General features: G+C 54.6%; 59 protein-coding genes and 2 tRNA genes (1 of these 61 running past the window's edge). 42 read left to right on the top strand and 19 right to left on the bottom strand.

The features are described 5' to 3' along the window. The first annotated feature begins 224 nt into the window (after window positions 1-224). The 8 genes from rplU (at window position 225) to rsfS (ending at window position 6,908) form a co-directional block, all read left to right on the top strand. Entirely contained in the window at window positions 225-548 is a 324-nt protein-coding gene (gene rplU / locus NFR25_RS05060; RefSeq protein ID WP_251198163.1) for a 50S ribosomal protein L21, read from the top strand. Window positions 549-563: 15 nt separating this feature from the next. Further along, entirely contained in the window at window positions 564-815 is a 252-nt protein-coding gene (gene rpmA / locus NFR25_RS05055) for a 50S ribosomal protein L27 (RefSeq protein WP_022362766.1), read from the top strand. A 72-nt stretch (window positions 816-887) separates the two neighbouring features. Continuing rightward, window positions 888-2,282: a GTPase ObgE gene (obgE, locus tag NFR25_RS05050; protein ID WP_251198162.1), complete on the top strand. Its 1,395-nt coding sequence runs from the start codon at window positions 888-890 to the stop codon at window positions 2,280-2,282. A gap of 66 nt (window positions 2,283-2,348) precedes the next feature. After that, window positions 2,349-3,476 carry a glutamate 5-kinase gene (proB, locus tag NFR25_RS05045; protein WP_251198161.1) on the top strand — a complete coding sequence of 376 codons (1,128 nt, stop codon included), beginning with the start codon at window positions 2,349-2,351 and terminating at the stop codon, window positions 3,474-3,476. Window positions 3,477-3,484: 8 nt separating this feature from the next. After that, entirely contained in the window at window positions 3,485-4,747 is a 1,263-nt protein-coding gene (locus NFR25_RS05040; protein WP_251198160.1) for a glutamate-5-semialdehyde dehydrogenase, read from the top strand. Next, a complete protein-coding gene (gene nadD, locus NFR25_RS05035) occupies window positions 4,747-5,406 on the top strand; it encodes a nicotinate-nucleotide adenylyltransferase (protein WP_251198159.1) in 660 nt (219 codons plus the stop codon). The genes NFR25_RS05040 and nadD overlap by 1 nt, the downstream gene beginning before the upstream one ends. A gap of 3 nt (window positions 5,407-5,409) precedes the next feature. Next, window positions 5,410-6,465 (top strand): bis(5'-nucleosyl)-tetraphosphatase (symmetrical) YqeK, encoded by a 1,056-nt coding sequence (gene yqeK, locus NFR25_RS05030; protein WP_251198158.1) that lies wholly within the window; start codon window positions 5,410-5,412, stop codon window positions 6,463-6,465. A gap of 11 nt (window positions 6,466-6,476) precedes the next feature. Next, window positions 6,477-6,908: a ribosome silencing factor gene (gene rsfS / locus NFR25_RS05025; RefSeq protein ID WP_251198157.1), complete on the top strand. Its 432-nt coding sequence runs from the start codon at window positions 6,477-6,479 to the stop codon at window positions 6,906-6,908. 281 nt (window positions 6,909-7,189) lie between these two features. On the opposite strand, the gene NFR25_RS05020 is transcribed toward rsfS, so the two are convergent. Further along, window positions 7,190-7,582, bottom strand: coding sequence for a metal-dependent transcriptional regulator (locus NFR25_RS05020; RefSeq protein ID WP_251198156.1), 393 nt, complete (start codon window positions 7,580-7,582; stop codon window positions 7,190-7,192). Window positions 7,583-7,729: 147 nt separating this feature from the next. Here NFR25_RS05020 and thrC point away from each other — a divergent pair, with 147 nt between their 5' ends. Together thrC and NFR25_RS05010 are read left to right on the top strand one after the other, a co-directional pair. After that, on the top strand, window positions 7,730-9,271 hold the full coding sequence (gene thrC, locus NFR25_RS05015; RefSeq protein WP_251198155.1) for a threonine synthase: 1,542 nt from the start codon (window positions 7,730-7,732) through the stop codon (window positions 9,269-9,271). A 35-nt stretch (window positions 9,272-9,306) separates the two neighbouring features. Next, complete coding sequence (locus NFR25_RS05010; RefSeq protein ID WP_251198154.1) at window positions 9,307-9,624, top strand: hypothetical protein; 318 nt, start codon at window positions 9,307-9,309, stop codon at window positions 9,622-9,624. Window positions 9,625-9,661: 37 nt separating this feature from the next. Here the strand turns inward: NFR25_RS05010 and NFR25_RS05005 are convergent, their stop codons facing one another. The 13 genes from NFR25_RS05005 to cpaB form a co-directional block, all read right to left on the bottom strand. After that, a complete protein-coding gene (locus NFR25_RS05005) occupies window positions 9,662-9,961 on the bottom strand; it encodes a hypothetical protein (RefSeq protein WP_251198153.1) in 300 nt (99 codons plus the stop codon). A 38-nt stretch (window positions 9,962-9,999) separates the two neighbouring features. After that, on the bottom strand, window positions 10,000-10,461 hold the full coding sequence (locus NFR25_RS05000) for a DUF192 domain-containing protein (protein ID WP_251198152.1): 462 nt from the start codon (window positions 10,459-10,461) through the stop codon (window positions 10,000-10,002). A gap of 20 nt (window positions 10,462-10,481) precedes the next feature. Further along, complete coding sequence (locus NFR25_RS04995) at window positions 10,482-11,003, bottom strand: hypothetical protein (protein ID WP_251198151.1); 522 nt, start codon at window positions 11,001-11,003, stop codon at window positions 10,482-10,484. After that, window positions 11,000-11,401 carry a hypothetical protein gene (locus NFR25_RS04990; RefSeq protein WP_251198150.1) on the bottom strand — a complete coding sequence of 134 codons (402 nt, stop codon included), beginning with the start codon at window positions 11,399-11,401 and terminating at the stop codon, window positions 11,000-11,002. The genes NFR25_RS04995 and NFR25_RS04990 overlap by 4 nt, the downstream gene beginning before the upstream one ends. A 173-nt stretch (window positions 11,402-11,574) precedes the next feature. Next, on the bottom strand, window positions 11,575-13,716 hold the full coding sequence (locus NFR25_RS04985) for a molybdenum cofactor biosynthesis enzyme (RefSeq protein ID WP_251198149.1): 2,142 nt from the start codon (window positions 13,714-13,716) through the stop codon (window positions 11,575-11,577). Continuing rightward, window positions 13,701-14,198 carry a TadE/TadG family type IV pilus assembly protein gene (locus NFR25_RS04980; RefSeq protein ID WP_251198148.1) on the bottom strand — a complete coding sequence of 166 codons (498 nt, stop codon included), beginning with the start codon at window positions 14,196-14,198 and terminating at the stop codon, window positions 13,701-13,703. Before NFR25_RS04980 ends, NFR25_RS04985 begins: the two co-directional genes overlap by 16 nt. Window positions 14,199-14,215: 17 nt before the next feature. Further along, on the bottom strand, window positions 14,216-14,434 hold the full coding sequence (locus tag NFR25_RS04975) for an ATP-binding protein (protein ID WP_251198147.1): 219 nt from the start codon (window positions 14,432-14,434) through the stop codon (window positions 14,216-14,218). Further along, window positions 14,434-14,649, bottom strand: coding sequence for a Flp family type IVb pilin (locus NFR25_RS04970; RefSeq protein ID WP_251198146.1), 216 nt, complete (start codon window positions 14,647-14,649; stop codon window positions 14,434-14,436). The genes NFR25_RS04975 and NFR25_RS04970 overlap by 1 nt, the downstream gene beginning before the upstream one ends. 24 nt (window positions 14,650-14,673) lie before the next feature. Next, window positions 14,674-15,612, bottom strand: a complete 939-nt coding sequence (locus NFR25_RS04965) for a type II secretion system F family protein (protein ID WP_251198145.1) — start codon at window positions 15,610-15,612, stop codon at window positions 14,674-14,676. Next, window positions 15,612-16,586: a type II secretion system F family protein gene (locus tag NFR25_RS04960; RefSeq protein ID WP_251198144.1), complete on the bottom strand. Its 975-nt coding sequence runs from the start codon at window positions 16,584-16,586 to the stop codon at window positions 15,612-15,614. Before NFR25_RS04960 ends, NFR25_RS04965 begins: the two co-directional genes overlap by 1 nt. Beyond that, a complete protein-coding gene (locus tag NFR25_RS04955) occupies window positions 16,556-17,914 on the bottom strand; it encodes a TadA family conjugal transfer-associated ATPase (protein WP_251198143.1) in 1,359 nt (452 codons plus the stop codon). Before NFR25_RS04955 ends, NFR25_RS04960 begins: the two co-directional genes overlap by 31 nt. Before the next feature lie 59 nt (window positions 17,915-17,973). Then, complete coding sequence (locus NFR25_RS04950; RefSeq protein ID WP_251198142.1) at window positions 17,974-19,602, bottom strand: P-loop NTPase; 1,629 nt, start codon at window positions 19,600-19,602, stop codon at window positions 17,974-17,976. Between the two features lie 9 nt (window positions 19,603-19,611). Further along, window positions 19,612-20,355 carry a Flp pilus assembly protein CpaB gene (gene cpaB / locus NFR25_RS04945; protein WP_251198141.1) on the bottom strand — a complete coding sequence of 248 codons (744 nt, stop codon included), beginning with the start codon at window positions 20,353-20,355 and terminating at the stop codon, window positions 19,612-19,614. Window positions 20,356-20,589: 234 nt separating this feature from the next. Here cpaB and ruvC point away from each other — a divergent pair, with 234 nt between their 5' ends. From ruvC to NFR25_RS04905, 8 genes are all read left to right on the top strand, one after another. Next, entirely contained in the window at window positions 20,590-21,108 is a 519-nt protein-coding gene (ruvC, locus tag NFR25_RS04940) for a crossover junction endodeoxyribonuclease RuvC (RefSeq protein WP_251198140.1), read from the top strand. Window positions 21,109-21,195: 87 nt separating this feature from the next. Beyond that, window positions 21,196-21,780, top strand: a complete 585-nt coding sequence (gene ruvA, locus NFR25_RS04935; RefSeq protein WP_251198139.1) for a Holliday junction branch migration protein RuvA — start codon at window positions 21,196-21,198, stop codon at window positions 21,778-21,780. A gap of 82 nt (window positions 21,781-21,862) precedes the next feature. Next, window positions 21,863-22,858, top strand: coding sequence for a Holliday junction branch migration DNA helicase RuvB (ruvB, locus tag NFR25_RS04930; RefSeq protein ID WP_420840609.1), 996 nt, complete (start codon window positions 21,863-21,865; stop codon window positions 22,856-22,858). After that, window positions 22,859-23,326, top strand: a complete 468-nt coding sequence (locus NFR25_RS04925) for a hypothetical protein (protein ID WP_251198137.1) — start codon at window positions 22,859-22,861, stop codon at window positions 23,324-23,326. Window positions 23,327-23,420: 94 nt separating this feature from the next. Next, complete coding sequence (locus NFR25_RS04920; protein WP_251198136.1) at window positions 23,421-23,630, top strand: FeoA family protein; 210 nt, start codon at window positions 23,421-23,423, stop codon at window positions 23,628-23,630. 31 nt (window positions 23,631-23,661) lie between these two features. Then, on the top strand, window positions 23,662-23,883 hold the full coding sequence (locus NFR25_RS04915; RefSeq protein ID WP_251198135.1) for a FeoA family protein: 222 nt from the start codon (window positions 23,662-23,664) through the stop codon (window positions 23,881-23,883). Window positions 23,884-24,010: 127 nt separating this feature from the next. Next, window positions 24,011-26,674, top strand: coding sequence for a ferrous iron transport protein B (feoB, locus tag NFR25_RS04910; RefSeq protein WP_251198134.1), 2,664 nt, complete (start codon window positions 24,011-24,013; stop codon window positions 26,672-26,674). 188 nt (window positions 26,675-26,862) lie between these two features. Beyond that, window positions 26,863-27,126, top strand: a complete 264-nt coding sequence (locus tag NFR25_RS04905) for a FeoB-associated Cys-rich membrane protein (protein WP_251198133.1) — start codon at window positions 26,863-26,865, stop codon at window positions 27,124-27,126. A gap of 103 nt (window positions 27,127-27,229) precedes the next feature. On the opposite strand, the gene rlmD is transcribed toward NFR25_RS04905, so the two are convergent. Continuing rightward, a complete protein-coding gene (gene rlmD, locus NFR25_RS04900; protein ID WP_251198132.1) occupies window positions 27,230-28,615 on the bottom strand; it encodes a 23S rRNA (uracil(1939)-C(5))-methyltransferase RlmD in 1,386 nt (461 codons plus the stop codon). An 80-nt stretch (window positions 28,616-28,695) separates the two neighbouring features. Between rlmD and NFR25_RS04895 the strand changes: the two genes are divergently transcribed. The 16 genes from NFR25_RS04895 (at window position 28,696) to NFR25_RS04820 (ending at window position 44,585) form a co-directional block, all read left to right on the top strand. Continuing rightward, a tRNA-Arg gene (locus NFR25_RS04895) sits at window positions 28,696-28,771 on the top strand. 70 nt (window positions 28,772-28,841) lie between these two features. Next, a complete protein-coding gene (locus NFR25_RS04890) occupies window positions 28,842-29,372 on the top strand; it encodes a peptidylprolyl isomerase (RefSeq protein WP_251198131.1) in 531 nt (176 codons plus the stop codon). A gap of 12 nt (window positions 29,373-29,384) precedes the next feature. Beyond that, window positions 29,385-30,725 carry a tetratricopeptide repeat protein gene (locus tag NFR25_RS04885; protein WP_251198130.1) on the top strand — a complete coding sequence of 447 codons (1,341 nt, stop codon included), beginning with the start codon at window positions 29,385-29,387 and terminating at the stop codon, window positions 30,723-30,725. Between the two features lie 84 nt (window positions 30,726-30,809). Beyond that, complete coding sequence (gene ndk / locus NFR25_RS04880) at window positions 30,810-31,214, top strand: nucleoside-diphosphate kinase (RefSeq protein WP_251198129.1); 405 nt, start codon at window positions 30,810-30,812, stop codon at window positions 31,212-31,214. A gap of 88 nt (window positions 31,215-31,302) precedes the next feature. After that, on the top strand, window positions 31,303-32,340 hold the full coding sequence (locus NFR25_RS04875; protein ID WP_251198128.1) for a 4Fe-4S dicluster domain-containing protein: 1,038 nt from the start codon (window positions 31,303-31,305) through the stop codon (window positions 32,338-32,340). Beyond that, entirely contained in the window at window positions 32,330-33,247 is a 918-nt protein-coding gene (locus tag NFR25_RS04870; protein ID WP_251198127.1) for an FAD/NAD(P)-binding protein, read from the top strand. Before NFR25_RS04875 ends, NFR25_RS04870 begins: the two co-directional genes overlap by 11 nt. A 1-nt stretch (window position 33,248) precedes the next feature. Further along, window positions 33,249-34,049, top strand: coding sequence for an NADH-quinone oxidoreductase subunit B family protein (locus NFR25_RS04865; RefSeq protein ID WP_251198126.1), 801 nt, complete (start codon window positions 33,249-33,251; stop codon window positions 34,047-34,049). Further along, a complete protein-coding gene (locus tag NFR25_RS04860) occupies window positions 34,042-35,325 on the top strand; it encodes a Ni/Fe hydrogenase subunit alpha (protein WP_251198125.1) in 1,284 nt (427 codons plus the stop codon). The genes NFR25_RS04865 and NFR25_RS04860 overlap by 8 nt, the downstream gene beginning before the upstream one ends. 85 nt (window positions 35,326-35,410) lie before the next feature. Then, entirely contained in the window at window positions 35,411-36,466 is a 1,056-nt protein-coding gene (gene mreB / locus NFR25_RS04855; RefSeq protein WP_251198124.1) for a rod shape-determining protein, read from the top strand. Window positions 36,467-36,481: 15 nt separating this feature from the next. Continuing rightward, on the top strand, window positions 36,482-37,456 hold the full coding sequence (gene mreC / locus NFR25_RS04850) for a rod shape-determining protein MreC (protein WP_251198123.1): 975 nt from the start codon (window positions 36,482-36,484) through the stop codon (window positions 37,454-37,456). Window positions 37,457-37,458: 2 nt separating this feature from the next. Further along, window positions 37,459-37,986, top strand: a complete 528-nt coding sequence (gene mreD, locus NFR25_RS04845; RefSeq protein WP_251198122.1) for a rod shape-determining protein MreD — start codon at window positions 37,459-37,461, stop codon at window positions 37,984-37,986. A gap of 19 nt (window positions 37,987-38,005) precedes the next feature. Further along, on the top strand, window positions 38,006-40,105 hold the full coding sequence (gene mrdA / locus NFR25_RS04840) for a penicillin-binding protein 2 (protein ID WP_251198121.1): 2,100 nt from the start codon (window positions 38,006-38,008) through the stop codon (window positions 40,103-40,105). Beyond that, complete coding sequence (gene rodA / locus NFR25_RS04835) at window positions 40,098-41,291, top strand: rod shape-determining protein RodA (RefSeq protein WP_251198120.1); 1,194 nt, start codon at window positions 40,098-40,100, stop codon at window positions 41,289-41,291. Before mrdA ends, rodA begins: the two co-directional genes overlap by 8 nt. A 39-nt stretch (window positions 41,292-41,330) precedes the next feature. Next, entirely contained in the window at window positions 41,331-42,404 is a 1,074-nt protein-coding gene (locus NFR25_RS04830) for a YcjF family protein (protein ID WP_251198119.1), read from the top strand. A gap of 143 nt (window positions 42,405-42,547) precedes the next feature. Next, window positions 42,548-42,624, top strand: a tRNA-Asp gene (locus NFR25_RS04825). Between the two features lie 1,145 nt (window positions 42,625-43,769). Further along, window positions 43,770-44,585, top strand: a complete 816-nt coding sequence (locus NFR25_RS04820) for an N-acetylmuramoyl-L-alanine amidase family protein (protein ID WP_251198118.1) — start codon at window positions 43,770-43,772, stop codon at window positions 44,583-44,585. Between the two features lie 90 nt (window positions 44,586-44,675). Here the strand turns inward: NFR25_RS04820 and NFR25_RS04815 are convergent, their stop codons facing one another. Then, complete coding sequence (locus NFR25_RS04815; protein WP_251198117.1) at window positions 44,676-44,969, bottom strand: hypothetical protein; 294 nt, start codon at window positions 44,967-44,969, stop codon at window positions 44,676-44,678. Window positions 44,970-45,108: 139 nt separating this feature from the next. On the opposite strand from NFR25_RS04815, the gene NFR25_RS07435 reads away from it, so the two are divergent. After that, entirely contained in the window at window positions 45,109-45,240 is a 132-nt protein-coding gene (locus NFR25_RS07435) for a type IIL restriction-modification enzyme MmeI (RefSeq protein WP_338024382.1), read from the top strand. Between the two features lie 70 nt (window positions 45,241-45,310). Here NFR25_RS07435 and NFR25_RS04810 read toward each other — a convergent pair whose 3' ends face one another. Continuing rightward, the gene (locus NFR25_RS04810; protein WP_251198116.1) at window positions 45,311-45,577 is read right to left on the bottom strand and encodes a type II toxin-antitoxin system RelE family toxin; all 267 of its coding nucleotides are present in this window, start codon (window positions 45,575-45,577) and stop codon (window positions 45,311-45,313) included. Beyond that, entirely contained in the window at window positions 45,577-45,792 is a 216-nt protein-coding gene (relB, locus tag NFR25_RS04805; protein ID WP_251198115.1) for a type II toxin-antitoxin system RelB family antitoxin, read from the bottom strand. The genes NFR25_RS04810 and relB overlap by 1 nt, the downstream gene beginning before the upstream one ends. A 130-nt stretch (window positions 45,793-45,922) precedes the next feature. Here relB and NFR25_RS04800 point away from each other — a divergent pair, with 130 nt between their 5' ends. From NFR25_RS04800 to NFR25_RS04775, 6 genes are all read left to right on the top strand, one after another. Continuing rightward, entirely contained in the window at window positions 45,923-47,797 is a 1,875-nt protein-coding gene (locus tag NFR25_RS04800) for an ABC transporter ATP-binding protein (RefSeq protein ID WP_251198175.1), read from the top strand. Between the two features lies 1 nt (window position 47,798). Then, the gene (locus tag NFR25_RS04795) at window positions 47,799-49,676 is read left to right on the top strand and encodes an ABC transporter ATP-binding protein (protein ID WP_251198114.1); all 1,878 of its coding nucleotides are present in this window, start codon (window positions 47,799-47,801) and stop codon (window positions 49,674-49,676) included. A 41-nt stretch (window positions 49,677-49,717) separates the two neighbouring features. Further along, window positions 49,718-50,473, top strand: coding sequence for an HAD family hydrolase (locus NFR25_RS04790; RefSeq protein ID WP_251198113.1), 756 nt, complete (start codon window positions 49,718-49,720; stop codon window positions 50,471-50,473). Between the two features lie 236 nt (window positions 50,474-50,709). After that, window positions 50,710-52,362, top strand: coding sequence for a hypothetical protein (locus NFR25_RS04785; RefSeq protein WP_251198112.1), 1,653 nt, complete (start codon window positions 50,710-50,712; stop codon window positions 52,360-52,362). Continuing rightward, a complete protein-coding gene (locus NFR25_RS04780) occupies window positions 52,362-52,805 on the top strand; it encodes an RrF2 family transcriptional regulator (protein ID WP_251198111.1) in 444 nt (147 codons plus the stop codon). The genes NFR25_RS04785 and NFR25_RS04780 overlap by 1 nt, the downstream gene beginning before the upstream one ends. A 27-nt stretch (window positions 52,806-52,832) precedes the next feature. Further along, a complete protein-coding gene (locus NFR25_RS04775) occupies window positions 52,833-53,702 on the top strand; it encodes an HhH-GPD family protein (protein WP_251198110.1) in 870 nt (289 codons plus the stop codon). 218 nt (window positions 53,703-53,920) lie between these two features. On the opposite strand, the gene pheA is transcribed toward NFR25_RS04775, so the two are convergent. Continuing rightward, window positions 53,921-54,769: a prephenate dehydratase gene (gene pheA / locus NFR25_RS04770; protein ID WP_251198109.1), complete on the bottom strand. Its 849-nt coding sequence runs from the start codon at window positions 54,767-54,769 to the stop codon at window positions 53,921-53,923. A 298-nt stretch (window positions 54,770-55,067) separates the two neighbouring features. Between pheA and NFR25_RS04765 the strand changes: the two genes are divergently transcribed. Beyond that, window positions 55,068-56,104: the 5' portion of a hydrogenase small subunit gene (locus NFR25_RS04765; protein ID WP_251198108.1), read on the top strand. The gene runs 184 nt beyond the window's last position; the window shows 1,037 of its 1,221 coding nt (coding positions 1-1,037); the start codon lies at window positions 55,068-55,070; its stop codon lies beyond the right edge, outside the window.

The raw sequence follows: 56,104 nt of genomic DNA, 5'->3' as shown, positions 1-56,104 counted from the left end.
GCGCTGGCTTAGGCTGTTGGAACTTTTGAGCACAGATGATCCGCGCAGATCGCAGCAGGTCCCGCGGGGCTGCGCAGAAGCTCTTTTCCCTCGAGCACGCGCGATGTGCCGCAGGCCGTCAAAACGAATACTTTTAATGGTAAACGCTGTAAACGTTCGTTGACTTGCGCCCAGGTGGCTGATAAGATAACGGCTTGCGTTTTGACACATTTATAGGAGTATGCATGTACGCAATTGTTAAGACCGGTGGTAAGCAGTACAAGGTATCTGCCGGCGATTATCTCAATATCGAAAAGCTTGACGCTGAAGTTGGTGCTACCGTGCCTCTGACGGCTATCGCTGTTGTTGATGGCGACAAAGTCGAGGCTGATCCCGCTAAGGCTGCGAAGACCGCTGTTAAGGCGGAGGTCGTCGAACAGTTCAAGGGTGATAAGCAGATCATCTTCAAGTTCAAGAAGCGCAAGAACTATAAACGTACCCGTGGTCATCGTCAGAATCTCACGCGCGTGAAGATCGTTTCCGTCGGTTCTGAAAAAGCCGCGAAATAAGGAGGAGGGAATAGAATGGCACATAAGAAAGGTCAAGGCTCCATCCGTAATGGTCGCGACTCTCAGTCGAAGCGTCTTGGTTGCAAGCGTTTCGCAGGTGAGCAGGTCGGTCCTGGCGTGATCCTGGTTCGTCAGCGCGGCACGCGCATCCACCCTGGCGAGAATGTCGGTCGTGGCAAGGATGACACTCTGTTCGCTCTGTGTGAAGGTGTCGTTGAATACACCAAGGGTGTTCGTCGCAAGGTGCATGTTCGCCCTCAGGCATAACAGCCCCTCAAACGTGATCATCGAAGCCCTCTGCGCATAGCAGGGGGCTTTTTCGTTTAGAATGGATTCACTATGTTTATCGACAAAGTGCGCATACATGTGAAGGCGGGCGATGGCGGTGCAGGCTGCATGTCGTTTCGTCGCGAGGCTCATGTTCCTAAGGGCGGTCCTGATGGCGGCGATGGTGGCCGTGGTGGCAACGTGATCGTGCGTGCTGACGCGGGCGTTTCGACGCTGATCGACTATCGTTTCAAGCATCATTTCAAGGCTACGCGTGGAACTCACGGCAAGGGCTCCAAGATGCATGGTGCCAACGGCGAAGACCTTATTTTGAAGGTGCCCGTGGGCACGGTGGTGCGCGAATACTTCGAAGACACGAAAGAAGTGGGCGAACTGCTGGCAGACCTCACGCATGATGGTGAAGAGATCATCGTTGCGGAAGGTGGACCGGGTGGTCGTGGCAATACGCATTTCGTCACGCCTACCAGGCGCGCTCCTGCTTTTGCTGAACTGGGTGTTCCCGCTGAAGAGGGTTGGATCGAGCTTGAGATGAAGCTCATGGCCGATGCGGCGCTCGTAGGCGTTCCTTCGGCAGGCAAGTCATCGCTCATCGCGCGTATGTCCGCGGCTAAGCCCAAGATCGCCGACTATCCTTTCACCACGCTCGTGCCGAATCTTGGCGTGGTCAAGGTCCAGGATTACAGCTATGTGGTAGCAGATGTTCCAGGGCTCATCGAAGGAGCGCACGCGGGCAAGGGTTTGGGGCATGAATTCCTCCGTCATATCGAGCGGAGTGCTCTTATCTTGCATGTGGTGGATCTTTCGGGAGGCTTCGAAGGACGAGACCCTGTGGAAGATTACGAGATCATCAAGCGCGAGCTGGAACTCTATGCGCCCGAATTGGCGCAGCGCCCTTGCATCGTGGTGGGTAACAAGATCGATATGCCAGGCGCCGAAGAGGCTGCTAAGCGTTTGCAGGAAGTGGTGAAGAAGGACTCCATCGCACTTGCCGGTGGCGATGAATTCACTGAAAGCTCACTCAACCCGCGCGTGTTTTTGACCAGCACCGTTACTGGTCAAGGCATCGATGCGCTGATGGCAGCAACAGGTGGCGAGGTTCAGAAGTTGCGCGAACAGGCTCGTGCTGAACGCGAGGCGGAAGAGCATTTCGATCAGGTTTGGGAGCACAAGCGCCAGGAGCGTCGTCAGCAATACCAGATCACGCAGCTTTCAGAAGGCGTGTTCCGTGTGAGCGGTAAGCAGATCGAGCGCATGGTGATCCAGACCGATTGGGAAAACGATGAAGCTATCGCGTTTTTGCAGCATCGATTCAAGCGCCTTGGCTTGGATGATGCTCTTGAGAAGGCGGGCGCACGTGATGGGGACGAGATCCGCATCTTGGGATACGAATTCGAATTCGAGTCTGCGAAGATGCATGAAGATATGTATGGCGGCCTGGATCTGTAAGGCTGCTTTCAAGACCGCGGTGGCAGGCGATGTGGTCGTCTGATCGATAGGGGAGCTAGTGAGCGCATGACGCTTGAGCAGAAGAAGATACTGGTGGTGAAGATCGGGTCATCCACGTTGGTGAATAGCGAGGGTAGGCTCGATGGCGCCTATCTTTCTAGTTTGGCATTCCAGATCAGCGCGATCCGTGATGCGGGCTGGACTCCTATCATCGTGACCAGCGGTTCTATCGCTTGCGGCCTTGAAGCTTTGGATATGACCGAGCGCCCAAGCGACACCCCAACGCTTCAGGCGGCAGCTTCGGTGGGAACGAATATCCTGGTCAGCGCCTATGCGCATGCATTCGAGCGCTACAACATGCTCACTTCTGTGGTATTGATCACGCGTCAGATCACGGCCGATCGTGAACAATACCTTCATGTGCGCGACACCCTTGAGCGCCTGCTCGATCTGGGTGTGGTACCCATCATCAACGAGAACGATACGGTCTCGGTCGAACAACTTCGCTTCGGTGATAACGACACGTTGGCGGCTCTGGTCGCGTGCCTGGTGAAAGCGCAGCTTTGCGTGATCTTCTCCGATATCGATGGGTTATATACAGCTAATCCTTTCGAAGATCCAACAGCCACGCTGATCGAAGAGGTGGCTTCTATCACGCCCGAGCTGATGGCGGTAGCAGGCGGTTCGAGCTCGACAGTAGGTTCAGGTGGTATGATCACCAAGATCCGCGCAGCGCGCGTATTGATGGCGGCAGGCATCGACCTGGTCATCTGCAATGGACGCAATACTGATAGTTTGGTTCGCCTAACAGCTGGTGAACGGGTGGGAACGCGTTTCTCCCCGCTCGCAAAAGCCCACGATATCACGCCGAAGAAGCTCTGGATCGCTCTAGGCGATACGGCCAAGGGGGCGGTGATCGTGGATGAAGGCGCTCGGGAGGCGCTCGTTTCGCGCGGTTCATCGCTTTTGGCAGTGGGTGTGCGTGGCGTTGAGGGCAGCTTCGCGCGCGAAGATATCATCGATATCATCGACGGCAGCGGTCACATCATCGCGCGTGGCAAGGCAGGTGCGTCCTCATCTGAGGTGACCTTGGCGTGCGGCCGCAGCCAGAAAGAGATCAAGGGCAACGAATTGCTGGCGAATTTGGCTCAGCACCCGGTCGTTCATCGTGACGACCTGGTTGTTTTCGAATAGGGGATACCATGAGCGGACTAGCACGACAGGCAGCCGAGGCAGCCAAGCGCGCATCGAGCGCATTGGCACAAGCAAGCGAAGAGAAGCGCAACGAAGCGCTCTATGCTATGGCTATGGCGCTGCGCGAGCATGCGCCAGAGATCTTGGAAGCGAATGCCCACGACATGATCGCAGCGCGTGAAAAGGGTACTAGCGCGGGGCTTCTCGATCGCTTGATGCTCGACGATGCGCGAGTGGAGGCTATGGCCTTGGCGCTCGAATCACTTGCAGCGTTGAAGGATCCAACGCGCGTGGTGCTCGAAGAGCGCACGCTCTATAACGATCTGAAGCTCACGCGCATCACCGTACCGCTCGGCGTGGTGGCGATGGTCTACGAAGCGCGTCCGAATGTGACCGTTGATGCTGCAGGTATCTGCGTGAAGTCGGGAAACGCCTGCGTGTTGCGTGGTGGCTCGCTAGCCATTCGATCTGCCGTGGCGCTTGGCGAAGTATTGCGCGGTGCGCTTTCGCGCGTGGGGCTGCCCGAAGACTGCGTGGTGGTGATCGATTCGACCGACCGCGAGGTCACCGACGAACTGCTCACACTGCGAGACCTGGTCGACGTGCTCATCCCGCGCGGCGGCGAAGGGCTCATCCGCCATTGCATCGAGCATTCGCTCATTCCGGTCATCGAAACAGGCACGGGCAACTGCCACATCTATATTCACGAATCGGCCGACCTGGAGAAGGCCTACCCGATCGTGCTGAATGCCAAGACCCAGCGCGTAGGCGTATGCAATGCCTGCGAATCGGTACTGGTGGACAAGGCTATCGCGCAGGAGTGCTTACCTCGTTTGGTCGAGCTGCTCGCTGGTGCGGGTGTGCGCATGCATGGAGATGAAACGGTCTGCGATATTGCTGCACAGCAAGACATCACCGTAGAGCCTGCCACTGAAGCTGACTGGGGCAAGGAATACCTTGACCTGGAGATAAGCATCAAGACGGTCACTGGTCTTGAAGAAGCTATTGCGCACATCAACCACTATGGCACGAAGCATTCCGAGTCCATCATCGCCGAAGACAAGGATGCAGCCCACGCATTCGTCCGTCAGGTCGATGCGGCAGCCGTCTACATCAACGCTTCTACGCGTTTCACCGATGGCGGCGAATTCGGGCTGGGGGCCGAGATAGGCATCTCTACTCAAAAGCTGCATGTGCGTGGTCCGTTCGCGCTTGAGGCGTTGACCACTTACAAATACATCATCGAAGGTGAAGGCCAGGTGCGTGCCTAGTGCCCGTGATCAGTGAACGCTTCGATGATCTAGGCTTGGACGACCCGAGCAAGACCTATCGCCTTGGCATCATGGGCGGTACGTTCGACCCGATCCACATGGGTCATTTGGTGTGCGCCGAACAAGCACGCGATGCGCTCAAGCTTGATGGCATACTGTTCATCCCAGCGGGCAACCCCGTGTTCAAGAAGCACCAGAAGGTCACCGATGCTGCCCATCGTGTGGCTATGTGCAAGGCGGCAACGGCCGACAATCCATACTTCGATGTGAGCTCCATCGAAGCCGATCGTGCAGGTGATACGTATACGGTCGATACCCTACGCGCCATGCGCGATCATTTTCCCGACAACGTGAAGCTCTACTTCATCGCGGGTGCTGACGCGATCGCTACGTTGCCGCAGTGGCGTGATGCGCGCGAACTTTCGAAGCTCGCAAGCTTCGTAGGGCTCAATCGTCCGCGGAGCGCGAACTTGCGCAGTCCTTCCATCAACCAAAGCTTGCGGGAGGCGGGTTTTCGCACGCTCTTTGTCGAAGCACCGCTCTTCGAGCTTTCTTCAAGCGATATTCGTAAGCGCATTTTGGCAGATAGATCGGTCCGCTACCTTATTCCGCCGGCGGTTTTGGAGTATATTAGCTCTATTGGACTCTATGGAGATTGATATATGACCATCGACGCAAGCTCATTGCAACCATTGGAAGATGAGACCCGAAGCGATTCGGATGGATCGTTGCGTGCGCGACATGCTCGCTCGAAGGTATTGCCTACCTATCACGAAGATTCGGGTGAGTACGTTTCTGATGCAGCTTCATCAGGAGGGTTCCCTGCGATCGATCTGCCATCGATCGAGGATGTGGATGATGGCGAAGACGAGGATGACCCTCATGCTACCGAACCTATTCCGCGCGTTCAGGCTGACCGTGTAGCGACGCTCGGTTCTTCGGTCACGTCCACGGGTGATTCCGAACACGAACCGATAGCCATCGAAAATGCGGGCAAGAAGGACGTGAAAGCGTACCTTAGCTCGAGCAATTTCAAATGCGTGAGCGCTCGTGATCCTGAAAAGCTCTCTGAATATGCTTATGCGCCTACTGATAAGGGCTTCATCCTCTCAGTGGAGAAACCGCTGGGCAATACGAATTACAAGCGTATGAAAGCGCTGCTCAGACGCCGCGTGAAGCCTTCGCGCTTCGTGCATAGTGTGGAGGTTTCGGAAACAGCCGAGAAGATGGCATTGGCCTATGGTGTCGATCCGCGCGTAGCGCGCATGGCTGGCCTTTTGCACGACTGGGATAAGGCGCTCTCACCAAAGCGCCTGCGCGATCGTATCGCGCATTATGGGCTCGACATCGATGGCCCCACACAGATCAACATGCCTCAATTGCTCCATGGACCCACGGCAGCTGTGGTGCTCGCTGATGAATTCCCTGAATTCCCTGCCGAGTTGTTCCAGGCTATCGAGCGCCATACGGTGGGTGGCATTCACATGACGCCGCTCGATATGATCGTGTTCTGTGCTGATAAGCTCGAACCGAGCCATGACGTGCCAGTCTATCGTGAACTTTACGACCAGATCGGTGTGATGGATCTGGAGGATATCTTCATGGCGGTGCAGCGTGAGGGGCTCACGTATCTGCTTCGCATGGGTCGACCGCTTGATGTTCATGCGGTCGAGGTTTGGAATTATTACTGCGCCCAGCAACAACGCGACGGCGATTAAGGAGCTTCAAGATGACCGAAAGACTATCTGCGCGTCAGTGCGCGCTGATCGCCGCGAAGGCTGCTGATGAGAATAAGGCCACCGATATCATGGTGCTGGAGGTGGGAGAATTGGTCGATGTGACCGAATACTTCGTCATCGCAACAGCCCGCAATACGCCCCACGTAGGTGCCATCCTGGAAGCGATGGAAGATGCGCTGCGCATCGAGGCGAAGGTGAAGCCTATCTCGCGCGAAGAGACCAAGGACCATACCTGGGAGCTGCTCGATTACGGCGATTTCGTCATCGATGTGTTCCAGCCTGAAGCGCGTGAATACTATCGTTTGGAAACGCTCTGGAATGATGTGCCCATCGTTGATCTGGCTGAAGCGGGCATCGAGCATCCTGAATATTCCGAGCGTATCGCTCAGCTCGTGCAAAAGATGGAGGAAGCGGCTCAATAACCACCCAGGGTGCGGCGACTGCAAGGTAAGGGCAAGGGGAAGGCTCTCGGATTCACCCGTTTCGCTGTTCGCCTTCGGCTCATGCGCTGCACTGCCTCATGTTTTATTGACACGAAGGAACCCTTGCGGGTTCCTTCTGTTTTTCAAGTTAGTGTTCAGAGTGAATCTACGACCCTTCCCCTTGCCCTTACCTTGCAGCCGTAGCACTGTGCACGGTTTTTGGGCTAAGAAATGGGGACGGGTTCAATTCTGTCCGGGACAAAATGGGGACAGGTAAAATGTTAGCTTTTGAGGCCGATGTCGTTGAAATAGTCCAGCCAGCGCTCGAAGGATTCGTCGCTGATGGCGTGCTCCATTTGGCAAGCCTCTTCTTCGGCTACTTCAGGACTCAGACCGATACGCTTCACTAAGAATGCGGTGAGCATCTCGTGGCGCTTCAGCACAGACTGGCCGTATTCGTATCCTTCTTCAGTGAGCGTGATGTCACCATAAAAAGGCTGGTCGAGCAAACCTGCTGCTTTCAAGCTGGTTATCGCTTTCGATACTGAAGCTTTAGAAACACCCATCTTCGTTGCTACGTCGACCGAACGCACTGGTTGGGTGGGCGAACCGCCCAGCATGACGATGGCTTCTAGGTAATCTTCATGAGACATCGAGACTTTTTCTGCGCTCATGGTCTTTCTCGCTTTCAGATCAGCACGCTCGAGGAAGGGGAGGAACCTATCTTCCCGAAGTTCGAGCACTGCTTCGAAGAGTGGGTCGTTAAGTGTTCATTGAATAGTATACTGATTAACTGCATTGACACCTATTAAGGATCACAGATGACCAACAATCTCTATATCGATACGCGCGGCAACGTCAAAGACCCCATCAGCTTCACTGAGGCCATCGTAAAAGGCCTGGCGCAGGGCGGAGGATTGTTTGTTCCGGAGTCGCTCCCTACGTTCACGCTCGATCAGATCGTGGAACTGGCGAAGCTGCCGTATGCGCAGCGCGCTGCTAAGGTCTATCAAGCATTCGATACCGATCTGGATGACCAGACCATTGAGCGCTTGATGGCAGCGACCTATGGCGATGCGTTCGATACCGAAGAGATATGCCCGATCACCTCGCTCGATGATGATACTCACGTGCTCGAACTGTGGCATGGCCCCACCAGCGCATTCAAGGATATGGCGCTTCAGTGCTTGCCATATTTCTTCAGCGAGAGTGCAGCGCAGCTGCGAGAGAAGGGCGTGATCGACAACACGTTCCTCATCCTGGTGGCCACTTCGGGCGATACGGGCAAGGCGGCGCTCGAAGGCTTCAAGGACAAGGAGGGCATCCAGATCGCGGTCATGTATCCCGATGGCGGTGTGAGCGATATCCAGTACAAGCAGATGGCCACGCAAGGTGGCAGTAATGTTGACGTGTGGGCGGTCACGGGCAACTTCGATGATTGCCAGACGGGCGCGAAGAACGTCTTTGATGATGAAGCCTTCAACCAGAGGCTGATGGACGAACATAAGGTCGCGCTCTCCAGCGCGAACTCGATCAACTGGGGCCGTTTGTTGCCGCAGGTTGTCTACTATATCTCTACCTACGGTACGTTGGTAGAGCAGGGCAAGATCAAAGCGGGCGACCCCATTGACGTGTGCGTCCCTACGGGCAACTTCGGCAACATCTTGGCTGCATGGTACGCCAAGCAACTGGGTACGCCTATCGATAAGCTCATCTGCGCGAGCAATGAGAATCGCATCCTCACGGACTTCATCACCACGGGTACCTACGATATTCGCGACCGCGAATTCATCCTTACGCCATCGCCTTCGATGGACATCCTGGTCTCTTCTAATGTGGAGCGTCAGCTCTTCGAGCTTTCGGGTCGCAACAGTGATGCCATCGCGCAATGGATGAAGGATCTGAAAGAGAACAAGTGCTTCACCATCGATGATGTAACGCGCGAGAAGCTGCAGGCTGAATTCAAGGCCGGTTCGGTCGATAGCGAGACATGCCTTGAGACCATCAAGGAAACACTCGAGGCTCACGACTATTTGGTCGATCCGCACACGGCGGTTGCGGTGAAGGTTGCGCAGCAGCAGCGTGGCGAAAACCCGGTGGTCATCGCATCAACAGCGCACTGGGCGAAGTTCGGCGATAACGTGTACAAGGCACTCCATGGTTTGAAGTCCACTGATGAACTGCCTGCTGAAGTTGCGGCGCTCACTGGCTGCCAGTTGAATGAACTGATCGCCAAAGAAACAGGTCATGCGAACATCCCGCAAGGTCTGGCAGAGCTTGACCAGAAGCCTATCCGCTTCACCACGGTGATCGAAGGTACGACCGATGCTATCGAGGCGGCGGTCGAAGGTTTCACGAACTAGAGCAGGGTCGATACTCACAAGAAAGGACCAAAACGATGATAGAAGGAAATCTTGGACTCCTGGTTATCCTTGGCTCGATCTGCGCGGTTGCGATCATCGGCCTTCTTGTATGGTTCTTGGTGCGCTCCATCGGACTGATGGACAACGTCCGCTATTTGGCAGATGTTGCGCAGGCAGAAAACCCTGATGTGCCGTATCGCCAGACGAACAGCATCGTCACCATCATGGTCATCATCGCGGTGGTGTTCCCCTCGCTCATCACGCTGGGCGTATTCATCTTCAACATCACCTCGATCTTCGCGTTGGGTAATGCGCTCGATACTGCGCTCGATCCTTCAGCCACGGTGAACTAAGTGAACTAACGCGCGCTCGCATTGCGGCTGAGCGCAATCAGAGCATCTTCACCGAGATGGTTATCTCGAATTGCTGACCGTCCTTCCCTGAACAAACGTGACGAGAGGTCACGCCATTTCCACCTTGGCCTGAACCATCAGATTGGGTCTGTGGTGCTACGTTCATGGGTATCTCGTCATCTTCGAAGTGGTGCAAGCAGCCAAAACATACATCCATATCGATGAAGCAGACCGAGCCGCATATGGGGCAGGTCTTGTATTCTGCTGTGGGAGGATCGAGCTGGGCTTGCGCTGGTACTGGGTGTTCGCCAGGATAGCTTCCATGGATCACTTTCATAGGGACTCCTTTGTATCTTGTGGAACGATGAGCAATGATCAAGGCCGGCTCACTTCGGGTGGCGCCAAGCGAAGGTGGTCGCCTGAGGAGAACCAGTGATCGTTCTCGAATACTGCTGGCATCTCGAGCACGCCACATGCATTATTGCAGGAACGTTTGGTCCCAGGTGGAACTGCGCGTTCGGAATGGATGACGATGCCACGCTTGTCGAAGAATGCCACGTGGATGGGGTAGCGCATACCGTAGGTGTGGATACTGTGGCAGGGCGCTATCATGAGCAGTTGCGGCCGAGGCGGGCTCCCTAGCAGTCCGCGCATGCGCTTGAAGAACGAACTTGCAACCTTGATCTTCGGAAAGAGGGGCACTTCTCCTTCGATAGGCCATGCTGTGCGCTGGTCGGCGCGTGGAGGGTGTGATCTTCGAGAGCGTTTGATGGTCGGGCTCTCGGCTGTTGAGCTTCCTTTCGAAGTAGCGGTGTGAAAGACTGTGGGGTATGTCATGATTCCTCCTTCGTTCTCGATCATTCAGGATCGATGATGTTCACGATGATGACGGTCTTGCTGTCGATGGAAAGATATTGCAGCACGAGCCAACGATAGAGCCCTTCGGCCTTAGCGAAACTTTGAATGGTTCGATCGCTGGATTCGAGAGGGCACCATCCTTTGGATGTGAGGTTTTCAGTACAAAGCTCTTGAGCCTGGTCGCAGGATCCTTCGAAGGTGAAGCTGATGGTGGAGCCTGAAACGTAAGCTTCTTCGAAGTCGCATGCGTCTAGGGCTTCTGTCGCAAAAGCGTGGGGAAGCTCGGTGTTCAAAGGAATATCGAAAAGGGTTCGCGCTACGCTCACCACGTCGTCTTCCTTGCCTTCAAGCAGGCTGTCCAGTCCTTCGGTCTGTTCGTTCGAGAAGCTTTCGGTAGGAAGAGCGTTCGATAGGTTCGCGTCATCGGTTGCGCGGGCGGCGTCGATCCCGCAGCATAGGCCAAGGGCGATGAGCAGCAATGCGAGCGCTATTCCGATCTTGTTGAAGGCTTGCTTGGTCATAGGAACACTCCTGGCTTGTAGCTATCAACGGTCATCTCTACGATGTGTTCGATCGGCGGGAGTGCTACGCCGAAGACTTGGCGCAGCGGGTAGGCACCGAATACAGTGGGCGTGTAAGCAAGCGTTCCGCGATAGGTGGTCAGACCGCTGTCCTGGGCCCCTGAGTCTACCGTGCATTCGAGATAGTCCTTTTCCTGGTACGGTTCAAGTTCGGCGGCTATCTGAGCACAGATCTGGCCTGCCGCCTGTTCGCTCGCGGGCGAGGGAGCGTATACGCACACTGATTCGCGGAAGATGCGATCGAAAGAAGAGCATTGCGCTAGGAACATGATGCTATTGAAAGCCACTAATGCGATCATGAGCATCACGGGGAACATGACTGCGAACTCTATGGTCATCTGCCCTTTTGTTCCTGTATCGCAGTGCATTTCCCTCGACCGTGCAAAGGGTTGTCGAGAAGTTACTGGCCTTCGCGTGATCGCGCCGCCACCATGCGCCCGTACGTAATCTGTTCGTTGGCGCGCCACAAGAACGCGTGCAGCACGAGCGCGCATCTGTTTCGAATCGAGCCTCATTGCCACCTCCGTCCATGAACGAAGGAAGATACCGCCTGATCGAGCGCAGAAAATGCCTCATGGATCGAGTTGGTTGCTGCATCTTTGATGGATTGTGGTAGCGACACGGTGATAGGGATCTCGAGGGATCCTTGCACGATCTGGATGGTCGCGATCTCTATGGTGAAATCAGCATCGTCGATAGCTCCGGTCACTGCACCTTCGGCTTGCGAGAGCGTGTAGGAAAAAAGCTCACCAATGGAATTGCGACCTAGGCTTGACTGCTTCACTTCGACCAGTTGCGCGCCGAAGTTGGTGTCATCAGCGCGTGCAATATGAATCGTGTTCACGAGAACAGCCTTCTGAGGTGAAAGATCCGTAGGCTGAAGTCCGAGATCACCGAGCACGGTCTCGAAGCTTTCCGCGGCCCATTGGCCAAGCCCACTTTCGCTAGCCAGTGGTATCGCATCGATGGCGTTTCTCATGCCTTCACCAAGCGCACTCTGACCTTCTCCATATCCCTTGAGCAAGCATGACCATAGATCGAGGGCTACATTGGCGACACCGCCTCCCATTCCGGCTTCAGCATATCCATCCAGGATGCTATTGATCGCGGTCTTGCCGCTTTCAGTTGATTCGGGCAGCAGGGTAGCGCCTGACATGGCAGCGCGAGTCCGGAATTCTCCTGGACTATCTACAAAGCGCGAAAGAAAGCTCGACTGGCCAGGGTCGGTGGTCACCACGAAGGCGATCGCACCATATTTTCCTGGTGGATCGATGGTGATCCGCGCACCCTTCACTTCTTCAAGGGCTTTCGCGATGGTATCGATCAGTCCTTGCGCTCTTTCTTTTAGGGCGCTCGATCTCTCATCGAGCTTCTTGCGCTCCTCTTCGTAGCTTTGTGCTAGTTCGGCTACTTTGCGGTAATGGTATTCGAACCCGTTATCGATCGAGCTCGAAGCAGCGGCAACGCTTCCCATGCTGGAAGTTGTGAACTCGCAAGAAGGGCAGGTCTCGAAAGCGCTATTTTGGTCAGCTTGCGCAATAGAGCCGCGCCCCTCTTTGGTACTTTGGATATAAGTCGGGCAGCCATCGTAGGCGTGCATCATCTTCTTTCCTGACGCAGCGATAGAGATAGGGTAGCGACTTTCGGTATAGAGAACGGTCTGCTTCATCTCTTCGGTGTTCTTAGGCAGGAGCGGGAAGTAGGCATCGAAGCTTTCAGACGTTTGGTTCACGTAGCCTTTCTCGAGTTCGCTCGAGGCATATTGATAGAAACGCTTGCGCAGGGACGATCGTGCTCGTTCAGCAACAGACGAGGTGTTCGCCACTTCGATCTGAGCGCGAGTGCGGTAATAGGTTCGTGCTCGCTCGAGGGGCACTTCGAAATCCCAGGTCTCCGATGAGGAATAATAAGGGTTATCTGCACCCGAAAGATGGGCGAGGTTCTTCGCGCGTTCATACATGCAATAAGCACTTTCGCTGCCGCTGTCGTATCGGTAGGCTGCTTCCTTGATGGCGTTGGCCTCGTGGGCAGCATCTTCAGCTTCTAGACCAAGCTCGGCGAGCATGGTCTGGGCCTCTTCGACCGCTTCGAAAGCTTTGTCAGTGAGGCTGTGATCTTGTTCTTCGAGCGGGTCGGTCTGCCACGGGACCAAGATCGCAACACCTGTATAAGCTGCGCCCGATCGTACGTTGGAATTACCACCTATGACGCTTGCTGCCTTAGCCGAAGCCGCCAAAGGCAAGATGACCTTCAAACGCTCGAGTGCGTCTTGAGCTCTTTGGGTGAAGTTTCGCTGAGTTTCTCTCAGCTTCTGCGCAGCTTTCATGAGCGATTCGGAAAATGAGGCAGTGACCGGTGTGCAAGCAGCGGCCACGCCCAAGCCCAAGCAACAGAGCGAAGAGAGCGAAAGGGAGAGTGCGATAGCATCGCAAAGCGTAGCAACCACGCAGTATTCACCTACAACGTTCTCGGCAGCAAGGGCTGCGGCATCAGCCACTTCTTGGATATCGCTCGAGACGGAGCTCACTTCATAGACTTGCGCTGAGGTGAATATGAGCGCAAGGGTGATGAGAAGGGCAAGCGCGACCCCTACGGTCGAAAAGCCGTCTTCGTCATGAAGGATATGTTCAAGATTGTCTAGGAATCGTTCCATCGTTCTATCCATTGCGTCGGGTCGGAGCCGATCGGGTTGTTCTGTACCCAGGTGGCTTTGGTGGTGGTCTCATGCGTGACCTTCAATACGAAATTGCCTCTTTCGTTGAGCAGCCCGAGCGCAGCTAAGCCAAAGTCGAACAGGGGAAGAGGCCTCACCTCATTCGAGATCTGGACCAGGACCCCGTTCGAAGTTTCGTTGCCCTCGTAATAGACATTCCATGTGCAGAGTGGGTCATGTACGTGGAAGTTCTCCTGCTGAGGAACGGCTGAAAGCTTGCGTTTTGCAAAGCCCTCGACCGCTTCGGCGTTCTGCTCCAGCAGTGATTCCGTGGCAACGATGCGACAGGTTTCAGCAGCTGCGCCTTGCATCACCAGGTAGGTGTAGAGCAGGATGCCAGGCTGGATCAGCAACAGCAGACAGAGCAGGATCATGGGGATCATGAAGGCAGCTTCAACGGTTGCTTGTCCAGATTGCCGCACGTAGGCACACCCTGAAGTTAGACGCTCATCACATCCTTCACGGTGTCGAAATCCACATCCTCGATGGCATGGGATGAAGCGCGCAGAGCATGCTCGACGATCTGCCCTTCTTCGAGGAAGGAATGCAGTGCACCTAGTGCGATGACGAGCGCTAAGAACCCTGTGAGCACGATGGCGTACTCTACGCTTGCTTGGCCGCATTCGGGATCGTTCTGCTTGCGGGAAGATGCGCACATCACAGTCCGTTTATGCCGCTTGAGATAGCATCCCAAAGCTCTTGGATCTTGGGCCTGAACAGCGTGATGGCGATGATGGCGATCACTACGAGCACACCGACCAAGATCGCGTATTCGGTCGTGCCTTGTCCTTTTTCCTGTACCCAAAGATTGATCGCTTTCTTGGCGAGCTCCTGGTGTTTTTGAGAGATCCATTGTCTTGCGGCGTTGAACATAGTATTTCCTTTCTTGTTCGGGTCTTAGAATCCAGATATCAATTCCAACAGCACTGGGCCGAGGATAAGGATGAGCATGGCGGGAAGAATGAGCGTGCCGATAGGAATGAGCATCTTCACGGGCGCCTTGGCTACGCGCTCTTCAAGCTTGGTCTTACGAGTCGCACGTATCTCGGCGCCGGCGTTGCTGAGCGTTTCAGCGAGCGAGGTACCGAAACGCAGCGCACGGATGATGCTTTCCATGATTCGTTCGAGCAGGCTCGAGTCATAGCTTTCCGCAAGCGTGCGCAATCCTTCTTCGCGGGTGATGAGCCCATGGTTCCATTGGGTCTGCAGGAGAGCGCAGAGACGACTGAGCCCGCCAGAGAAGTACTGGCAATAGAATTCGAGCGATCTGTCGAAGCTCAATCCACTGCGTAGGCCGAGCACCAGCACTTCGATGAGCTGGGAGAGTTCTTGCTCTACCACGGATGCTCGCGCTTCGATCTCCTGCTTGAGGGCTGCATGAAGTGCCTGAAATCCCAAGATGAAGCCTGCTACGCAGAGGATGCCTGCGAGCATCTCCGAGAACAATGCGCCGATAGCAAGGCCTCCAAGCGCTCCGCCAAGAGCAAGGTTGCGTCGTGTTCGCCCGCAGCCTTCCAAGTTCACGCTACCAGCAAGACCTGCTTTGGGGAGCATTTCTGTGAGCGCGTCTGCCCGTAACAGCCAGAACTTGCCTACGGGCTTTCGTGCTTCATCGGCGGGAAGTGAATTTTTGATGGCTTGCAAGAGCACACTTCGGTACACGCCCCGAACTTCGAGAATCCTTTGGTCGATCCGCGTGTGCTGATCCGCCCCTGCTTGCAGCCGATAAGCTCGCGCGATCCTCTGCTCTTCGTGTTTTGCAAGCCCCCAGTAACCGAGCGCTGTGCCCGCAATAGATGCGTTCGTGATGCCGAGGATGATCATCGCGGTCTCCATCAGGCCACCTCCACGTGCAGGATCTTTCGTACGAGCACGATGCCGATCGCTTGCATGGCGATAGCGGCGCAGAGCAATAGGATGCCGATGGTGCTGGTGAAGAAGGGGTCGAGGAAGCCTTCAGAGATAAGAGAGAAGATACCGATGAGCACGAAGGGCATGATCGTGACGATCTGAGCAGAGAGCTTTGCTTGTGCGGTCTGCGTTTGGAGCAGTCGTTTCAGCTCGAGCTGGTCGCTCACGGACTGGCGTACTACTTCGAGCACCTGAGAGAGGCTACTACCAGTGCGGTGTTGGATCTCGAGTGCGGTGGCAAGAAAGAATAGCTCAGGTTCGTTGGTCTGGTGCTTGAGCACTTCAAGCGCTTCTTCGACGGTGCCGCCTGCATTGATCACCGCAGCGGTTCGCAAGAAGACTTGCTTCAGGGGACCTTCCAGGTCTAGCGCTACTTGATCGAAGATCTGGGGGAGCGAATAGCCTACGCAAAAGCATGCATTCATACCCTGGAGCGCAGCGGGCAATTCTTCGCGTAAACGCGTCTTGTAGAGCTCCTGCTGTTTGGTGACCCACGTGTTCAAGGCGATGATCGCCAAGAAGATGGCGGTGATCGCGAATACCCAAGATCCCGAAAGGAGCATTCCTCCTGCAAACAGGATGATGGATATGCCAACCATCAAGCTTGCGAGCGAGGTGGTATAGGTGGTGACCCCTCGTTCTGCCAGGGTGGTTCGAATGTTGCCCAGGAATCGTTCTATAGCAGGGACCTTCACGAGCGCTCGGGCGAGCGGTTCGAATGGACGGATACCATTGCGCAGAAGGTAGTGCATACGAGAGCTTTCTGCGCCTGAGAGCAATGCGGCTTCAGATAGAGTGCGAGAGTGCGTGAGCGCATTCGCGAGCCACATGCACAGGCAAGCTGCCGCGAAGAACGCTGCAACGAACGCTATTCCGCCGATGATACGCGTTGTTTCCATGATTCAACCTCTTCAAGGGTGGCAATGCTGAAGGTGGGCAGCGAATCGACCCAGGTGGGTATTTGTTTCCAGATGCCAGGTTCGCTCCAGAGCGGACGCTGGAAGTAGTCGAGCGTGGTGCATTGTTTGGCTGCAGGATCGTAGTAGTATCCCACTATGTCGCTGAGGTAGCGTTTACCGTTCGGGTCGCGCTTGGTCTGCACTACCAGGTCGAGCGCTTCAGCGATCTGCAGCTCGACCACCTCTACGGGTAGGTCCACGCCATAGCGCACCATGGTGGTAAGACGACTGATGGCTTCTTTGGGCGAATTAGCATGTAGCGTAGTGAGCGAACCATCGTGACCGGTATTCATGGCTTGGAGCATATCGAGGGCTTCGCTGCCGCGACATTCGCCTACTACTATGCGATCAGGTCGCATGCGCAGGGCATTGATGACCAGGTCTTTGATGGTCACTTCGCCGAAGCCTTCGATATTCTTCGGTCGCGCTTCAAGGCGCACTACATGTGGATGAGTGGTGAATCGCAGTTCGGCCGAGTCTTCGATAGTGATGATGCGCTCACCTTCCGAGATGCACGAGGATAGAGCATTGAGCAGCGTGGTCTTGCCACTTCCTGTGCCTCCTGAAACGGCGATGTTGCAGTGATTCTGTACGGCCCAACGCAAGAACATGAGCGTATCGCCATCGAACGATCCAAGCTCGGCCATGTCTTCCAGTGAGAAGAATTGCTCGCGGAATTTGCGTATGGTAAGGATGGGTCCGTCGAGTGAGAGCGGGGGAATGATGGCGTTCACGCGATGACCTTGTTCGAGGCGTGCGTTGACCATGGGTGATGTTTCGTCTACACGTCGACCTAGAGGGCTGATGATGCGATCGATGAGCGCATAGACTTCGCTGCTGTCACGAAAACAGCTAGACGATTCGTGAAGCACGCCATCGGCCTCGTAGAACAGTGACCTTGTGCCATTGACCATGATCTCGGTGATGCGACCATCAGCCAATAATTCTTCAAGTGGCCCTAAGCCGAATACGCTGTCGAGATAGCGGTTGGTAAGGGTCTCTCGTTCTTGGACGGTCTTGCCTATCCATGGGCGTTCTTCGAATACGCGTGTGCAAACATGGTTGATCTCGTTGCGTGCTTGTAAAGGGTTGCGAGCGATCATGGTGCCCATATCAAAGGAAGAAAGATGTTGCTGCACCCCTTCGCGCAATTCTTCGAATTCCTTGTCGAGTACAGAAGAGGTATGCGTAGTAGGGACCGCTTCGATGATGCGATCTTTATGTTGATTGGCTTGTTGGGCTCGATTGACCCTTTCGAGCAGCGACATGATCCCTCCTTTCTTGAGGGCTGATCAGGAATAGGAAAACGATGCGGTTGCGCACTGGATTAAAAGCATGCTGCACGGCGCTTTTGCCGGGCGCGTAATTTCGCCTTTACGTTGGTTGGCCCGAATCTCTCAGGCGTTGCAACAGTGGGTTCGTTAGTTGGTGCAAGGGATGGTTTCGCACGCTGGAAGACGGTCTCTTTCAGAAGAGATTCGACGCTTGCGCAGAAGGGGTTGTTGAGCTTGGCAAGCTTGTGCGCCATACCCGCGCCGAGTAATTCACCCACTTCTGCGCCGCCGTCCCTGATCTCATGAACTTTCGCTCCCTTCAGTGCGCAGGAAACATCGAGCGCGCTCAGTAAGGATCTCTTCGAGCAGAAGTTCAACAGATAGGAAAACGAAGTAGTAGCGATGCCGCAACGTGCGCACAGATCAAGGGCGTGGTTGCACGCACGTATCGAAGAAGGCCGTTGGTCGAGCAAGAAGAAGACATGGTTGGAAGCTTCGAGCAGTTGGATCTGTAGATCGGACCAGAAAGATGCGGTGTTCACCACGATCAGGTCGAAATGGGGTTTCAGATAGCCAAGCAGCTCTGCGATCCTGCTCTCTATCAATTCGGAATGTTCTAATCGTGCAGGAGCAGAGAGCAGCGCTGGCCAGGTGTCCACCTTGAGCAGTGTTTCGATCTGTTCCGGGCGCATGAGGATATCGCTCGTGTCAAGAGGGTGCTTGTAGCCAAGAAGGTATTGCAGGTCGCCGAACTGGAGATCCGCATCGAGTATGAGCGTGCGGAATCCCTTGTTCTGAGCTAGTAGAGCGGTAAGCACTGAGACACTGCTCTTGCCCGTGCCGCCGCTACCACTCACGATGGATACGATGTTGGCACCTTCTTCGGTCGTGGAGAGGGTTTTAGGCTTACTGCCAGAAAGCGCGTTGTTCGCAGGAGTCTCGATGGATGTTGTTGCAGACGCATGGGTAGGAACGGGCATAGGTGCAGATGTCAGCTCAGGAGTTGGTGTGGCTGCTGATGCTGTCGTTGGGGTAGGTGCATAGGTTTGGGCAGGTGCGGTCGCTGCCATGCCGAAATCCATACGCTTGGGGATATCTGGCAGCGAAGGAGACTGTTCGGATCGGGGTATTGGTGTTTCTTCGATCTCTACCGTGGGGAGTGGGCCGGTATCCTGCGTACGGTCACGTTCGATACGCTGCACGGTCACGTGAGGAGAGGGCGTTGCAGGGGTGTACGAAGCTTCGATCGAATCTGCGGCGTTCATACGCTTGCGCGCGGCATAAAGATGTGCGAATTCGCCTTTTCCGCAGATGGGAACGATGCCTGCATTCTGACAACGGCTCATATTCGATCCAGAAGGCGAAGAGAGGAACAAGCGGATGTTGTTGCACGCATTGTCCTTCTTCAGCGCAGCGGCCAAGTTGATGCCATCCACTGAATCGCTCGAGACCACCCAGGTCTCATCAACGGCGTGCTCACGCAAGTACTGGCGCGCGATGAGCGCATCGGCGAAGGCAACGAGCCAGGTCTGATCTAGGATGCGCTCTCCTTTTAAGCCAAGACCGCTTGGGTTTCGTAGGCATTCTGAATCAGCGCAAAGGGCGATCTTCTTGTTCATGTTCTGATTCTCCTTACCAGGTGAGAGGGTGGGCTGAAGTGTTCGAAAAGCTTGTTTGCGCATGGTTGATCCTTAATCATCGGCAGTTGGGGAATTTGCAGTGGTGCTGGCAGAGCGTTCATTGCTGGCCTCGCTGCTGTCTGCAGCTTGCCCTGCATCGTTCTCAGCGAACGCAGAAGCAGCTGGCTTAGCTGATGGGAGCGTGAAGTAGATCTCCATGGATTGTGAAGCGGCCACGAATTCCTGGCTTTTCTCAGGTTCTACTGCAAGGGTCACCCAGGTGATCTTCGAGCGCGAAGAGCTCTCTTCGCTGCCAGCACTGGTCGCAAGCACTTCAAGATTGCGGCCTAAACAGGTGGTCTTGCTACCGGTGGCGTATACGTCTACCTTGCTCCCTGCATTCAGGCTGCCACCAACCGCCTGCACGTCATCAACTGGAAGCGCGATAGCTACGAGCCCTGCGGGAATATCGAGCTCTTTGGTCTCGTTGTTGAAGCGGCTATTCGATACCACTTCACCTTGCAAGATGAGCGAAGTAGCTTGCTTGCCTTCAGCGTCATCAAGGCTAAGGAGCGCGTCTTCGGGTAGAAGATCGCTCAGCCAGGTCTTCGTGGTGCAATTCGAGGGACTGAGCGTTTCGCCCGGATGAATGGTACGCGTGGCCACTAAGACCTCAACCTGTTCACCTCCATAGCGTTGAAGTGCTTCATTGCGCTTGGAGTCGGCTTCGGCATAGACCATCTCGGTGTAGAGGAAGACGCACACCGCGCATGCGAGCCCACAGACGATTCCGCATATCAACAGTCGTTTCTTCATAAGAGCCCTTTCGGTCGGTTCCTTCATTGTGAGAGTCGGACCTTAATGAAATTTGAAGAAAAACTGATGTCATACTTAGATATAACTCACATAAATTTGAAATCTCGAGGTCATAGGCTTAAAAGGAAGGGCAAGGAGTCGAGTGATCCGAGGGAAACGATAAATTAGGTATTGCAGAGCGCAAGACTGTGCTATCATACGAACAAATGTTTGTTTTCGATCTAAGGATCTTGAATGCAGCCTGTTGAGCGCATCATATTAGGTATCGACCCCGGGCTTGCGAATACTGGTTGGGGTATCGTGCACCAGAGCGGCCCACGTATGACCTGTGTGGCTTATGGTTGCATCTCCACCAGTTCGTCCTCTTCACTCTCTCTTCGCTTGCGCAAGATCTATGAACAGATAACGGCTGTGGTACAGCGCTTTCAGCCAACCTGCGTGGGTATCGAGACCGTGTGGTTCGGGCAGAACATCACGGCAGCCTTCGCAACGGGGCAGGCGCGTGGTGCGGCATTGGTAGCATGTGCCAGTGAAGATATCTGCGTGGAGGAATTTTCGCCCAGCCAGATCAAGCTGGCTATCGTGGGTACGGGTAGCGCCGAAAAGGAGCAGGTCCAATACATGGTGAAGCAGGTGCTGGGGCTCGATAGGATCCCATCGCCCGACCATTCTGCTGATGCGTTGGCTGCGGCGATCTGCTTCGCGACTCATGCGCTCGATGGCAGGCGGCTGAAGCGCGCTTCGGGACAATAGACGTTAGACCGCAAAGTGACAGGCATCGTGTCGATGGGCATCATGCATCATGTCGGTGGCATTTTATAAGTAAGGAAACACTACGCAATGATCTCGTTCATCAAAGGAAGCTTGGTCTCGACTAACGAAGAGGGTGTCGTCATCGAAGTGAATGGCATCGGGTACCGCGTGTCCATGTCGCTCATCTCCATCTCGAAGCTCGGCACCATCGGGTCGCAGGTGCAGGTGCTCACGTATATGTATGTGCGCGAAGATGCGCTTGTCCTCTATGGCTTCATCGACGAAGAAGAGCGTGCGCTGTTCGAGCGCCTCATCACCATATCGGGCGTGGGTCCGAAGGTGGCGCTTTCAGCGCTTTCACGTTTCGAACCACAACAGCTCATTGGTGCCATCGTGGCGCAGGATGTGGCTGCTGTTCAGAAGATTCCTGGGGTTGGCAAGAAAACAGCTCAGCGAATTGTTCTAGAATTGAAAGATGTTCTGGCTCAGGGTGCGATAGGTCCGCTTTTCGCTCCTGCAGAGCCTGATACCCAATCGGTCAGCGCAGCAACTGATGCATTGCTCTCCATGGGCTTCACGTCAGCTGAGGCGGAACTGGCACTCAAGGGTGCGCCTGAAGGTGCGAATGATTCAGAGCTCTTGCGCTATGCGCTCAAGCGCTTAGGAGAATAGGGAATACGTGGCAGATCTTTTCGAAATAGAGAATCTTCTATACGACGCATCGTCTGATGATGGTCAAGCGCCTTCTGCGCGTATGGCCTCGGTCGATCTGCAAGAAGAAGATCTGGTGCTCGATCGTTCGCTGCGCCCGCAAAAGCTCGATGAATACATCGGCCAGCCGAAGGTGAAGGAAAGCTTGCTCATCCTTATCGAAGCGGCACGCCAGCGCAAGGATGTGGTCGACCACATCTTATTCTCGGGCCCTCCGGGTCTTGGTAAGACCACGCTTGCGAGCGTGGTTGCTAATGAGATGGGCACGCGCATCAAGGTTACCAGTGGCCCAGCCATCGAACGCACGGGAGACCTGGCTGCGATCCTCACGAATCTTGAAGAGGGCGATGTGCTCTTCATCGATGAGATCCACCGTCTTAACCGCATGGTGGAAGAGATCCTCTATCCGGCGCTCGAAGATTTCGTGCTCGATATCGTGGTGGGCAAGGGGCCTGCGGCACGATCGATCAGGCTCGATCTGCCGCATTTCACGCTCATCGGTGCGACCACGCGCACGGGTCTGCTCACCGGTCCACTGCGCGATCGTTTCGGCATCTCATTTCGCTTGAACTATTACGAACCTGAAGAGCTTGGCCAGATCATTCGCCGCTCTGCGGGCATCTTGGACGTTGATATCACCGAAGATGGTGCTCTGGAGATCGCACGCCGCAGCCGCGGTACACCGCGTTTAGCGAATCGCTTGCTGAAGCGTGTGCGCGACTGGGCGCAAGTCAAGGGCGCTAGCACCATCGATGAAGATTGCGCGGCCGAGGCTCTGAGCTTCTTCGAGGTCGATTCGCTCGGTCTTGATTCGGTCGATAATCGCATCCTGGATATGCTCTGCAGTCAGTTCGGTGGTCGTCCTGTCGGTCTTTCCACGCTTTCCTCGGCACTTTCCGAAGTGCCCGAGACACTCGAAGATGTTTATGAGCCCTATCTTATGCAACAAGGGTTGCTCGTACGCACCCCGAAGGGGCGCCAGGCCACCTTGCGCGCCTATGAGCATCTGGGCATCAAACCGCCTGAGGGGGTCTTCTAGATGCTTCAACAAGACTATCTGCTGCGCATGTTCACAGCGCTCGCTATTGCGGTGCGTGATAGCATCTTGCGCGCACAGGGGGCTGATGACCCCGAAGGTGCAGCTGAGCTGCTCGAAGCGGCGCTCGATAATTCGACCGAGATCGATGGCTCCCTGCTTTTGCAGATGGCCCCTGAGACTTTCGTTACCATGGTCCAGCTTTCCCAGACCGACCCTCAGCTGATCGGTTATATCTCGCGCACGCTCATGTTGGAGTCGCAATACCTTACCGATGCTGGTCTTGATGCGAAAGCGGAACTGCGAAAAGGGCAGGCTCAGGCGCTGGCACGTGCGTATGGCTTTGAGGTGGACGAATCGGATGTCTCTCCCGAAGCCTTGGAGGCGTTCTTCGATGATCAAGAATCTGCTGATGAAGAGTGGTTCGAAGACGAAGAAGATTCTTTCAACGAAAATCTCGAACAATTTTGATCTTTCTGCTTGACGCAAAAGTAACAGGTGGTTAACATCTTCTACAAGTTAACTTAAGCGAACAATGTTCGCGCATCCAGGATGGAGAACACCAATGGTCTTGGCAGAAGTAAAGAAGAACGGCGTATATCACGTTAAACAACTTCATTGCATGGGCGACATGCATCATCATCTGGAGGACATGGGGTTCGTGCCTGGGGAACCGATCCAGGTCGTTTCTCGGATCGGCGGCAACCTGATCGTGAATGTGAAGGGCTCCCGTGTAGCGCTCGCATCGGATCTGGCCAAGAATATCGTCATCTAAACGCTATCGAACGATAGAGAAGGGAGGGTATGTGAAAACTCTTCGCGAAGTCAAGCCTGGCGAGACCGTAACGGTTACCAAGCTCACGGGTTCTGGTGCTACGAAGCGTCGCATCATGGACATGGGTCTTACCAAGGGCGTTTCTGTGTATGTTCGCAAGGTTGCCCCGCTGGGCGATCCGGTGGAGGTCACCATTCGCGGCTACGAACTGTCGTTGCGCAAAGAAGATGCGCAGATGGTCGAGGTTTCCTAGCCTCCCAGATCAAGAGGTCATAGGTGAGGAGCTAGCTCCTATCACGCGACCTTATTCGTGGTGCATTTGATGCGCCAATTTTTTGAAGTATGAGTTAACCATAGGTAACAATAAAGGAGTAGAACACATGAGAGTTGCACTTGTTGGCAACCCGAATTGCGGTAAAACGACTCTTTTCAACGCACTTACTGGCGCGAACCAATACGTTGGCAACTGGCCTGGTGTTACCGTTGAGAAGAAGAGCGGCAAGCTCAAAGCAGATAAGGATGTCGAGGTCATCGACCTTCCTGGCATCTATTCGCTTTCCCCTTACACCCTTGAAGAGGTCATCGCGCGCGATTTCCTGGTCAAGGAAGATCCTGATGCGATCCTGAATATCATCGATGGCACCAACCTCGAACGAAATCTCTATCTCACTACGCAGTTGCTCGAGATGGGCATTCCGGTCGTGGTTGCGGTCAATATGATGGACGTGGTGCGCAAGCGTGGCGATCAGATCAACATCACAGCGCTCGAGGAGAAGCTCAGTGCTCCTGTCGTTGAGATCTCGGCGCTGAAGAACGAAGGCATCGACCAGATCGTGAACTGTCTGAAGAGCATTCCTCAGACCGTTGGTATCGAAGCGATGCCGTATTCGCGTGAAGTGGAAGATGCGATCACCGAGATCATCGAGCGCCTGCAAGGCTCGCTCGAATACGCCTATACCGACCTCAAAGAGCTAAAGGAAGGCGAGGTCAATAACGTTCCTGAGCATCTGCTGCGCTTCTATGCCATCAAGCTGCTCGAAAAGGATGAGAAGATCCGCGAGAGCCTGAAGAATCCACCCAAGGTGGAGGACATCGTCGAGCGCATCGAAAAGAAGTATGACGATGACACCGAAAGCGTCATCACCAACGAGCGCTATACCTGGATCTCATCCATCATGCCCGAGGTGCGTTCGCTCAATGATGTGAATGCGCTCACCACTTCCGATAAGATCGACCGCGTGGTGACCAATCGCTTCTTGGCGTTGCCCATCTTCGCGGTCGTCATGTTCTTGGTCTACTACATCTCCGTTTCTACGGTCGGCACGTTCGCGACCGACTGGGCCAATGACGGCGTCTTCGGCGATGGCTGGTTCTTAGGATCTGGCGGCGATGAATACGCCGAGGTCGTGGAAGAATTCGACGAAGCTTCAGAGAACATCGCAGCATTCGATGAGGCTGCGATCGAAGAAGGTCTCGATCCTGAATCCGACAACTTCCTGGTAGAAGCTGAAGAAGCTGGCATCATCGGCACCTATGAGGCGTTCGACGATGAAACGGGCGAAAATGAGCTCGTTGAAGTTGACGCAGCGACCTATGAGGAATCCCTCGACATCGTCGCTCCTTATGCAGGCGACGCAGACGCTATCGCTGCCTTCGAGATGAAAGCAGAAGAGGAGGGCCTCGATCCTGAATCCGAAACCTTCATCGAAGATGCCGAAGAAGCAGGCATCATGGCTGAATACACGAAAGTTGATGAAGAAACGGGCGAAGATGTTACCCAGATCGTAGACGCAGCAGCGTACGAAGCTGAGCTTGAAGGCGGTGCTCCCGACCCTGCTGAGTATGGCATTTGGGTTCCTGGCATCCCTGTCATCGTGGAAGAAGGCCTTGCTGCGATCGATGCAGCCGACTGGCTGACCGCACTTATTCTTGACGGCATCATCGCTGGTGTTGGCGCGGTCTTGGGCTTCATCCCGCAGATGCTCGTGCTGTTTTTGCTGCTCGCATTCCTTGAGAGCTGCGGCTACATGTCTCGTATCGCGTTCATCCTCGATCGCGTGTTCCGTCGCTTCGGCTTGTCCGGCAAATCCTTCGTGCCCATCCTCATCGGTACGGGTTGTGGCGTGCCAGGCGTTATGGCATCGCGCACCATCGAGAATCAGAACGATCGCCGCATGACGGTCATGACCACAACGTTCATCCCGTGCGGTGCGAAACTGCCGATCATCGCCCTGTTCGCGGCAGCGGTCTTCGGCGGCGTTTGGTGGGTTGCTCCTTCGGCATACTTCCTGGGCATCGCAGCTATCTTGTGCACGGGTATCATCTTGAAGAAGACCCGCTTCTTCGCCGGTGACCCTGCTCCCTTCATCATGGAGCTGCCCGCTTACCATATGCCCACCGTGGGCGCGGTCTTGCGTAGCATGTGGGAGCGTGCATGGTCATTCATCAAGAAGGCTGGCACCATCATCTTGCTGGCATGCATCCTGGTTTGGTTCATCTCCTCTTACGGTGTTGTGGACGGTGTGTTCATGGCGGTAGAGGACCAGAATGATTCCATCCTCGCCGTGCTCGGTACGCTCATCTGCTGGATCTTCAATCCCCTGGGTTGGGGAGACTGGCAAGCGGCTTCCGCAGCGGTCACGGGACTTATCGCGAAGGAGAACGTGGTCGGTACGCTCGGCATCCTCTACAACGGCGATGCTGGCTGGTACGCCAATGTTCAGGCCTCCTTCACGCCGGTCGTCGCGTATTCGTTCCTCGCATTCAACCTTCTGTGCGCTCCGTGCTTCGCAGCAATGGGTGCGATCAAGCGCGAGATGAACAACCGCAAATGGTTCTGGGCAGCCATCGGTTACCAGTGCGGACTTGCATGGGTTGTGGCGCTGTGGATCTTCCAGTTCGCAGGCCTAGCAACAGGTGAAGCGACCTTCGGCGTGTTCACCATCATCGCAGCTGTGCTTGCTATCGCCTTCATCTACTTGCTCTTCCGCAAGAATAAGTACAAGGGCAAGGAGGGCATCTCTTCGGTATCCGCCGAAAGCTGATCGATCGAACCGATCGGGGGACAGGTCCCAAACTGTCTGGGACAGAATGGGACCCGTCCCCAAAGTGTCCGGGACAGAATGGGGACAGGACTATGTGCCTGAATGAGCCAAGACCTGCCCTCTGTTTCCAAAAAAGGACCCAACCCTGTTATTGAAACCGTTCATCCCGATAGGAAGGGGGTAGTCAAATGAATCTCGGAACTGCTGTGGTGTCGCTTCTCCTCGTGGTGGTCGTTGTGGCCATCATCCTCGGCATCGTGAAAGACAAGCGTGCAGGCAAGAATGTCGGGTGTGGGAGCTGCAAATCGTGTGCACACACATCCTCTTCTCAAAAAACTTCTCACGCGAATTCGAGCTGCTGCTCGTGTTCCTCGCTCGACAAGATGCTTGCCGACATGGAGCAGGCCGCAGGTTCTTCCCCAGACGTGCCCCCTTCCAAGTCTTCGCACTAGCTTTGGTAATGTGGTGGCGGCAACTTGCCACCATGCCCCTGCAGTGCTCGTTATTCCTGTTGAAAGCGCCCTGGTTCTACCGGGCGCTTTCGCGTTTGTCGAGCTATCGCTCGAAGATGCTCACCGTTTCTATGTGATACGTTTGCGGGAAGAGGTCTACGGGAGTGGCGCTGATAAGGCGATAGCCTTGGTCTTCGATACGAGCCACATCGCGCGCCCAGGTGCTGGGGTTGCAGCTCACATAGGCGAAGCGCTTCGTGTTGGTTGCGGCGATGTCTGCAGGCACGCTTTCGGCAAGACCGACACGGGGCGGGTCTACCACTAGGCCATCAAGTTCGCCAAGCTCGGGCAATTCGCGCGCGCTATCGCCACCGATCACCTCTGCGAAAAGATCGTTCAATTCAAGATTCCTGCGCAGGTCGCGCACGCTCGATGCTTGGGACTCCACCGCGAACACCTCTGCGCAATGCTCTGCCAGCGGCAGGGTGAAAGTGCCAGCGCCGCAATACAGGTCGGCGCAATAGGAATCTTCACCTGCAGCTAGGCCTTCGAGCACCAGCTTGATCATGGTCTCGGCCTGTTCGGTATTCACCTGGAAGAAGCTTGGAGCGCTCACCCGATAAGCAAGTCCCAGCAACTTCTCCTCCCAGTATCCTTTGCCAGCCAACACTTCAACACCCTTGATCTTACGGGCTTTGCCAGGGTCGGCCAGCACGCGCACTACGCTCGTGGCCTTCACGCTGTCTTGCAGGATGGATGCAACGCGTGCGCGAGGGAAGGGGCCAGGCTTTGTCCACAGCGCTATCTCGGTCGACTTCGTCTTTGCGCTCGATCGCACGCCCACACGGAAGATCCCTAGATCCTGATTGCCTTGCGCATACTTCAGCGCGCCGCGCAGCGCAGCGGGGGATTTCTCGATAGCCTTCGCAGCAACCAAGCAGCTCTTCGTCTCGACGATATCGTTCGTGCCTGGATGATGAAATCCCAACCTGAATCGCTGAGAAGGAGAGGGGCTCGATCCACTGCGAACCTGTCCCTGTTTTGTCCCGGACAGATTTGAACCCGTCCCCATTGGGGAAACCCATGCGGCGTGGAGCTCTATCTTGTTGCGGTAGTTGAATTCGCGCTTGGATCGAACCGCTTCGTCAACTAGAGCTTCAGCTTGTTCACGGTCCTTACCACCGATGCGTACCAGCTGTTCAACCACATTGGCGCGTTTCGCGGCCAGCTGGCCTTCGTAGGAAACTTGCATCCAGGGACATCCGCCGCACGAATCGAAATACGGGCACTTCGGTACCACGCGTAGGGGGCTTGGCTCTATCACGCGCACGATGCGTGCTTCACAGTGGCGCTTCGCATCCTTCGTGATCTCTATCTCGACCACGTCTTCAGGCACGCCTCCAGCCACGAATACGGTCTTGCCCGAAGCGAGCCTGCCAACAGCGTTGCTTCCTTGGGTAAGCCCAGTTAATTCGACTATTTCGCTCACGGAGTAATCAATCCTCACACTAAAAGCACGCGGCCCTTGGTTTTGCATCTTTTATAATAACGTATAAAATTAGGAATAATGCCCTCTTAGCTCAGGGGATAGAGCGTCTGCCTCCGGAGCAGAAAGTCGCAGGTTCGAATCCTGTAGAGGGCACCAAATTTGTCGCAGATGCACCAAGCCCAATAGCGGCACCACGCGCGGGCGAACATACAAACGAGGAGCTCATATGGCACTGTACACACCAGAATACAAGCCCAATGGCCACGAAGTGGCAGTCATCAAAACTTCTCAGGGCACCATTCGGGTCGAACTCGATGGCGAAAATGCACCCATCCACGTTGGCAATTTCGTCGAGCTGGCACAGAAGGGCTTCTACGATAACTTGAAATTCCACCGCTATGTTCCTGATTTCGTCATCCAGGGCGGCGATCCTAATACGCGCGAACTGGACTCCGAACAGGTGAAAGCGGCTGAAGGAAACCCCTTTGCTGGTCTTGGCACGGGTGGTCCAGGCTATACCATCAAAGAAGAGTTCTCCACCAATCCCAATAACAAGCACCTCGACGGAACGCTGGCTATGGCGCGTTCCCAGGATCCTAATTCGGCAGGCTCGCAGTTCTATCTGTGCCTTGGCCCTCAGCCCTTCTTGGATTCTGGCTATACGGTGTTCGGACAGACGGTCGATGGCCTTGATGTGGTCGGAAAGCTGCGCGTTGGCGATGTGATCGAGTCGATCACGATCGAGAACGCTGCATAGCGGAGCGAATATATGAATAATGATTTGTTTCAACAGGCACGAAGCGCTTACGTAGACAAAGACTACGAAACTGCGCTCGCCGATTTCACCGATTGCCTCCAAGATGCTTCAGCAGCACTGGCACCAGGGGAATTGGGCCTGCTCTATCACCAGATCGGCAACTGCTTGGTGAAGCTGCACGATCCCAATGAGGCGATCCATGCCTATTCTCAGGCGCTTCACGATACAGCATACGATGCTCATGGTTCGGTAGCTTATAACCTGGGCACGGTCTATGCTTCTCAGCTCGACTACGAAGACGCCATCCCGTTCTTCAACGAAGCGCTCGAAGATCCGAAGTACAAGACTGGCTATAAAGCCTACATGGGTCTGGGCAATGCGTATTTGAAGCTGGGCAAATCGGCCGAGGCGGGCGCATCGTTTCGCTCGGCGGCGCTCGATGAAGTGAATCCTGATCCCACGAAGGCGCTCTTGAACCTGGGCGTGTGCTTCATGGCGCTCAACCGCCCCATGGACGCCATCGCCTCTTACGAGAGCGCACTTCAGTTCGACATGCCAGCGGTCATCCGCAACAAGCTCTTCGCGAATATGGGCCAGGCCTATGTTGCAGCAGGTAAGATGGCAAAAGCAGTGAAAGCTTTCGAGTCGGCTCTGGCTGATCAGACCTATGTTTTCAATGATGCGGCCAATGTCGATTATCAGCGCGCTATCCAGGCGGTTGCTTCTGGTGTCACCGAAGAGGATCAGAAGAACGAAACCGAGACCGACCTTTCAGGTCTGGACGTTTCCAGCACGGGCATCTCTTTCGAGGAGGAAGATGCCGAATCTGTGGCCGAGGCAGGCACCATGATCCTTTCCTCTGCTGATATCAGCGAGCAGATGGATGCCTATGGCAACCCCGTGCAGACCGATTTCTTCGAGACCAACGACGTGCTCCTCCAAGATTGGAGCAAGTCAGCATCCCGTAAGAAGCGTCGCAAAGGCCTGACCATCGCTATCGTCATCATCGTCATCGTGTTGGCTATCGTGGGCGGTGCTGTGGCTGTGGTCACCCAGGGTATCGGCTTACCTTCCAAGCAAGATGTGGTAGCTGAATTGTTCACCGATCCTGAGAGCGCGGATCTGTATGCGGGCGATGTTGACGAAGCGAAGCAGATGCGCATCGCGGATCTGATCGCGACGGGTTCATCGGTCGAGGTCGTAGGCGAATCGAATGATTTCACCACCGCAAAGGTCTACGTGAATGCCACCACGCCCGAAGGCGGCACGGTGCCTTACGAGATCTCCATGGTACGCGATGGCATGGGTTGGAAGGTAACGAGCGCTACGCTCTACTTCACCTCGCAGCACTAAACCAAGGCCGGCTCATCTAACGGAAACACGATCGTCCTAGATACGATCCGAATGCAAGAAAGCCTTAGACGAAAGGAATCATCAATGGCAATGGAAAAGACCTACATCATGATCAAGCCTGACGGCGTTGCGAATGGCCACATCGGCGAGATCATCAATCGTTTCGAGCGCGCTGGCCTGAAGATCGAGCGCATGGAGCTTGGCAACGTTACCGCCGATCAGGCTGCTGCGAACTATCAGGAACATGAAGGCAAGCCTTTCTACGATGGTCTTATCACCTATATCACCTCTGGTCCTGTGGTGAAGATGATCATTTCTGGCGATGGCGCAGTGCTGAAATGCCGCTCGCTCATGGGCGCCACTAATCCTGCTGAAGCAGCCCCCGGCACCATCCGCGGCGACTTCGGCCTTATCATGGACGAAAATGTAATCCATGGCTCCGACTCTCCTGAGTCCGCCGAGCGCGAGATGGCGATCTTCTTCAACTAAGTTGCTCATCTTGCTTCGTACAGGAGCATTCCGTGTGCGCCTGTGCATCCAGCAGCTCTCGTGAGACTGCCTACGAAAGGAAGCATTCATGCTCTATCGTGTCATCGATGAAGACAAGCTTTCCTCGCTTATTCGTGGTTTCATGAATGATTATGAAGTCATAGCCCCGGTCAAGCGCGACCAGGGCTATGTTTTTGATATCATCACCGACCCCGACGAGGTGGCGATCGATTGCACCACCACCAACGTTTCTCCGAAGCGTTTCTTCTTGCCCTCGCACGAGGTACTGATGCGCTTCAATGCGGAGCAAAATGAAGTCACCGATTATGAATTCGATATCAAGCCGCGCGTGCTGTTCGGGGTGCATCCCTGCGACATCAACGCGCTCAATCGCTTGGATCTGGTCTACAAGGATTGTGCTTATCCCGATCCTTATTATGTGAAGCGTCGCGAGAACACGCTCATCGTTGGTATGGGCTGCATGCCTGGTAGTGCATGCTTCTGCAACCTGTGCGGCACCGATGAGGCGCGAATGGGCACCGATATGTTCCTGCAGAAGATCGGCGATAAGTACCTGGTCTCTCTGGCGGGCGTCGAAGCTTCGAGCGTGCTCGAGGCTTCGTGCGATCCAAAACATGCTACTGACGAAGACCGTCGTGAATTCCGACGCGTTACGCGCGAGCGCCAGGAAGCTTTCAACGAAGATATTCCTCATGTTCAGGAAGTTGCGATGATGATGGATGTGTTCCATCGCGATGAATTCTGGACCGAGATGGGCGAGCGTTGCCAGTCGTGCAGCGCCTGTTCAGCGGTGTGTCCTACGTGCTTCTGCTTCGATATCTACGACGAGTTAGACCCCGATGGCAAGAATGGTAGCCGCGTGCGCGTGTGGGATTCATGCACGTCGCCTGAATTCGCGCTGGTGGCTGGTGGCCACAACTTCCGCGACACGAACCGCAAGCGCGTGCGCCATCGTTTCTACCACAAGCTCAATGGCTTCACGGGAAGTCACGACTATCAGCTCTGCGTTGGCTGCGGTCGTTGCGTATATGCATGCAAAGCGCAGATCAACCCTATCGAGGTGCTGAAGTTCTTCGACCGAAAGGGGGCCGAAGATGGAGAGTAAGCGTCGCACCGCTCCTACCACCCTTGAGGTGAAGGGTCGCTACAACTATCAAGCACCACTCAATGGGGCCGAGATGATGGCGGCGAACCCCTATCGTCCTTGGTCGGCGCGCATCACCTCCATCACGCCGCTGACAGACAAGGAAACGCTGTTCGAGATGCGCCTGATCGATGACCGCATCCGCGATGCATTCCATCATCACCCAGGACAATTCGTGTGCGTGAGCGTCTTCGGGGTGGGCGAGGTACCTATCTCCATTTCCAGCTCGCCTTCCAAGAGCGGCTTCATCGAGATCTGCGTGCGTCGCGCTGGCGAAGTGACCACCGCGCTGCACAACATGCAATGCGGCGATATCGTGGGCTTGCGTGGCCCCTATGGTCATCCGTTCCCCTTCGAAGACATGAAGGGACATGACATCTTGCTGGTGGCAGGCGGCCTTGGCATCGCGCCGCTGCGCTCGCTGATCAACAACATCCATGATGAACGCTCGGAGTTCGGCAAGGTGACCATCATCTATGGTTCGCGTGCTCCAGAAGAGATCATGTTCCGCGAACAGTTCGAGATGTGGAACCATCGTCCTGATTTCGACTTCTACTTGACCATCGACAAGCCCCATCCCGACTGGGACGGCAATGTTGGCCTGGTCACCAAGGCTTTCGAAGATCTTGAGGTCGATCCAGACAATACCTTTGGCGCTATCTGCGGACCGCCGGTGATGTATCGCTTCGTGGTCGAAGAGATGGCGAAGAAGGGTATCAGCTACGATAGGATCTTCATGTCCTTCGAACGTCATATGAAATGCGGCATGGGCCGTTGCGGACACTGCCAGATCGGGCACCAGTATGTGTGCTTCGATGGCCCGGTGTTCAATTATTGGGAAGCGAAGAATATTCAGGGGTCGATGTAATATGACCGATCATACGTGTGCATCGAACACTGAAGGACAACTGCCTCGCGTAGTAGTGGCGGGCTTGGCCAGTTGCTTTGGCTGTCAGCTGCAGATCACGAACCAAGAGCAGTACCTCACCGACATCCTTGGCCGCTTCGATCTGCAATATTGGCAGCTTGCCTCGAGCGATCCGATGCCAGAGGACTTCGACATTGTCATCATCGAGGGCGCGGTCACGACCGAAGAGGCGCTCGAGCAGGTGAAAGCCCTGCGCGAAGTGGCCGACACGGTCATAACCATCGGCGCGTGCGCCAATACGGGAGGCATCCCAGGCATCGCTGCAGCGGGCTATGCTTCTCGCGCGAGCGAGGTCTATGACAGCGTTCCTGAAGCATGTGGCACCATGATCGAGCCGTGCGCTGTGAGCGATGTTATCGCGGTCGATTTCCAGGTGCCTTGTTGCCCGATCGACTTCTACGAATTCGCTCAGATCTTGAGCGCTGCGCTCATGGGCTCGAATCGCGCCCGACGCTCCACTACCATGTGCAACGAATGCAAGCGCCAGGAAAACCCCTGCTTCTACCCTCAAGGCGAGATCTGCCTTGGCCTGGTGACCAGCGGCGGCTGCATGGCTCGCTGCCCTTCGCTCGGCCGTCCCTGCATGGGTTGTCGTGGCTTGTCGCCTAAGGCCAACCTTGATTCTGCACGCGAATCGGTTGCGAGCTACAACCTATCCGTTGAAGAATTCGATCGCAAGCTGTCGATATTCAACCAGACCAATGCGGTGCTCTCTGCGAAAGACGAGGCTTCAGATGACTAAGTCCCTGCTCAATATCGACCACATCGCCCGTGTCGAAGGTCACGGCAATGTGCACGTAGTGATCGAGAACGATCAGGTGAAGACCGTTGAGATGAATATCGTCGAGCCGGCGCGCTTGTTCGAGAGCATGGTGCGCGGTCATAGCTACAAAGATTGTTCCTACATCGCTTCACGCATCTGCGGGATCTGCTCGCCCAGTCATTGCATCACCGACCTGAAGGCTGTCGAAGACGCTTTTGGGGTGGAAGTATCCGACCGCACCAAGCTCATTCGTGAGCTGCTCGTCTATGGATCGTACCTGCAGAATCACGCTTCGCATCTGTTCGTGTTCGTGGTACCAGACTTCATCGGTCAACCCAGTGTCTTCCCGCTGGCGGAGAGCGACCCTGAACTGTTCGCTCAAGCGCTCGAGCTGAAGAAGCTCGGTAATGACCTATGCACCAGTGTGGGTGGCCGTTCCATACATCCCATCACTGCGGTGGTGGGCGGCTTCACGCACGAGATCAGCGCAGACGAATACCTGTCCTTCACCCGTCGCATGGAAGAGATGATCCCCTTTGCCAAGGCAACGGTGGACCTGTTCTCGTCGTTCCGTATCACCGACATCCACACGGCTTCCGATATGCTGGCCATGGTGGAAGAAGATTACTATCCTGTGCAATCTTCGAACCAGCTTGAACTGCTCGATGAAGGCGTGGTCTTCGATGCCCATGATTTCGAAGACTACTTGGAAGAATACGAGGTTCCTCATTCTGGATCGCTGTTCACTCGCGAAAAGGGGAGTGGCAAAGCGGTGTTCACTTCGGCGCTCTCGCGTTTGAATGCTTCGTGGGACCACCTTTCCCAGGAAGCGAAGTTCGCATCGGCTAAAGCTGGTCTGCGCCCTGAAGAACGCAACCCCATGAAGAACAACCTTGCACAAGCTATCGAGATCTTGGACGCGCTCATCCGTTGTTCGGGCATCTGCCGAGAATTGGCGAAGTTCGAAGGCAGTTCGAAGCCCGTTCCGTATCAGGTGAAAGCTGGGGTGGGTGTAGGAATGACCGAAGCGCCCCGCGGCGTGGTCTTCCATAAGCTCGAGTTCGATGCCGACGGCAAAGTGGTCCATGCATCCATCATCACGCCTACGGCGCAGAACTTGGCATCGCTTGAAAACGATACGCGTCACTTGGCAGAAGTATTGGTGGAATCGGGTCTGGGCGAAGAGCACATCCGCTCCGAGATCGCCAAGTTGGTACGTGCCTATGACCCCTGTCTTTCCTGCAGCGTTCACTGACCCCGCTCACGTAGGGCTTCTTTTGTGAATAGCGCGCCTATGTTAGAATCGTAAGCTGCACTATTAAGACTGTGAGGAATTTTGCATGTCCTTTTTGGATTTCATTCAGAACGCTTCGTCTTCTAGTTCATACGATATGGCCATCGACCTTGGTACGGCTAACACGCTGGTAGGTATTAGCGGCCAGGGTGTTGTCATCAACGAGCCTTCCGTAGTGGCTATCGAGCGAAGCACGCATCGTGTTCTGGCTGTTGGTCACGAAGCGAAGAACATGATCAATCACACTCCCGATACGTTCTCTGCAGAACATCCGCTCCATGATGGCGTCATCGCAGACTATGACATCACTGAAGCGATGATCTCTGCGTTCATCAATAAGGCGGCTCCGCGTCGCTACCCTTGGCAGCCAAAGCCGCGCATCGTGGTGTGTATCCCCTGCGGTGCAACCTCGGTCGAGAAGCGCGCGGTATTCGAAGCTACCATCCAGGCAGGTGCTCGTCAGGCATACCTCATCGAAGAGCCTATGGCTGCTGCGATGGGTGCAGACCTGCCCGTTACCGAACCCACTGGTTCCATGGTCGTCGACATCGGCGGTGGCACCACAGAGGTTGCGGTCATCTCGCTTGGCGGTATCGTCACATCCTCTTCGCTTCGCTTGGCAGGCAATCGTTTGGACGAAGCCATCGCTATGCATCTGCGCGATCTGCTGGGCATCAAGATCGGTGAACGTACGGCGGAGGTCATCAAGATCAAGATCGGCTCCATCCTTCCTTTCGAAGATGGCCGTGAACGCGACATGATCATCTCTGGTCAGGACGTGCTGACCGAACAGCCTAAAGAAGTTACCATCCAATCCGAAGACGTGCGCGAAGCGCTCCAAGAGCCCATCGATGAGATGGTCATGCACATCAAGGAAACCTTCAAGAAGACCAATCCTGACCTTGCATCCGACATCATCTCCAACGGCATCTTGCTCACGGGTGGTGGCGGCTTGCTCTCAGGTCTTGATCGCTACCTCACCAACAAGCTGGAGATCCCTGTGTGGACCAGTGAAACGGCACTTACGAATGTAGTAACAGGGTGCTTGAAGGTGCTCGAAACCCCAGCAGCGCTCAAACAGATCTTGATGCGTTCGAAATAGGAGCTCATTTAACCAATGGCCCTGAACCTGAAGCTCAAAGACAATCCGGTGAAATTCGGTGGCCATCTTGGAGGAAGAACCCTGCTCGTCGTTCTCCTTGTGGTCTCGCTGATCCTCTTCGTCGCCTATGCGCGCGAGGGCAATGATGGTCCGCTCCATTCCCTGCAGAACACTACCTCTGGCATGGTCACACCGCTCACTGCGGTAGGCACCACGGTGGGTTCGCTCGCGGTCTCTGGCACTATGTCAGTGGAAGACCTTACGGCGGGCGATGCCGCTTATAACCAACTAAAAGAGAACAACGCACGACTTTCGCAGATGGTCGTCGAACTGGAAGAATATCGCCAGGAAGCTGCTCGTCTGGAGGCCATCATCGGCCTTGCGGATGCGTACGGCTTCACATCGGTCGCTGCACGCGTGGTGGGTTATTCTACCGATTCTTACAACCGCAGCATCACGCTCGATGCGGGCAGCGCAGCAGGCATCAAGACGGGCATGCCGGTCATGGGTGCTACTGGCGTTATCGGCCAGGTGGTCTCTACCACGCCCGCGACATGCAATGTGCGCTTGCTCACCGATCCACAGAGCGGAGTTTCGGTATTGATCCAGTCTTCTCGCGCTGAAGGCATCTTGCGCGGCTCGGTCGAAGGCACGCTCTATCTTGAAGGCATTGAAGACACGGTCGAGGTCAAAGAAGGCGATGTGGTCATCACCTCTGGTCTGGGTGGCGGGTACTATCGCGGTTTGGTCGTGGGTATGATCACCAAGATCGAGCAGCGCCCCGGCAGCCTTTCGCGCACCATCGTGGTAACGCCCAACGCTTCTTTCAATAATATCTCCGAAGCACTCGTGGTAATTGCTATGGGTGATGCGAATGCTGCCGATAACGAAGCCCTTGCGCGTCTGGTGAACTCTCAGACGCTCTCGGATCGCACGAGCGGATCGGGCGATCAAGGTTCTGAAGGATCTGGCGAAGGAGGGGAGGAATAGCTATGCGTGATAAGCTCATCCCGCTCATCTCCGCCGCCATCGTGGTGCTCTTGCAGATCGTCTTGGCTCCGGTCATCTCCATCTATTCGGTGGTGCCGAACTTCATCGTATCGTTCGTCATCGTGCTCTCCATCGTGCGCCGCGAAGATACCACGTATCTGTATGCTTTCGTGATGGGCATCATCTCCGACCTGCTCAGTCACGTGCCGCTCGGGCTTACGCCCCTGTTGTTGTTGCTCATCTCGTTCGCGCTATCACGCGTGTTCGAGATTCTCGATAAGTCAAGCTTCGCCATGGTGCTGGTCTCCAGTGCGGTGGCGGTGCTCGTCTACGAGCTCGTGGTTATGATCGTGCAGTTGGTCATGGGCTATCCTGCATCGTTCTTCGATATGCTGGTGGCACGTGTGCTGCCTGCAACGGTCTTCAACTTCATCATCTGCGCCATCCTCTATTTCGTGGCTCGCAAGTTCCCTGACACGCCTTCTGGAAATGATGCGTGGACCGTGGACGATTCTCAGCGTTTCCGCTAGGAGCTAAGAGGGTCTGCTCATGCTCGCTACCATTGCAGTCGTTGTCATATCACTGGTCGTCATCGCTTTGATCGTGCTGGTCGTCTTCCGCTGGCGATCAGGTACTTCTTATGTGCGAACGCGCAACAAGATGGGCGTGAAATCCATCACGCATGTGGGTGTTTCTGCTGAAGCGCCCAAAGTGGCAGCTGCGGGTGGATCGGCGCCAGCGACCAACATCACTTCAGCGGGCGCGCCGAGCGGACAGCGCAGTCGCTTCTTCGCCATCGGTGTCATCGTGGCAGGTGTATTCAGTGCGCTTGCGGTGAAGCTCTTCGGCTTGCAGATCTTGAGCTCTGATAGTTATCAGCGTGAAGCAGAATCGAACCTCTATACCACGGTCACCACACCTGCGCCGCGCGGTGTGATCTATGACCGTGACGGCGTGCCGCTGGTGACCAACCGCCAGGTGCTCACCGTGCTGGCTGATGCCGATGTAGCAACCAATAGCAATGTCATCCTGCGCCTTTCGGCGCTTCTGGGCATTCCCTATGATGTGGTTCGTGCGCGCATCCTCGATTCATCTACGGGGGCTCAGTCGCAGCGCGTGGTCGCCAAGGACATCCGTCTGCGCGATGCGGCGTTCATCAGCGAACACCGCGATGCGTTCCCTGGTGTCACCACTCAGATCCGTAGCGACCGCATCTATCCCTATGGTGCGCTCGCGGCGCATATCTTGGGCTATACGGGTACCTCTTCGACCGAGGACTTAAAGAACGTCACCGAAGGCCGCGACATCGAGATGGGCGATGCGGTAGGCAAGTCGGGCATCGAGCAGTCCTACGACGACGTGCTCGCGGGCGACCATGGAACGCGCACGCTCATCACTGACGCATCGGGTGAAGTGCAGCAGGTCGTGGGCGAATCCGAACCCACCAAAGGTAACGACATCTATCTGACCATCGCAGCGCCAGTCCAGTATGTGGCCGACACTGCGCTGCGCGAACTAGTCCAAGGCGGTACGGGTACGGCAGCGTCACTGGTGTGCATCGACGTGAAAACGGGCGGTGTGCTGGCCATGGCGAACTATCCCACCTATGAACCCGAACACTTCATCGGCGGCATCTCCCAAGATGTGTGGGATGCCTATCAGACCGAAGAGTCTCACTATCCACTGATGAATCGTGCGATCGCAGGTACCTATCCGGCAGCATCGTGCTTCAAAGCATTCACAGGCCTGGCTGGTCTTACCTATGGTTTCGCGGATGCTACCAAGGCTTGGGATTGCACGGGCACGTGGACGGGCTTCGGCAAGGAATACCCGCAGAAATGCTGGGAGCACAGCGGTCATGGCTGGCTTACGTTCCGTGAGGGTATCGTGGTGTCTTGCGACGTGGTGTTCTACGAGATCGCGCGTGATTTCTACAACGCACGTGGTTCCATCGGCGATGAAGCGATGCAGGATTTCATCAAGGAATTCGGCTACTCTGCGCTCACTAATATCGACCTGGGCGGCGAAGCTCAGGGCCGCATCCCTACGCCTGAGTGGAAATCCGAATACTTCCGCGACGTACCCACTGAAGCCCAGTGGCTTCCGGGCGATATCTCCAACATGGTCATCGGTCAGGGCTATGTTCTGGTCACGCCGCTTCAGGTCGCGCGCGCGTATGCAGCTATCGCTACGGGCAAATTGCTCCGTCCTCACATGCTCAAAGAGGTACGCAATTCCGCTGGTGAAGTGGTGGTCGAAGCCCCTGTGGTAGAGGATGTCATCCCTGATGTGACCGAGGCGAACTATCAGATCGTGCGCGATGCACTGCGCGGTGTGGCGGTGGAGAACGACGATGTTTCCGCGGACTTCTCCGCGTATGAATTCACCTTCGCTGCGAAGACTGGTACTGCAGAGGTTGCGGGCAAGCAGGACTTCGCTTGGTTCGCTTGCTATGCGCCTTACGAAGATCCGCGCTATGCGCTCGCGCTTTGTATCGAAGAAGGCGGCTCGGGTGGTCGTACTGCATCGCCTGTGGCTGCGAAGGTGATGGCTGCTGCCATGGAGTATTCCAACGGTGGCACTATCGAGTACAAGAAGATCTCGGTGAATACTCCTACACCTGCGGGAGGTGACGAAGACGATGGCTGAGTTGGTGGAGATCAATTCCGTTCAGCCGCGTGACCCAGAGCTTTCCAAAAGCTATCGTCCGCGCCGCTTCAAATACATGAACATCCCGTTCTTGGTGTGCTTTGCGGCACTGGTGGTCTACGGCTTGATCGTGCAGTTTTCGGCAACATCGTCGGATTCCGACTTCAACTTCACTACGCAGGTGCTCGGTGTTGCGATCGGCATCGTGCTCTTCATACTGGTGAGTCGCTTCGATTATCGTTCGCTTTCAGGCTTCACCACGTTCTTCGTGGTGATCAACGTGGTGTTGTTGCTCTCGCCGCATCTACCGTTCATCGGTAGGGAAGTGAACGGTGCGAATTCGTGGATCCGTATCGGTGGCCTGAGCATGCAGCCTGGCGAATTCGCCAAGATAACCGTGGTCTTGCTGGCCGCCAGTATCATGTCGCGCTACGGTGGTCGCTTGGATGACCTGCGCGAATATCTGAAGGCGCTGGGCATCCTGGCCATCCCGTTCTTGTGCGTTATGACCCAGCCCGACTTAGGTACGGGTCTGGTCTATCTCTGCATCGCCGCCTTCGCGCTGATCATCGGCGGTACGAATTGGCGCTTCTTGGTGGTTACCTTCGTTATTCTAGCGGCATTGGTAGTGGGCATCTTCATGCTCGATCCCATACTCGATGGCCTGGTAGGAAGCGATGTGTTGCTGAAGGATTACCAGCGTTCACGCTTGCTGGTGTTCATGGACTCGAGCTACGACCTTTCAGGTGATGGTTATAACTTGCAGCAGGCGAAGATCGCTATTGGCTCTGGTGGCTTCTTCGGCAAGGGTTTCATGCAGGCTACGCAGTCATCACTGGGCTTCTTGCCTGAAGCGCCTACCGACTTCGTCTTCTGTGTGCTGGCAGAAGAATTCGGCTTCTTCGGTGCACTTGTACTGCTGGCGCTCTATCTGGGCCTTATCGTCACGAGCATCCGCGTTGCGCGTAACGCACCCGATCTGTTCGGTACCATCATCGTCATCTGCATCGTGGGCATGTGGGTGTTCCAGATCCTCGAGAACATCGGCATGGATGTGGGGCTCATGCCCATCACGGGCATTCCGTTACCATTTATTAGTTACGGTTCATCGTTCATGCTGGTAAACTTTGTTCTATTGGGGCTCATCAATTCCATTTGGGCTCATAGCGAAAACAACCCATCGTAGTTGCGCCTAAGCGCTGCGCGAAACGCCAGGAGGGCAAGCATGTTCGATCTGAAGTCACTGGATATCAAGTCGCTCATCACCGAAGCGATCGATATCGAAAAAGCGCGCAAGACCATCGTTTCGGTCCATGTTCTTATTGACGAGACCGCAACACCAGAGTTCCAGGTGTTCGTGCGTTCGGGTTTCAGTAGCGCATCGGTGAATTCGCGCTTGACCGTAGGTTATTACCCTACGCAGGATATCTCTGTTATGCCCGATACCGACCTGGTCGTGATGGCTGCAGGAGAAACCGCAGATACGGGCAGGATCGCCGCGACCATCCGTGAAGCGGATATTCCCGTGCTCGTTATCGCTGAACATGGCAATCAGGTGGTGAAGAGCGCTCAGGCTACAGGTCATCCGTTGCCTGACGATGCGCTCATCTCGTTACCTGCAGGACAGCCGCTCGATGAGGATATCAAGGGTTCTCTGGCGGACTCTATCGGCTCTTGGATCATTGACCATGACCATAGCAAGCGCCTTGCTTTCTCGCTCGCATATCCCTTCGTGCGTCGCCCGTTAGCGAAGGATGCTATCGCTGCTACGTCTGCGCAGAATGCGGGCATTGGCGTGCTCGTCTTCATCCCCGGTGCCGACATGCCCGCGATGACGCTCAATCAGATCAAGATGGTGCTCCAGATCGCAGCGGCGTATGGCGAACCGCTCGATGCGAACCGTCTTAAAGAAGTTGTTCCTGTACTGGCTGCGGCATTCCTGTGCCGCGGCATTGGCCGTAAGCTGGCAGGGTTCATCCCAGCGCTCGGCTTCGTGGTGAAGGGCGGTATGGGTTATTTCGGTACCTATGCTATTGGTCAAGCCGCGCTGACCTATTTCGAACAAGGTGGCGACATCGCTGGTCTTGCTGGTGTGATGTCCCAGGCTGGGGGAGCGGCGTCTACGGCAGCTATGAAGGTGCGTAATCAGCGCGCATATCAGGTGGCCAGCAATGCTGCTGGTCCAGTTGTTCGCCGTGCCGCCAGTAAAGCTGTTGGCGTAGCGGGCGATATCGCCCAAGATGCTGCACGCGGCGCCATGAACAACGCCAAGTCCCGCCTGCGCCGCAAGCGCAAATAGCAGGACACTTCGGGGACAGGCCAAACTGTCCAGGACAAAATGGGGACAGGCCTCATGCAGTCGATGCACAACCTCGAATTTTTGGATATTGTCGCTTGTCTCGGATATTTTTATGTTTATAATAGTCAACACTGACAACGCAAGGGGTGTTAGCTCAGTTGGTTAGAGCGCTGGCCTGTCACGCCAGAGGTCGCGGGTTCGAGTCCCGTACATCCCGCCAGTTTAACACCAGGTCAGAGGTTATTTTGCCTCTGATTTTTTTTATTTTCTAGGGTCAAAAATACCAAAATGGGGCTGAAAATGGGGCTAATAGCGATTCCTGGATAAAGTAAGATAGCGTTTCCTCGAAACAATGGTCTCACTAGGTGATACACTGTTTTCACTAACTTCTATATAGAGCATACTCAATACAGAGAGGATGACGTCATGAACCTCAGTTCGCATAAGTCTTTAGGGTTTATTTTGAAATCATTTCTAGCGATCTTGTTTGGTTTGCTTCTTGCGGCCTGTTTTTTTCAGTTTTCCTCTCAATCAGCATTTGCTGATGAAGTAACTGTTGATGGGGTTACTTATGATTATTACCATCCGAGCGTTAGTGATAATGCTGTTAGTATTACTGAGATTACAAGCGAAACAAAGACGTCAGCTTCTCTCAACGGAACCCTTAATGGTTTTCCAATTAAGTCGATAAGTTGCGGAAGTGATATGGGTACAATCACTTCATTATCCTTAACAAATTGCGATAAAGCTGATTCGTTTATGTGCACTAGTTCAAAATTGGTTTCTTTGGATTTATCTGGGTGCTCAAAGCTTAAGAGAGTTTCTACGAGTAGTCAGAGATTAACCAGCGTGAATCTAGCGGGTTGTAAAACCTTGGAGAGTTTCTTCTACAGCGGTGGAGTTCTTTCTTCGATTAACCTTCAAGAGTGTTCTAGCCTTCAGGATTTATATGTATACGACAATAAGTTGACAGAGTTAGACCTGTCCGATTGCAGCCTTCTATCATCTCTAAACTGTAATAAGAATCAGCTCAAGTCGCTTCAGATTTCTAATTGCACTGAACTAATGGACATAAACTGTTCTGACAATAAGCTCACGTCCTTGGATGTGTCGAACTGTCCAGAACTCAAGACATTGTATTGCGATAACAATCTTCTTACTTCACTTGACGTATCGAAGTGCCCTAGATTGACACTCTTAACTTGCGCGCACAATCAGATTAGAAATACGTCTTCTATAGCTGCTTGGGCTGCTCAGAATGGTCATACAGCTATTTATACACCTCAAGATGTTTCAGTAACCGGATCTCAGACAGCAGTCGTATCATCGGGATGGAAACACAACTCGCATGGCTGGTGGTATGTTTTGGGTGATGGTTCTTATGCCAAAGGCTTAACTACGATTGGCAACACTGCCTACTATTTCGACAACAATGGTTGGATGAAGACTGGCTGGCAGAAACTGAATAACAATTGGTACTACTTCGGTGCCAAGAATGATGGTGCTATGAAGATTGGCTGGAAGAAGATCTCTGGCACGTGGTATTACATGAATTCCGATGGTGTCATGCAGACTGGTAAGCAGGCCATTGACAAGAAGACCTACTTCTTGGCCAGCTCTGGTGCAATGCAAACTGGTTGGGTAAAAGACGCCAACAAGTGGTACTACTGCAAGTCCTCCGGGGAAGCTGCTACTGGCTGGCAGAAGATCAAGGGTGCATGGTACTTCATGGCTGACGATGGCGTAATGCAGACTGGTTGGCTTGAAGACGGAAAGACTAAATACTATCTTGCCTCCTCAGGTGCTATGGCAAAGGAATGGAAGAAGATCGAAGGTGCTTGGTATTACTTCCAGGGTTCTGGTGCCATGAAGACTGGCTGGACTAAGCTCAGTGGTACTTGGTATTACATGGACAGGGATGGCAAGATGCTCACTGGCAAGCAAGCCATTGGTAAAGCAACCTATCTCCTTGCTTCCTCTGGCGCAATGAAGACTGGCTGGGTCAAGGATGCAGGGAAGTGGTACTACTGCGCTTCTTCTGGAGCTATGAGAACCAATGCATGGATCTCAGGTAAGTATTGGGTTGGCTCTGATGGTGTCATGGCTACAAATGAATGGGTAGATAGTGATCGATACTTTGTAGGCGCTAATGGTGCTTGGGATCCTAAAGCTAAGAAATAAGGGCTATTTTGATCTAGGGCTATATAGTTTAAAAACGAGAGAGCGGCTTATGCTGCTCTCTCGTTTTGTGCTGTGGACACTTTTATGAAGCTAAAATGCTCTTTCAAGAAGCTCTTTGGCCATTCTTTTTGTTTCAGAGGGCGAGAGGCTGATAGTATTTCTTTTTAAGTTTTTGTCATTCATTCTGAGGACATGTTCAAGCCAGCTTTTATGAAAGTTTTCACTGCGGTTGTAGTTATTAATACGCATCTTTGTAGTTGAAATCCGATTCCAGTTCATATGGGTTTTATCGAGATGGTCATAGTAGGCATAAGAAACAAACCATGTCGCCCCCATATTATTAAGAATATCTCCGCCATCAAATGAAAAACTGTGAGACGCCATAGTTTTTACTCCTTCGTCAGTTTATTATGCTTCGGTAATGCCTACTCTACCAGGGAGCATGTAATAAGTGAATCATGGCTAAAAGTTAGATGCATGTTGCAATAGGGAGCAGTGAAAGTAGGGGGCTAAAACCCAAGTCATTGATCTTCTCGAAACACACAAGGCTCTTGATAAAGCTGTTGAAGAAGCATACGGAGTAGATTTTGACGGTGATGAAGAGAAGATTGTTTCTCATCTTTTCAAGCTCTATGCGGAAGCTACCAAGGAATAGTTTTGGAAGATTCAGAGCATAAAGAACAGATGAGAGAGCTACGTGAATTATGCACAGAGCTTCTATAAGCTTATTTATAAACGGTGGAGCGGTGACCTATTTGGAAAACTTCCACAATGAGGACATCGTCTTTGATGAGGCAGAGAATTCGGTAGTTGCCGACACGGTAGCGCCATTCTCCAACGCGGTTCGCGCTGAGGGCTTTTCCGAATACGCGCGGATCGACGCATCCGTCTAGCTTTTCACCGATCCATGAGGTAATAAGCGATGCGTCGAACTTATCCATCTTTTTGAGTTGCTTGAGTGCTTTTGAGGTGTATTCAACTCGATAGGACATTAAAGACCAAGCTCCTTAAGTACTTCTGCTTGAGAATAACGCTTACCGTCATCCTCTTTTATTGCTGCACGAAGCGCCGCCAGATCACGCTCATCTTCAATCTGATTGAAGACTGCATCGCGAATGAAGTCCGAGATTGTTTTTCCTTCGAACTTCGCAAACTTGCGGATGAGCTTTGCGTCTGCATCGTCAACGCGCATCGTCATAGTTGCCATAGTAAGCTCCTTTCGGTGAATACATTGTATTCTATCACATTTGGACTTTTCTTTCATCTGTGGGCGAGGTGTATTGGTGTAACCTAGAGGGACTGTGATTGTTCGGTAGGGAAGAGCTCGCTTGTTCAAGATGCTGGGGCGATATTTGAAGCCGTTTGGGTGGCTGGTGCTGGGGGCGTGCGCGTTCACGTTCTTGCAGGTCTTCGCTGAATTGCAGCTGCCAGACATCATGGCGCGCATCGTCGATACCGGTATCTACAACAAAGACTTGAACTACGTGCTCGTTCGTGGCGCGGAAATGCTTGCGTGGGCTATTGGTTCGGTCATTTGCGTGGTATTCGCGGCGCTCTGTGCATCGCGTGCAGCCATGGGCTTCGGGCGCGATGTGCGCGCGGGCATCTTCTCGCAGGTCCAGCGTTATTCGCTCGCGGAATTCGAGCAGTTCGGCGCTTCAACGCTCATCACGCGCAATACCAACGACGTGCAGCAGGTCGAGCGCTTCCTGCAGATGCTCATGACCATGGCGGTCATGACCCCCGTCATGTTCATCGGCGCGGTGGTCATGGCGTTCGTCACCAATGCGGAGATGGCCTTGCTCGTGTTCGTGGCCATCCCGATCATCATCATCGTAGTAGCGATATTCCTGAAGATCGGCATGCCGCTTCTTCGTTCGCTGCAGTCCCGCATCGATGCGGTCAATCGTGTGATGCGCGAAGAGCTTCAAGGCGTGCGCGTCATCCGCGCCTACAACAAGGAAGATTTCGAACGCAAGCGCTTTGGCAAGGTGAATCGCGATCTGGCAGATACCTACATCAAGGTAGGGCGCCTGATGGGCGCGGTCATGCCGTTGCTGTTCCTTATCATGGATGCCGCTATCGTAGCGCTCTATTATTTTGGCGCCGCACAGGTGGATGCGGGTACGCTTTCTGCGGGCGAGATCATGGCGCTGGTGCAATACATCACGCTCATCTTGATGTCGCTCATGATGACCTCGATGATCTTCGCGCTCCTGCCGCGCACGCTTGCGGCGACCGAGCGCATCAATGCGGTACTGGCCACGACTTCGACCATCACCGACGAGGGCAGTGTTCAACTGAAAGAGGAGGAGCGCGGCCGCGGGGTTCCTATCCTGCAGATGGACCAGGTGAGCTTTCGCTACCCTGAATCGAAGAAGGACGTGCTTCACGATCTTACGTTCGAGCTGAGACCTAACACCACCACGGCTTTCATCGGGCCTACGGGTTCAGGCAAATCGAGCCTGATCAACTTGATCATGCGCCTTTACGATGTGACCGCGGGCAAGATCTTCTTCGATGGTACTGCTATCAAGGATATCCCGCTCAAGGTTTTGCGTCAGCATATCTCCTACACGCCGCAGAAGTCGTTCTTGTTCACGGGTACGGTGGCGGAGAATCTGCGCTTCAGTAATCCCGATGCGACCGATGATGAACTGTGGCAGGTGCTCTCGTTAGCTAAGGCAACGGAATTCATCACGCCTGATGCAGGCGGGCTTAACTTCGAGATTGCCCAGGGTGGTACGAACCTTTCAGGAGGTCAGCGCCAGCGCGTGGCTATTGCACGCGGTTTGTTGCGCCCGGCTGATCTGTATATCTTCGACGATTCGTTTTCCGCACTCGACTTCAAGACCGACGCCCAGGTACGCCGTGGCATCGAAGGCTACTTGAATGACCAGAGCGTGCTGATGGTCACGCAGCGTGTGAGCGTTGCGCTTGGTGCAGATCAGGTCATCTTGCTCAACGAAACGGGGAGCATAGAGGCGTGCGGCACTCACGATGAGCTGTTCATGTCATGTCCGACCTATCGTGAATTGGCGCTATCTCAGCTTTCCGAAGAGGAGCTTACGGGCAGCGACCCAGCCGCGAACCCCGCTACCTCCAAGGTGGACAGTGAAGCGCCTTCGTCGTTCGCATCGGGCAGCTCTGCGGAAAAGGAGAGCTCAACCCCCGATCCGTCCACGCCCGCTTCCGGCGAAGGGGGTGAATAGCATGCCACCTCATGGACCACGAGGACCGCACGGCGGCCCAAAGGAGAAACCGAAGAACGCATCGAAGACGCTGCGCCGTCTGGTCGCGCGATTGAAGCCATCAATCCCGTTGCTCGTGGTGGTGGTCATCTTCACCATCACAGGAACATTGTGCAACACGGTCTCTCCGCTGGTGTTAGGTCAGGCTACTACCGAGGTGTATCAAGCTTTCGAGCGCGTGATGGCGCATACGGGCGGATTGGACTTCATCGCATTCAATCGTATCCTGCTCACGCTGCTCTTGCTTTACGTCGCTTATTCGATCTGCCAATTCATCTGCCAATTCATCATGGCGAAGGTCACCCAGGAAGTGATCTATGGCCTGCGTAGCGATATGCGTGATAAGCTCGATCGCGTGCCGCTTTCGTATTACGACAAGCGCGCCAAGGGAGAGATCCTCTCACGTGTGACCAACGACGTCGACCTTATTTCCTCGACGCTGCAGGAGACGCTCGTGCAGATCATCTCTGCAGTGGTCACGCTGGTCTCTGTGGTCATCTTCATGTTCTCCATCTCGTGGATCTTGGCGTTGGTGGCGTTCGCCACGCTACCGCTCTCTCTGCTGTGCACCGTGGGCATTGCCTCGCGTTCGCAGAAGTACTTCAAGCGCCAGCAGAAGGCACTGGGCAATCTGAATGCGCATATCGAAGAGATGTACAGCGGGTATACCGAAGTGAAATCCTTCACGCGCGAAAACCATGCGATCGAGGAATTCAACGAACGCAATACCGCCTATTTCGATCAGGCTTGGAAGGCGCAATTCTTGGCGGGTGTCATCCGTCCTGTGATGGGATTCATCGGTAACCTGGGCTATGTGCTCGTGTGCATCATCGGCGCGGCCCTGTATGTAACAGGTGGCATCGCCACGGTGGGCGAGATCCAGGCGTTCGTGCAGTACATGCGCCAGTTCACCATGCCCATCACGCAGATCGCATCCATCGCCAACACCATCCAGGCAACCCTTGCGGCGGCCGAGCGCGTGTTCGAATTGCTCGATGCCGAAGAGATGACCGAGCCCGATCCTGACCAGATCACAGCTATCGCGAAACCGTGCGAAGGCAAGGTCGCCTTCGAGCATGTTGGTTTTGGTTATGATCCCGAAAAGCCCGTTATCAAGGACTTCTCGCTTGATGTTGCACCAGGCCAGATGGTTGCCATCGTAGGTCCTACGGGTGCGGGCAAGACAACATTGGTGAATCTGCTGATGCGCTTCTACGACATCGACCGTGGCACCATCTCCATCGATGGGGTGAACACGGCCCACGATACCCGTGCTGACGTGCGCAGCAATTTTGGCATGGTGCTCCAAGACGCATGGCTCTTCTCAGGCACCATCCGCGAGAACATCGCCTATGGTGCGAATTTGGATTCAGGCTTCATCATCGATGCCGAAACAGGCAAGCCCAAGGAGAAGTACATCCGCATGGCAGCCGAATTGGCGCAGGCCGACCACTTCATCGAGCGTCTGCCTGACGGTTATGACACCCAGGTGAAAGAGGACGGATCGAATCTTTCCCAAGGTCAGCGCCAGCTGCTCACCATCGCGCGCGCTCTGCTCTCCAATCCCTCGATCATCGTGCTGGACGAGGCCACATCATCCATCGACACGCATACCGAATCGTTGGTGCAAAAGGCCATGCGCGAGTCGCTCGAAGGTCGCACGAGCTTCGTTATCGCACACCGATTGAGCACCATCAGGCAAGCAGATATAATTCTTGTTATTCGTGACGGAGACATTGTTGAGAAGGGCACTCATGAGGAGTTGCTCGCACTCGATGGATTCTATGCTGAATTGCACAGATCTCAGTTCGCGGATTGCATCGACGAACCTGAAGATTAGACCGATCAGAGCGATCGACCAAGGAAGTTACTGCGCTGTTCATGGATCAAGAACGCGAACATATCGAAGAGGCGTCTGAACGTTCGAGCGCGCCTACGCCCGTGCCCGTGTCTACGCCTGCGGCAGACGAGCCGCGCGAACTTGCAGTCTTCGACTTCGATGGTACGTGCATCGAAGGCAATTCGCCGGTGATGCTGGTGAAGTATCTGCTGCGCAAAGGGCAGGTTCGTCCTAGCGTGCTCGCGCGCATCTTAGCGTGGGGGCTTGCGTATAAGATGCACTTGCCGCAAAACGAAGCATGGGTGCGTAGCTTGGTGTTCGCCTCTTATGAAGGCACGGATCAGGCCGAAGCCGACGAAGAGATGTATCGCTTCTATGACGAACATGTGGCCAAACGCATTCGTCCAATGGCGCTCAAGACCATGCAGGAACATCTTGAGGCAGGGCGCGAGGTGTGGTTGGTCTCGGCTACGTTCGATCCGATCGCTGTGCGTGCGAACAAAGATCTGCCATTCAGCTTTCACTGCGCAACGAAGATGCGGGTGGATGAGAACGGGAAGTATACCTGCGAAGTAGAGGGAAATCCGGTCGAAGGTGCCGAGAAGCTGCGCTTGGTCGAAGAACACGCGAACGCTATCTATGGTCCTGGTAACTGGAGGATCGCCTATGCTTATGGCGACCATTATTCCGACCGTCCCTTGCTAGCGGCTGCCGAACATCCTTGTGCAGTCTCTCCTGGCCCAACGCTCGAGCGCTATGCCGAAAAAGAAGGCTGGGATATCCAATACTGGAAGTAGCGCAGGAGGCGGTGGGGAAGACCGAGGCAGAAGGTAAAGCTTTTCGGTATGGGTTTGCTCCGACCTGCAATGAGAAACTTCGTCAGAGTTGTGGGGTTTCTTTCAGTAATCAGTGAGAAAATTGAATAACTGTTACCTATTTAGTAGCATTGTTGTCCTATCGAGTAAACTTGGCGCATCAGCGCCTACCCAAAACCGTTCGAGCGCGCGTGCGCTCTTTAGGAAAGTGAATCACGATGAACGAAGATACGAACTTCGGCAACCTTCCATCTCATGACAACAGCTTCAACGATTCGAGCGACTATCTGAAGCGAGCCGCTTATGCGGTCGAATCGGGCGACCAGCTTTTGGGCATCCATCTTTATCTGGCTGCTTTCGAACAGTCCATGTTGGAAAACATCGTTCCGAGCGATGAGACCATCGGTGGCATGCGCAAAGCTTGGGATCTGGCCGTGTCTGCGCGCCAGCATTCGCTCGCTGAATATATCTTCGAGAAGCTCAAGCCCTATGTAAGCCCTGATGAATTGGCTCACAAGGCTGACGAACTGCAAGATATCGCACTCGATCGCCTGGAGGAGTTCGGCTTCTCGCGCGAGGCTATCGAAGATATGGCCGAGCTCATCAATGAAGACCTCATGGGTCTTTCACCCGATCTGCTCTATCGCTTCGAAAAGGAAGGCGTGCCCTCTCCGTTTTCCATGTTCGATTTCGGCTCTGCGCCCGCTGACCAAGATTTCGACCCGTTGCTCGGACCAGCTGCAGAAGCCGAACCAGAAGAAGGCCCTCGTTCGCCCGAAGAAGAAGCAGCTCAAAACGCTGCAGCGAAAGAAGCGGGTTCGGAAAACAAGGATGGGGAAGAAGACCCTATCGAGCTTTCTGCATTTCCTCTGCCCAGTTTGAAGGGTGCGAAGATCGCCCATATAGATCTGAGCGGTCGCAAGAAGCAGCGTAAGAAGAAAAAGCCTGAACCCACCTTCGACTATTCAACGATCCGCGGCTTCTCGCGTGCGATCGAGAAGATGGGTCATCTGGGCGTGGGTAGGATGCGCGATCCTGAATTCAAGGAATTCGTGAAGATGCTCAACTTCCGTCATGGTGTTTCGCGCATGCCTCAACTTGGTACGCTGGTGTTCTCGAGCCAAGCGCGCGAGGATGCGAATTACTTCATGGTCGCAACGGTAGGCGAGATGGGCATCCCTGCTGTTCGCATGCGCATGGATCACAACATGCAAGGTCAGTCGGTGCTGTGCGTGATGGCTTCATCCGATCAGCTCATCACCCCTAATGGACAGAACCGCTTAGGCCAAGACGGACCTGCTGCGCTCATCTTGGAAGACTTGGATCTGTGGGATCTGCCCTGGATGGATATGGGTGGAGCAGACTTACCTGATTTCTTGCAGATGCAGCTTTCACGCGGTGCGCGTGAGGCTTTGTCATTCATCCAATCCGCGCTCGAGAACCCTGAGGTAACCGTGCTCATCTCTGCATCCAACCTGGAGGCGCTCGATGCTCTGTTCGGCCCGATGCTCGGTCTTTATCGGGTGGTCGAACTTGAATATCCCAACGATGAAGAACGTCGCCAGATCTGGCGTGCAGCTCAGAGTGAGCATCCATCCATGCGCGGCTTGGATGTTATGAAGCTGGTGCCATTCTCGAAAGGTCTTTCGCGTTTCGAGCTCTATACGGTCATCACTGAATCGGTCGAAGAAGCGTATCGCCGCAGCGTGGCGAAGGATTGCTTCTGCGCAGTACGCAGCGATGATGTGTATATGCGCCTCTCCACCTTCCATGAGCTCGATTCCAAAGAATACAAGGACATCGAATCCGAGATCATGCAGCGCTTCCAGCGCTCGATGGATCACATTGATGATCTGCTGAAGGAAGACTGATGGATATCACCCGCCGCTGCGATTATGCTTGTAGGATCTTGCGCTCGGCTTACGAGTGCGGGGATTCCTATATCTCCATCGCGGATGTGGCAGAGCGCGAAGGCGTGCCCTATTCCTTTGCGCGCAGCATCCAGCATGACCTGGTGAAAGCGGGGTATCTGAAGACCATCCGTGGCGTGCGTGGTGGCCTTACGCTCGATTGTGACCCTGAAAAGGTCACGCTCCAAGAAGTGATCGAGGCGCTGCAGGGGCCCATTGGCATGTCGCCTTGCTCGGTGGACTGCAGTTATTGCGACCGCTCTTCTGGGTGTGAATTCAATGCTGTTTGGATCGCAGCTGATGTGCTGGTGGCGCAGCTATTCTCTTCCATCACGTTGGCAGACCTGTTCGAGATGGGGGCCGACCATCCGGAAGTGAGCCGCATCCTTGCATCAAGGAATTAGCAGGCCTCAGCAGCCTCGAAGCATCTTATGGCCAAGTCTCACGAAAGAACGTTCACCGACGCGCAGCTCGATGGATTCATCGAGAAGGTGTGGCGTGAAGGCGGCCAGCGTTATCGCGACCTGCCGTGGCGCAATATCGAAGATCCCTATGCGGTGCTCGTTTCGGAGATCATGCTCCAGCAGACGCAAGTCTCGCGCGTGGAAAAGCACTGGAATCGATTCCTTGAAGTATTCCCAACGCTCAAGGTGCTTGCTGCGGCCGATGTTTCGCTCGTGCTCGAGAATTGGCAAGGGCTCGGGTACAACCGTCGTGCTCTTGCGCTGAAACGCACTGCCGAACAGTGCGTTGCGGAATATGGGGGAGCGCTTCCTTCGAGCGAGCAGGAACTGCTCGCACTGCCAGGGATCGGCAAAGCAACTGCGGGCGGTGTGATGGCATTCGCCTTTCAAAAGCCTGCGCTCTATCTTGAAACGAACGTGCGCACGGTGTTCCTGCATGAATTGTTCCCAGGCGAAGAAGGCGTGAGCGACAAGACCTTCGAACCGCTCGTATGGAAGACTTGCAGCAAAGACGATCCACGTGGCTGGTATTACGCCTTGCTCGACTACGGCGCCTACCTGAAATCCATCACCGTGAACCCTTCGCGTCGCTCGAAGCACTACACGAAGCAATCCGCCTTCGAAGGCTCCAACCGTCAAAAGCGCGCCGAAATCGTTCGCATCGTCCTAGCGAACCCTGGCATCAAGCTGCAGGAAGCCAAAAACGCCCTAGACGATTTCGAGAAGCAAAAGGGTAGGCCACCGGTTGAAGATAAGCAGTTCATGGACCTAGTAAAATCCCTCACCACCGAAGGCTTCTTCACCCACGACGAATCTACCAACACCCTCAGGTCGTAACCAAGGTGCACGTGTTGCAGATGTCAGGTAAGGGTGCAGAACTTACTCTGAACACCATCTAAAAAAGAACCCAGCCTAGGCTGGGTTCTGAATAATACTGAAGAGCGACCGCATGAGTGTAGACAAATTGGGGGCGTAGCCCTTTTTGTCTACACGAACAGGGTAGCGGGTAAGTTATACACCTTACCTTACAGCCGCAGCACCCAATGACCTCGCAGTTAGATCGTGGGGTAGGAGCCCAGCACTCTCACATCGCGCAGCTTCAGTCGCAGGCAGTTGAGCGCTGTCTGCACATCAACGTCGCTCGTAGAACCTTCGAAATCGATGAAGAACATGTAGTCTCCCAGCGCTTGCTTGGTGGGACGAGACTGGATCTTGGTCAAGTTCACGCCCGCATAAGCGAATTCCGAAAGAATCATCAACAGCGATCCTGAGCGGTCCTGTTGCAGTGACAAGATAACAGACGTGCGCTTGGGCAGTTCGGGGAACACTTCAGGCATGCCTGGACGTGCGATCAGCGCAAAAGAAGTCTGGTTTCCGAAATGGTCTTCGATGCTACGCTCATAGACGCGTGCTCCATAGAGCTTCGCGGCGAATTCGTTCGCGATGGCTGCGCACGTCTTATCTTCCATGATCTTGCGCACACCATCGGCCGTGGATGACGCGGTCTTGGTAGTGCGGCCAGGGAAATGCTCTGTGATGTAGCGGCGGCATTGGCCAAGGCCTTGTGGATGAGAAACGATGGTGGTGATGTCGGCCACTTCAGCTTCGGGATGCATCACTAGGCTGTGGTGGATGTCCAGCACGTGCTCGGCCAAGATGTCCACATTGGTGTGGGTCGCGAAATTATCGAGGCACGCGGTCACCGGTCCCTCGAGCGAATTCTCGGTCGCTACGACACCATAATCGCAGCGCCCACGCTCCACGGTGTCGAATATCTCCGTGAAAGAAACGCACTCGACAAGTTCGGCATCTTCTAGCCCTAACTTCTCCATGAACTGATGGGTCGCCTCATCGCTATAGGTTCCAGTGGGGCCCAAGAAGGCGATCTTCGGAGTGGTTTCCATGCGTGCTTCTTTCCTTAGAAGGTCGATTCATCGTGTGAGGGTATTGTAGCTGAATTGTCACCTAAACTACCTGCGTACGCCGTTCACCCTGCGAAACCGCGCAAAAACTCTGAAGAGCTTGTGAAGAATAGGGGAATTTTATGGATTGTGTTATTCCGCATTGCCGCGGTAACACTTTCAGACCACTTGCGGGAATAAACCGCGTTTTTCAAGCGCAAGCTGCATTTCTATTCGCGAAATGCTTGAAAATACCGACTAGAAGTTTATTGGAAGAAGACACCCTAAAGGAGGTGTGCACATGGTAACAGAGGCTACCTCACCAGAGTTTCTGGCTAAGCTTGAAGCGCGTGGCGTTTCTCGTCGTAGCTTCATGAAACTTTGTGGCTCTCTCGCGGTTGCAGCAGGTCTTTCTGAACTCGCTGCTCCTCGTGTTGCAGCGGCAATCGAGAACTCAGTCATCGGCGCTGAATCAGGCAAGCTCTTTCCAGTGATCTGGATCGAAGGCGCATCCTGCACCGGTTGTACCGAGTCCTTTGCTCAGGGCGACGCCCCAGACCCCGCCTACATCGTTTTGGAGATGATCTCGCTGAACTATTGCGAGACCCTTTCTGCAGCTGCAGGCTGGTCCATGGAAGAAGCCAAAGAGCAGACGATTGAAGCAGGTAACTACATCCTCATTTACGAAGGCGCAGTATTGGAGGGATGGGACGGCCAAGCGCTTCGCGTTGCGAACGAGCCTGGTACCGACATCTTGGCACATGCAGCGAAGAACGCTAACGCTGTTGTTGCCCTCGGATCTTGTGCAGTGAATGGCGGCTGGATGGCAGCTCATCCGAACTCTGCTAACGCTCTTGGCGTTCAGGGCTTCCTGAAGAAGCAGGGCATCGACACTCCTGTCATCAACATCCCTGGTTGCCCCGCTAACCCTGAGTGGGTCACGTCGGTCCTGGTAGACGTTCTGCTGGTCGGTCAGCTCCCCGAGCTCACCTCCGAGAACAAGCCGAAGGTCACCTTCAATCAGACCGTTCATGACAACTGCCAGCGTCGTGGTCACTTCGAGAATGGCGAATTCGTCTACGCATTCGGCACTCCTGAAGAGGCTGCTGGCTACTGCTTGTATCCCATGGGTTGCCGTGGTCCTATGGTCAAGGCTAACTGCGGAATCGTGCGCTGGAACCGTCGTCGTTCCTGGTGCGTCGAGTCCGGCGGTCCTTGCATCGGCTGCTGCGTTGCTAACCCTGACAACCCAGGCGAGAACTGGGTCGAGACCAACACCCCATTCCGTGCGCGCTTCCGCGATCTTCGTATCGGCGGCGCTATGGTGCAGCCTGAGGC

The organism is Anaerotardibacter muris (assembly GCF_943192915.1).
Classification (GTDB): domain Bacteria; phylum Actinomycetota; class Coriobacteriia; order Coriobacteriales; family Eggerthellaceae; genus Anaerotardibacter; species Anaerotardibacter muris.
The sequence above is the reverse complement of the archived record's forward strand: the minus strand, read 5'-3'. Positions and strand labels throughout refer to the sequence as shown.

Excerpts from the sequence above, each read along its gene's own strand:
- NFR25_RS05000 (WP_251198152.1), bottom strand. The coding sequence starts at position 10,461 with ATGACATACCCCACAGTCTTTCACACCGCTACTTCGAAAGGAAGCTCA.
- NFR25_RS04960 (WP_251198144.1), bottom strand. The coding sequence starts at position 16,586 with ATGGAAACAACGCGTATCATCGGCGGAATAGCGTTCGTTGCAGCGTTC.
- pheA (WP_251198109.1), bottom strand. The coding sequence starts at position 54,769 with ATGGAAACCACTCCGAAGATCGCCTTCTTGGGCCCCACTGGAACCTAT.
- NFR25_RS04810 (WP_251198116.1), bottom strand. The coding sequence starts at position 45,577 with ATGTCCTATCGAGTTGAATACACCTCAAAAGCACTCAAGCAACTCAAA.
- mreC (WP_251198123.1), top strand. The coding sequence starts at position 36,482 with ATGGCCCTGAACCTGAAGCTCAAAGACAATCCGGTGAAATTCGGTGGC.
- feoB (WP_251198134.1), top strand. The coding sequence starts at position 24,011 with ATGAGAGTTGCACTTGTTGGCAACCCGAATTGCGGTAAAACGACTCTT.
- NFR25_RS04785 (WP_251198112.1), top strand. The coding sequence starts at position 50,710 with ATGAACGAAGATACGAACTTCGGCAACCTTCCATCTCATGACAACAGC.
- ruvB (WP_420840609.1), top strand. The coding sequence starts at position 21,863 with ATGGCCTCGGTCGATCTGCAAGAAGAAGATCTGGTGCTCGATCGTTCG.
- NFR25_RS05005 (WP_251198153.1), bottom strand. The coding sequence starts at position 9,961 with ATGAAAGTGATCCATGGAAGCTATCCTGGCGAACACCCAGTACCAGCG.
- NFR25_RS04995 (WP_251198151.1), bottom strand. The coding sequence starts at position 11,003 with ATGACCAAGCAAGCCTTCAACAAGATCGGAATAGCGCTCGCATTGCTG.
- NFR25_RS04985 (WP_251198149.1), bottom strand. The coding sequence starts at position 13,716 with ATGGAACGATTCCTAGACAATCTTGAACATATCCTTCATGACGAAGAC.
- NFR25_RS04870 (WP_251198127.1), top strand. The coding sequence starts at position 32,330 with ATGGAGAGTAAGCGTCGCACCGCTCCTACCACCCTTGAGGTGAAGGGT.
- NFR25_RS04775 (WP_251198110.1), top strand. The coding sequence starts at position 52,833 with ATGGCCAAGTCTCACGAAAGAACGTTCACCGACGCGCAGCTCGATGGA.
- rpmA (WP_022362766.1), top strand. The coding sequence starts at position 564 with ATGGCACATAAGAAAGGTCAAGGCTCCATCCGTAATGGTCGCGACTCT.
- NFR25_RS04890 (WP_251198131.1), top strand. The coding sequence starts at position 28,842 with ATGGCACTGTACACACCAGAATACAAGCCCAATGGCCACGAAGTGGCA.
- yqeK (WP_251198158.1), top strand. The coding sequence starts at position 5,410 with ATGACCATCGACGCAAGCTCATTGCAACCATTGGAAGATGAGACCCGA.
- NFR25_RS04800 (WP_251198175.1), top strand. The coding sequence starts at position 45,923 with ATGCTGGGGCGATATTTGAAGCCGTTTGGGTGGCTGGTGCTGGGGGCG.
- rplU (WP_251198163.1), top strand. The coding sequence starts at position 225 with ATGTACGCAATTGTTAAGACCGGTGGTAAGCAGTACAAGGTATCTGCC.
- NFR25_RS04790 (WP_251198113.1), top strand. The coding sequence starts at position 49,718 with ATGGATCAAGAACGCGAACATATCGAAGAGGCGTCTGAACGTTCGAGC.
- mrdA (WP_251198121.1), top strand. The coding sequence starts at position 38,006 with ATGCTCGCTACCATTGCAGTCGTTGTCATATCACTGGTCGTCATCGCT.
- NFR25_RS05040 (WP_251198160.1), top strand. The coding sequence starts at position 3,485 with ATGAGCGGACTAGCACGACAGGCAGCCGAGGCAGCCAAGCGCGCATCG.
- NFR25_RS04885 (WP_251198130.1), top strand. The coding sequence starts at position 29,385 with ATGAATAATGATTTGTTTCAACAGGCACGAAGCGCTTACGTAGACAAA.
- NFR25_RS04780 (WP_251198111.1), top strand. The coding sequence starts at position 52,362 with ATGGATATCACCCGCCGCTGCGATTATGCTTGTAGGATCTTGCGCTCG.
- NFR25_RS04865 (WP_251198126.1), top strand. The coding sequence starts at position 33,249 with ATGACCGATCATACGTGTGCATCGAACACTGAAGGACAACTGCCTCGC.
- relB (WP_251198115.1), bottom strand. The coding sequence starts at position 45,792 with ATGGCAACTATGACGATGCGCGTTGACGATGCAGACGCAAAGCTCATC.
- NFR25_RS04925 (WP_251198137.1), top strand. The coding sequence starts at position 22,859 with ATGCTTCAACAAGACTATCTGCTGCGCATGTTCACAGCGCTCGCTATT.
- rsfS (WP_251198157.1), top strand. The coding sequence starts at position 6,477 with ATGACCGAAAGACTATCTGCGCGTCAGTGCGCGCTGATCGCCGCGAAG.
- NFR25_RS04990 (WP_251198150.1), bottom strand. The coding sequence starts at position 11,401 with ATGACCATAGAGTTCGCAGTCATGTTCCCCGTGATGCTCATGATCGCA.
- mreB (WP_251198124.1), top strand. The coding sequence starts at position 35,411 with ATGTCCTTTTTGGATTTCATTCAGAACGCTTCGTCTTCTAGTTCATAC.
- proB (WP_251198161.1), top strand. The coding sequence starts at position 2,349 with ATGACGCTTGAGCAGAAGAAGATACTGGTGGTGAAGATCGGGTCATCC.
- ruvC (WP_251198140.1), top strand. The coding sequence starts at position 20,590 with ATGCAGCCTGTTGAGCGCATCATATTAGGTATCGACCCCGGGCTTGCG.
- NFR25_RS04875 (WP_251198128.1), top strand. The coding sequence starts at position 31,303 with ATGCTCTATCGTGTCATCGATGAAGACAAGCTTTCCTCGCTTATTCGT.
- thrC (WP_251198155.1), top strand. The coding sequence starts at position 7,730 with ATGACCAACAATCTCTATATCGATACGCGCGGCAACGTCAAAGACCCC.
- ruvA (WP_251198139.1), top strand. The coding sequence starts at position 21,196 with ATGATCTCGTTCATCAAAGGAAGCTTGGTCTCGACTAACGAAGAGGGT.
- NFR25_RS04975 (WP_251198147.1), bottom strand. The coding sequence starts at position 14,434 with ATGTGCGCATCTTCCCGCAAGCAGAACGATCCCGAATGCGGCCAAGCA.
- NFR25_RS04950 (WP_251198142.1), bottom strand. The coding sequence starts at position 19,602 with ATGCGCAAACAAGCTTTTCGAACACTTCAGCCCACCCTCTCACCTGGT.
- NFR25_RS04795 (WP_251198114.1), top strand. The coding sequence starts at position 47,799 with ATGCCACCTCATGGACCACGAGGACCGCACGGCGGCCCAAAGGAGAAA.
- rodA (WP_251198120.1), top strand. The coding sequence starts at position 40,098 with ATGGCTGAGTTGGTGGAGATCAATTCCGTTCAGCCGCGTGACCCAGAG.
- NFR25_RS04920 (WP_251198136.1), top strand. The coding sequence starts at position 23,421 with ATGGTCTTGGCAGAAGTAAAGAAGAACGGCGTATATCACGTTAAACAA.
- NFR25_RS04815 (WP_251198117.1), bottom strand. The coding sequence starts at position 44,969 with ATGGCGTCTCACAGTTTTTCATTTGATGGCGGAGATATTCTTAATAAT.
- NFR25_RS04970 (WP_251198146.1), bottom strand. The coding sequence starts at position 14,649 with ATGTTCAACGCCGCAAGACAATGGATCTCTCAAAAACACCAGGAGCTC.
- NFR25_RS05020 (WP_251198156.1), bottom strand. The coding sequence starts at position 7,582 with ATGAGCGCAGAAAAAGTCTCGATGTCTCATGAAGATTACCTAGAAGCC.
- NFR25_RS04830 (WP_251198119.1), top strand. The coding sequence starts at position 41,331 with ATGTTCGATCTGAAGTCACTGGATATCAAGTCGCTCATCACCGAAGCG.
- mreD (WP_251198122.1), top strand. The coding sequence starts at position 37,459 with ATGCGTGATAAGCTCATCCCGCTCATCTCCGCCGCCATCGTGGTGCTC.
- cpaB (WP_251198141.1), bottom strand. The coding sequence starts at position 20,355 with ATGAAGAAACGACTGTTGATATGCGGAATCGTCTGTGGGCTCGCATGC.
- NFR25_RS05010 (WP_251198154.1), top strand. The coding sequence starts at position 9,307 with ATGATAGAAGGAAATCTTGGACTCCTGGTTATCCTTGGCTCGATCTGC.
- NFR25_RS04860 (WP_251198125.1), top strand. The coding sequence starts at position 34,042 with ATGACTAAGTCCCTGCTCAATATCGACCACATCGCCCGTGTCGAAGGT.
- NFR25_RS04955 (WP_251198143.1), bottom strand. The coding sequence starts at position 17,914 with ATGTCGCTGCTCGAAAGGGTCAATCGAGCCCAACAAGCCAATCAACAT.
- ndk (WP_251198129.1), top strand. The coding sequence starts at position 30,810 with ATGGCAATGGAAAAGACCTACATCATGATCAAGCCTGACGGCGTTGCG.
- obgE (WP_251198162.1), top strand. The coding sequence starts at position 888 with ATGTTTATCGACAAAGTGCGCATACATGTGAAGGCGGGCGATGGCGGT.
- NFR25_RS04905 (WP_251198133.1), top strand. The coding sequence starts at position 26,863 with ATGAATCTCGGAACTGCTGTGGTGTCGCTTCTCCTCGTGGTGGTCGTT.
- NFR25_RS04965 (WP_251198145.1), bottom strand. The coding sequence starts at position 15,612 with ATGGAGACCGCGATGATCATCCTCGGCATCACGAACGCATCTATTGCG.